The organism is Pseudomonas sp. 3JA (genome assembly GCF_036961705.1).
Taxonomy (GTDB): Bacteria; Pseudomonadota; Gammaproteobacteria; order Pseudomonadales; family Pseudomonadaceae; genus Aquipseudomonas; species Aquipseudomonas fluorescens_Q.
Genome location: NZ_JBAMDJ010000039.1, coordinates 1 through 56,687, shown reverse-complemented (window position 1 = coordinate 56,687; position 56,687 = coordinate 1). Strand labels below are relative to the sequence as shown.

Here is a 56,687-nt window from a genome sequence, read left to right as displayed (position 1 = left end):
GGCTTTTTTCGGGAAGATGTATTCGAACTTCTCGGCCGGGTTGGTCATGTCTTTCGGGACATCGACCACAACCGGGCCAGGACGACCGGATTCAGCCAGGTAGAAAGCCTTCTTCATGACTTCCGGGATCTCCGATGCGTGCTTGATCATGAAGCTGTGCTTCACGATCGGCCGGGAGATACCGATCATGTCGGTTTCCTGGAATGCATCGGTCCCCACCATGGTGCTGGGCACCTGGCCGGAAATGATCACCATCGGGATGGAGTCCATGTACGCGGTAGCGATACCGGTGATGGCGTTCGTGGCGCCTGGACCGGAAGTCACCAGTACCACGCCGGCCTTGCCGGTGGCACGGGCATAGCCGTCAGCCATATGGGTGGCCGCCTGCTCGTGACGAACCAGGATGTGGGTCACTTCCGGTTCTTTGAACAGGGCATCATAGACATGAAGAAGAGCACCACCGGGGTACCCGTAGATATATTTGACGCCTTCGTCACGCAAAAAGCGGACGAGCATCTCACCGCCAGATAAAAGCTCCACGTTGTTCACCTCTAAAACGCCAGAATACCGACCCACAAGAAAGGGACGGGTCTTAATAGGTTTACTTCTCGGCAGAGCATGAGCGACGGTGGTCGCCGACTACGTCAGCACTGACTGAGCAAGTATTGGGATCGTCCCAAGTGTTGCGGGCCTTTCCCACCCAGCGCGAGGTAACGCGTTGCGGGTGTAACAGGTCGGCGCGGATGTGCGCCTCATGATCTGCTGAGTGGGTCTGCTTCTGGCAGTCCCTCTACAGCGGACTTTGGATTCTTCTGTTTCGCCTCCTTCAAGTCAAGTCGTCTATGTGTTTTATTCGAAGTAAGCGCATGAGAACGCAAGAAAAAACCTTTAAACGGCAACTGTGTTAGCTTCAATTGCGCAACCCATGACAAGGAAACAGCATGCGAATGATCTTCTTGACGGCCAGCCTGCTGGTTGGCCTGAGCCCGATGTGCATGGCCGGCCAGGTCTACAAATGGGTGGACGCCCAAGGCGTTACCCACTTCGGCGCCCAGCCGCCGGAAGGCACGGAGGCCACGACGGTGATCAAGTCCGCCCCGCCGCCCGCCAAACCGGCGGCACCGCCGTCTGGCGGAGTCATTGGCGACCAAAAGGCCATCGACCAACAGGTCAAGAAACAGATTGCCGAGCAGGAAGCCCAACTAAAGGCGTTCTGCGAACAGGCGCGGACCAACCTGGCGCAATTGCAGAACAATCCCAGGGTACGTGAAGACGTGGAGGGGGAAATGCGCCGCCTCACCGATGAGGAGCGGCGCCTGCGGATCGACGAGACCCGCAAGCAAATCGAGGAGAACTGTCAGTAACGCCGGTCAGCCGGCGTTGCTGATCAACTGATCGAACTGCGCCAGCAGCCGCTGCAACTCGATGCCCTGCCCTGGCCGCTGGGCATAGACCATCTCGGCCATGGCAAGGATGCCCGAGGCGTTGGGCAGCGGCAGGTCGTTTTCCAGGATAGTTTTCATCCTGGGCAGGAAGATCCATTGCAACCATTGCTCGAAGTCCAGGGTATCGACCGCGAACGGCTCGACGCTGGCCAGCGCCTGCGCCGAAGGCGACACATCGCTCCACCAGCCCTGGACCCGCAGTTCCCGCTCGATCAACAGCAACTGATCGGCGATCCGAGGAAAACGCGTATCCATCAGAGCGAAACCTTGGCCTTCTGACGGGCCAATGCCGCGCCAGCGGAATCGCCCTGTTTCTCACGGGCCTGGGCGATCAATTCCCACAGGCTGGCCTGAAGTGCCGGACGACCACTGGAGAATGTCAGGCCACGACGGGCCAGCTGTTCGGCTTGCGGTGCGTCGCCCTGGGCCATGCGCACCTGGGCCAGGCGATAAAGCACCTGGGGTTCGCGCGGCGCGACACGCTGGGCGCGCTCCAGGCTGGAGGACGCACCGTTGAGGTCACCGCCGGCCTGTTGCTGTTGCGCGGTGGTCAGCAGGGCCAGCACCGGACCGTCGAGCTGCTCATCGGCGGACAGACCACCGGCTCCTGCCGACGGAATGCTGCTCGGCGTCGAAGGCATGCTGTAGCTGCCCTGATCGATCGGCGAGGTTTCGATTGGTCCGGGGGTGATCGGGCCCGGCGTGATCGGCGTGCTGCTGATCGGCGCCGAGGTCGTCGCGCCGCCACCTGGCACCATCACGACGACACCGGTGTCGCCCTGCGGGATTGCCTGGACCTGGCCCTGCACCGGCCGCTTTACCGTCGTCTGACGGAAACCGCCGTTGGCCGAGACCCGCTCACTGTTGGAAACAGCGGTGCCGGAGTCAACGACCGGAATCGAACCACGTTGTACGGTAGAACAACCACTGAGCAAAGCCACGGCTGTTACCGCTGGAATCAACCACTTGTTCACTTGAAACCCTCTTTGCTTAATTCATCCAGTCCTTGACCCAATCCATCACCGATTCGGCGGGATTCGTGCCGCCACAGGCAGCACCAGGTGGCGGTTCGCTGCCGCGAATATACGGCATCTGCACAGCGCCCGGGCAATTGGCCTCGGAGCCTTGCCCCGTGCGCGAATCGACCCACGCCTGGACGATGTTGTCCGGTTGCGGCATGTCCAGCGGCAGCGGGTCGGCCTTGCGCATGAAACTGGTCCAGACCTGCAGCGCGCCAGTGGCGCCGGTGAACGGGGTCTTGCCGTTGTCATCGCGTCCGAGCCAGACCACCGCCAGCAGGTCCTGGCTGAAGCCGGCGAACCAACTGTCGCGCGAGTCGTTACTGGTACCGGTCTTGCCCGCCAGGGTCAGGGTCCGGGGCAGCACGTTATAGACCGAACTGCCGGTGCCTTCCCGCATGACCCGCTGCATCGCGCTCTGGATCAGGTAAATGGAGGCCGGATCGAAACGCTGCTGAATCTGGAACGGATAACGCTTGAGCGGCTCGCCATCGGCGGTCAGCACACTGCGGATCCCGCGCATCGGCGTATTGAAACCACCGTTGGCCAGCGTCTGGTACATGGCCGCCACTTCGATCGGCGTAAGGCCACCGGCCCCCAACAACATCGACGGGAACGCCGGGAATTCGCGACTCACCCCCAGGCGCGCCAAGGTCTTGAGTACGTTCGGGACGCCGACCTCAAGTCCGAGGCGAGCCGTAGACAGGTTGTAGGAATGCGCCAGCCCCTGGTACAGGAATACCGTGCCGTGGGAGCGTCGATCATAGTTCTGCGGTTTCCAGACCTGGCCATCGGCCCCCTTGACCGAGAACGTCTCGTCCGACAGCCAACTGGTCAACGTGTATTGGCTCGGCTTTTCCAGGGCGGTGAGGTACACCGCCGGCTTGATCAGCGAGCCAATCGGGCGCACCGCATCCAGCGCCCGGTTGAAACCGGCGAAACTGGCCTGCCGGCTGCCGATCATGGCCTGGACTTCGCCGGTTTCCGGGTTGGTCACCACCATGGCCGCTTCGACTTCGTCGGCGCCCTTGCGCCCACCCAGTCGCTTGAAGGTGTCCTCGACCGAGGCTTCGGCCTTCATCTGCAGGATCGGGTCGAAACTGGTGAAGATACGCAGGCCTTCTTCGGTCAAGTCTTCGTCGCGGTAGTCTTCCCGCAGCTGACGCTTGACCAGGTCCATGAAACCGGGGAACGAACTGTCTGCCAGGCTGCCACGCTTGGTCACGCCTAACGGCATCTTTTTCGCCGCTTCGACTTGCTCGGCCGTCGCCACACCCTGTTGTTGCAGCAGGTCGAGCACCAGGTTGCGCCGCTCGAGCGCGCGTTCCGGATTGCGACGCGGGTTATAGGAAGACGGTCCCTTGACCATGCCCACCAACAACGCCACCTGATGCAACTTGAGCTCGGACAGCGGCTGGCTGAAGAAGAACTGGCTGGCGAGGCCGAAACCGTGCACCGCCCGTTGACCGTCCTGGCCGATAAATACCTCGTTGAGGTACGCCTCCAGGATCTCCTGCTTGTCGTAGTGCAGCTCCAGCAACAACGCCATCATGGCTTCGGTGAGCTTGCGGGTCAGGCTGCGTTCGTTGGTCAGGTAGAAGTTCTTGACCAACTGCTGGGTCAGCGTGCTGCCGCCCTGGCGCATGTGGCCCGAGGAGGTATTGACCCAGACGGCCCGGGCAATCGACTTGGGCGAGACGCCGAAGTGATGGTAGAAGTCGCGGTCTTCGACGGCGATCAGCGTATCGAGCAGGAACGGCGGCACCTGGTCGATCTTGATCAGGATCCGATCTTCGAGGTTCTTGGGGTACAGGCCACCAATGAGCAGCGGCTCAAGGCGCACCACCGACAGGCTTGCGTTGTTGGCGCCGGTCAGCGCAGCGACATAATCGCCGGAAAAACGCACCCGCACCGGTTGTGCCTGCTCCATGCCCTCATAGAACTGGAAGCCACGGGTATTGAGGTCGATGGTATTGCCATTGACCGAGGCCGCGCCCGGACCATTGGCCACGCTTTCACGGCGATAACCCAAGGCATCGAGCTCGGTCAGGAAATCATCCTTGCTCAGCTTTTGTCCGACGAACAGCTCCAGCGGCCGGGCATAGACCTTGGCCGGAATGGTCCAGCGCTTGCCGGAGAACTTCTCCTGGACCACGGCATCGAGATAGACCGCAAAACCGGCGAGCACGACAAGGCCCACCAGGCTGAGTTTAAGGGCCCAGCCCAGCCAGGGCCGCAGGCGGCTGGCGGGTGGTTTCTTGGGGGTACGGGGGGATCGGGTACGAGTCATGGCGGCGGATTATACGCACTTTGTCGGGGTTCAACATGAGCCCTCCACGCGGTTTGCGTTAGCGCGGCTTGCGGCCATAATGACGGCCTGAATTTTTCCAGTCTATGAAGGACCGCCCGTGAGCCAATCCCTGATCGCTGCCCTGCAAAACCCGGCCCTCTACCCGCATCCCGTCGAAGGGTTCCAGGTCATCGAGACCCACATTTCCTGGGTATTGCTCACTGGGCCATACGCCTACAAATTCAAAAAACCGGTCAACTTCGGCTTCCTCGACTTCACCAGCCTCGAGGCGCGCAAGCACTTCTGTGGTGAGGAGTTGCGCCTCAACCAGCGCCTGACCCAGGACCTGTACCTGGACGTCCTGCCCATTACCGGCAACGCCGAAGCGCCGCAGCTGGGTGGCGACGGCCCGGCCATCGAGTACGCCCTGAAGATGCGTCAGTTCCCGCAGAGCGAGCTGCTCAGCACGCTGCAAGCCAACGGCGAACTGACCACCGCGCACATCGACGAGATGGCCGCGCAGATCGCCCAATTCCACCTCGCCACGCCCAAGGTGCCCGCCGCAAACGACGCCGGCACCCCGCAAAGCGTGATGGCACCGGTGCTGCAGAACTTTGAACAGATCCGCCCGTTCCTCAACGACAAGGCCGACCTGTTGCAACTCGAAGCCCTGCAAGCCTGGGCCGAAAGCAGTTTCGAACGCCTCAAGCCGCTGTTCACCCAACGCAAGGCCGAAGGCTTCATCCGCGAATGCCACGGTGATATCCACCTGGGCAACGCCACCGTGATCGACGGCAAGGTGGTGATTTTCGACTGCATCGAGTTCAACGAGCCGTTCCGCTTCACCGACGTCTATGCCGACACCGCATTCCTGGCGATGGACCTGGAGGACCGCGGTCTGAAATCGCTGGCACGGCGCTTCGTCAGCCAGTACCTGGAACTGACCGGTGACTACCAGGGCCTGGAGCTGCTGAACTTCTATAAAGCCTATCGCGCCCTGGTCCGGGCCAAAGTCGCGCTGTTCAGCATGCCGGCCGAAGCCGATCCGGTACAGCGCGCCACCACCCTGCGCCAGTACCGCAACTACGCCAACCTGGCCGAAAGCTACAGCACCATTCCTTCGCCTTTCCTGGCCATCACCCACGGTGTTTCGGCCGTCGGCAAAAGCCATGTCGCGATGCGCCTGGTAGAGGCGCTGGGCGCCATTCGCCTGCGCTCGGACGTGGAGCGCAAGCGGCTGTTCGGCCAGCAACAAGTACCCAACGATCCACAGGCCGGCATTTATAGCAGCGACGCCAGCAGCGCTACCTACGCCCGCCTGCATGAAATCGCTGCGGTGATCCTGCGCGCCGGATTCCCGGTGGTGATCGATGCCACTTACCTCAAGCGCGATCAACGCGACGCAGCAGCGAAAATCGCCGAAGCCACTGGTGCTCCGTTCCTGATCCTCGACTGCAATGCGCCGCAAGCGGTCATCGAAAGTCGCCTGGCACAACGTCAGGCCGACCAGAAAGACCCCTCCGATGCGAATCTGGCAGTCATTGCCGCCCAACAGGCCAGCCGTGAAGCCCTGACCCCGGCGGAAATTCTCTGCAGCAAACGGGTCCAAACCAACGAAAGCGGTACGCTCGACGTCGTGGTCGCGCAGATCCGCCAGCGCCTGCCAGGCCTCTAGATCACTATTTCGGCCGTGAAGCGATGTCCGGCTTCACGGCCGCCAAATAGTGGCACTATACTGGCGTCATAAAACCAACAGGTGATATGAAATGAGCCTTCCCAAACTTCTCACTACCCCGCTTTATGCCTTGCTGCGCAAAGATGATATCGCCGGGTTCAACAGCGAACGCCCACAAGGTCCGGTCGACATGCGCGGCGGCGATTTTCGAGGGCTTGATCTGCGGGAACTGAACGCGGACGACGTTGACTTCAGCGACGCCTATTTCCGCTCCGCCGATTTGCGCGGCATCGATTTTCGCAAGTCGTCACTGGAAGGCGCGAGCCTGGCCCATGCGCAGATATCCGGCGCCTACTTCCCGCCAGAGCTGTCTGCGGACGAGATCCTGATGTCGATGAACTTCGGCACCCGGTTGCGCTACCGCACTCGCTGAACCTGTTTGAAGCGGGTCGGCCAGCGAGCGAAACCGCCACAGACTGAAACGGACCTCCAGCGCCCCCGCTTGCGCTGGAGCATGTAGTTTGCAGCCTTTTCCCACCCCATCGTGCGTAATGCATTAGAAGCTTTTGCGTCGAATCCGACCAAACAATCACGCTTTTCCTACTGACCGCTACACTGCTCAGAAGCTTGCCCACTGCACCAATCGGCCATTCGCAAGGAGGCTCGATGAATGATGAACTGCAACATCTGAAAAATCTGGGCAAGACATCAGCCCAGTGGCTGCACGCCGTGGGCATTCACAGTGCCTCGGATCTACGCCGGCTTGGCGCGGTGGACGCCTATCGCGCCGTACGCACTCGGGGCTTCCGGGCCTCCAAGGTGTTGCTGTACGCCATCGAGGGCGCGTTGATGGATGTGCATTGGAATGACATCCCCGCCGAGCGCAAAGAAGCCCTGAATAAACAGCTGGACGCCATTTCAATGCGCCATAAGACCTGACGCCCCTTTCGTTTCCAGCGCGAACCCTGGTCGCGCGGTTATTTCGGTGAATCGTAAAACAATGTTTGACATGGTAATGAGAATCGCTATGATTAGCACATCCGGTCGCGAGACTGGTCGATATTTGAACAGCCCTTGGTTCGGACTCTCAGATATCTCCTCATCAGGCTAATCACGGTTATTTGACCCGGCTTTTGCCGGGTCTTTTTTTGCCTGTAGAAAATCACTTCCCGGCGTGTTCGCGCATCTGCGCGCAGTAATCCTGTGGCGGCATGGCCGGCGTGTACCACACGTAATCCGCCATGGCCGACGTCACCTCGCTGCCCTCCTCGGCCAGCATCAAGACGATGGGTGCCTCACTGGCGCCAAGATCCAACGCGTGCATCGGCACACCGACATCCTTGCGCGCATGCCAGGCACCGGCGAACAACAGTGCCGGTGTCGGCGCTTGCAACAAGCGTTCGGCCATGCGCCGGTCACGCTGCTGCTGCACGGCCAGCATCGCCGGCATTTGCGACTCGGGCAGCAAACCGCAGTGGGATTCACGGATTTGCCCCAACAACTCGTCCTTCACAGTGGCTGCATTGGAGCGAGTGCCCATCAAGCTGGGGGCTTGTCGATAGAAACGCTGGATCTCGGCGGCGTCCAGATTGGCGGCCAACAACGGATAACGTTGCGCCAAGGCAAACTCGACGACGGGGCCATACAAGCTCCAATCCCAGCCCGGCGACCAGTCCAGTGCGCCGGGCAGGTCCTTCGGCAAGGTGGGTAACTGACGGACCGAATCAACGCGTGGTTGCTGGGCGGGGGTGAGCATTTCCAGCAACAGGCTGCCCTGGGCCCGCTGCCCGGCCAGGGCCTGGAGCAGCCAGACCTGCAGTGCGTGGTGATCGCGATTGTCGTGCCGCTCCCCCACCACCACCCGAGGCGCCATTGCCAAGCGTTCGACCAATGCCTGGGGTGTCACGGCCTGGCCATTGTGCAAATCACGGATTCGTCCGCCGAGTGGGGGCGGTGCGATGCTCTGACACGCCGTCAGTACACTCAATGCCAGAATCAGAAGCAGGCGCACGTCCATATCCTCCAGGGCGCCCTCAGCGGGCAATGATCAATGGATGCCCGCGCTCCGGATGGTCTTGCACCAGCACGTCCAGGCCAAACACCGCCTTGAGCGGTTCCGGGCGCAGCACGTGCCGGGGCGTGTCCAGGGCCACTGGCCGACCGGACGCGAGCAGCAACAGGCGATCACAGTAACGCGCCGCCAGGTTCAGGTCATGCAGGATCACCAACACCGCAGCGCCGCGACTGGCGAACTCACGCACCGCCTGGAGGATGGTGTGCTGATGCAGCGGATCGAGCATCGAGGTCGGCTCATCCAACAACAGGGTTTGCCCCGTTTCACCTGGCCACAACTGCACCAACACCCGCGCCAGATGCACCCGCTGACGTTCGCCGCCGGACAACGCCAGGTAACTGCGGCCGTGCAGATGCGCAGCGTCTGCCACTTGCAGCGCCGAGGCGACGATTTGCTCATCGCGCACTCGACCACTCTGGTGCGGCAGGCGCCCCATGCCGACGACTTCCTCGACACGGAAGGCGAAATCCAGGGTCGAGGACTGCGGCAAGACTGCCAGGCGCCGGGCGCGCTCGGCCCCCTGCCACTGGGCCAGAGGCCGATCATCGAGCCAGACCTGCCCTTGGGCCGGGCGCAGTTCGCCGCACAGGCCCGCCAGCAAAGTACTTTTACCTGCGCCGTTGGGCCCAAGCACTCCGAGTACTTCACCAGGGTTGAGCGCGAGATCGACGTCCGCCAGCACCGTCTTGCGGCCACGTTGAATGTGCAGGTTCTGCGCTCGCAGCATCAGGCGCGCCCTCGCACCAATAGATAAAGGAAGAACGGCGCGCCGATGAAGGCCGTGACAATGCCGATCGGCAATTCCGCAGGGGCCAATGCCAGGCGCGCCACCAGATCGGCGAACAATAGCAGGCTTGCGCCCGCCAACACCGAAGCAGGCAGCAACACACGGTGATCGGGGCCGGCCACCAGCCGCACCAGATGCGGCACTACCAGCCCGACGAAGCCGATCATGCCCGCAGCCGCCACCGCCGCGCCAACCCCCAAGGCCGTACAAAACACCAGTTCACGCTTGAGGCTTTCGACGTTAACGCCCAGGTGGGCAGCCTCGGACTCCCCTAGCAACAGCGCATTGAGTGCCCTGGCCCGGCGTGGCAGCCAGAGCGCCACTGCGGCACTGACCAGCAACAGCGGCCACAACCGCGCATAGCTGGCGCCGTTGAGACTGCCCAGGTTCCAGAACGTCAGGGTGCGCAGGGTCGCGTCATCCGCCAGGTAGGTAAACAGACCGACGGCCGAACCGGATAGCGCGGTCAGGGCAATACCGGCCAGGAGCATCGTCGCGACATGGGTCTGGCCGTTGCGTCGCCCGAAACGATAGACCAGCGCCGTAACGCCGAGCCCGCCAAGGAATGCACACAACGACAACACGTAGGGACCAAAGGCTTCGGGCAACCCACCCAGCGCCGTGCCACCGACAATGGCGAACGCGGCACCCAGTGCCGCACCGCTGGACACGCCCACCAACCCCGGGTCCGCCAGTGGGTTGCGAAACAGTCCTTGCATCGCCACACCGGACAACGCCAACACCCCGCCCACCGCCAACCCCAGCAAGGTACGTGGCAAACGGATCTGGCCGAGGATCAGTTCGGCCTGCTCCAGGCCATCGGCCGCCACCGGCAAGCCCGACAGGCGCAGGGCGGCGCGCAAGGTGTCGAGCAGCGGCAAGCTCACCGGCCCCAGGGCCAGGGACAGCCAGGTTGCCAGCAGACACAGTAGGCCCAGACCGATAAATAAAGTGCGTGGCTTGACCGACGAAGTCATGGCGCCGAGGCCGGCTCAGCCGGATAGAAGCCTGCCGTCAGTTTCACCAGGCTTTGCGGTATCCGCGGGCCCAATCCGCCCACCAACAGCGTCGGATCGAGCTCCATGACGCGCCCGTCCCTGGCGGCACGGGTCGAGAAAAGGATCGGATTTTCTCTGAACAGCGCCGCACGGGCTTCTTCACCGCTCAGCACACGGTCGGCGAAGATCAGCACTTCTGGATTCAAGCTGGCCAGGGTTTCCACGGAAAAAGACTTGTAACCGCTGTGGGTCGCCAGGTTGTCACCGCCGGCCTGCCGCAACAGCCAGTCGGCGGCTGTGCCCTTGCCAGCGACCAGTGGCTTGCCGCCGGAACTGCCCACCAACAGCAATACGCCGGGAGCCTTTTGCTTGCGCTGGGCCTCGGCCACCCGGGCATGTTGCTGGGAGAGCTGCTTCTGATAACGATCGAACAACCGTGTCGCCTCGGCCTCAGCCCCCAGCAACTGTCCCAGGTGCCGCAGATTGCCCTGCAGGGTTGGCAGGTCTGGCGTGGCCGAGAACAATTCGACTTTTACGCCGGCGCCGCGAATTTGCGCCAACACGGGCGGTGGCCCCATTTCCTCGGTGCCCACCAGGATCTGCGGACGCAGGCTCAGCACGCCCTCCGCCGACAGCTGTCGCTGATAGCCAACACTGGGCAAGGCTCGCAAGGATTCAGGATGCTGGCTGGTGGTGTCCACACCCACCAGTTTCGACTCGCCTCCCAGCGCGCTGACCCACTCCGACAAGGCGCCGCCGGCGCTGACCCAACGTTGCGGCGATTCAGCCGCGCTGGTTCCCTGGTTGACCAACAGTGCGACACAGAGCGCAACAACGCGGATGTTCAGGCGCATCGGGCAGCTTCCTCAAAGAAGTTTTTCGCAGGACCGGGCCGGGCCAAGTATCCTCAATCACCTGCGAAGGAGGCGCCATTTGATAATTGTTTTCATTTGACCGTCAAGGATGGATCTTTTGCTACATGAAGCCCATGTGCGAGCAAGCTCGCTCCCGCAGAGTCTCACTCCGTCAGACATATAGAGACACACATGAAGTTTCTTTGTACCGCCGCCGAACTGCCCGACAACGGCAGTCGCGGTTTCGACCTCGATGGGCGCAAAGTACTGGCCGTGCGACGCGCCGGCCAGGTGTATGTCTATCTCAACCGCTGCCCGCACCGGGGCGTGCCACTGGAATGGCAACCCGACCAGTTCCTCGACCCCAGCGCCAGCCTGATCCAGTGCGCCACCCACGGCGCGCTGTTCCTGATAGAAAGCGGCGAATGCGTGGCGGGCCCCTGCGCCGGTCAGTTCCTCGCTGCCCTAGACAGCCGGGAGGACGAGCAAGGCATCTGGGTCGAGCTCTAGCAACACCGGCAACCCGCGATCCACCCACATCTGTTCGGGCGTCAGCGTGACCCCGTAGGCCAGCACCTCCACACCCGCCGCCACCGCATCACGCAGGGCAGCGGCGTATACCGGGTCGATTTCCTGTGCCGGGCGCACCGCTTCGATGCCGCTCAGGTTCACACAATACAACTGCACCGCCCGCACACCGTCCCGGGCCAGGCAGGCGAGCTCCCTCAGGTGCTTGGCCCCGCGCAGGGTCACCGCATCGGGAAACGCCGCCACATTCGTGCCATCAAACCCCAGCGTGACACTTTTGACTTCGACCCAGGCCGAGCCGTGGTCGTAGTCCAGGCGAAAATCGATACGGCTGTTTTCCACCCCATAAGCCACTTCACGCTTGAGCCCGGTAAACCCGTTCAGTTCGCTGATGACCCCGGCGCGCAAGGCTTCTTCGATCAACGCGTTGGCCCGCGCGGTATTGATGCAGGCAAGCCGCCCTTGAGGGGTTTCGCCAATTTCCCAGGTGCCGGGCAACTTGCGCTTGGGATCGCTGGAGCGACTGAACCAGACACGCGCGCCTTCAGCCATGCAATTGAGCATCGAGCCGGTGTTAGGGCAGTGAATAGTGAGCAGTTCGCCATGAACGGTCTCGATATCGGCGAGAAAACGCTTGTAACGTCGAATCAGGCGACCTTCTTCCAACGCAGGGGAAAATTGCATCAGCCTTGCCAGCTCCGTAGTCCACGTTCGATTCGTGCCACCGCTTCCTCCAGCCGCGGCAGGCTCTGGGTGTAGGCGAAGCGCACGTGGTGACCGGCCTGATGGCGACCGAAATCCAGGCCCGGCGTGAAGGCCACGTGTTCGGTTTCCAGGAAGTGCTGGCAGAACGCAAAGGCATCGCCGCCGAACGCACTGATGTCGGCATAGAGGTAAAACGCCCCTTCCGGCTCCACCGCAATACCGAAGCCCAATTCACGCAAGGCCGGCAGTAGAAAGTCACGGCGCCGCGCAAACTCGGCCCGCCGCTGCTCGAAGATCTCGATGGTCGCCGGCTCGAAACAGGCCAGGGCGGCGTACTGGGCCATGCTCGGCGCACTGATGTAGAGGTTCTGCGCGAGCTTTTCCAGCTCGCCGACAGCCGCCGAAGGGGCCACCAGCCAGCCAAGTCGCCAGCCGGTCATGCCGAAATACTTGGAGAAACTGTTAAGGACAAAGGCATCGTCATCGACTTCCAGCACGCTGGCGGCGTCGGTGCCGTAGGTCAGGCCATGATAGATCTCGTCCACCACCAGATGGCCGTTATGGCCCTTGATGACCTTGGACAGCCCAGCCAATTCGTCCCGGGTGAGAATCGTCCCGGTCGGGTTGGCCGGTGAGGCCACCAACGCACCGACGCTGTCCTGGTCCCAATGGCGGTTCACCAGGTCTGGCGTCAATTGGTAACGCACCTCGGGCCCCACCGGCACCAATTGCGCCGCCCCTTCGACCAGGCGCAGGAAATGACGGTTGCACGGATAACCGGGGTCGGCCAGCAGCCAATGCTTGCCTGGGTCCACCAGCAAAGCGCTGGCCAGCAGCAACGCGCCGGACCCGCCCGGGGTCACGAGGATGCGCCGGGGGTCAATCTCCACCCCATGACGCTGGCCGTAGAAACCGGCGATGGCCTCGCGCAGTTCTGGAATGCCACGGGCCGCTGTGTAACGGGTCTTGCCCGCCGCCAGCGCGGCCTGGCCGGCCTGGATGATTGGCTCGGCGGTGGTGAAGTCCGGTTCGCCGATCTCCAGGTGGATGACGTCATGCCCGGCGGCCTGCAGTTCGTTGGCACGGGCCAGCAACGCCATCACATGGAAAGGTTCGATGGCGCGGCTGCGCGCACTGTAGGGCTGAGCCATTGGCCTTCCTTCAGGGGAAAAAAGAACCGATTCTACCCAACTCTCCAGCCAAGTCAGAAACAACTGCGGGAACAGGTGCGAACCACAAATGGTCTGAGCCCGTGGATTGCAGGAAATGACTCCCGCGATTGGCCCAGGCTTGACTAGAATCAAGCATTGAGCAGGTTTAAATCCCCACCGAAGCGAACCCGGCCATGTTTTACAAGCCCCGGCCGCCGCAGGCTCGACAACCGGGAGTAGCGCGGCCCGATTTGATCTGGTAAGTTCGCCCGCTTGCAGCCGCAGGGCCGGCAGGTGTCGGTGATGGAGCAATCCTGCGTAGTGGATTACAAGAGTAGAGGCGGTCCATTCATGCCCACCCAAGCAAAGCAAAATCAAAATCAGTCGCTCAGCGGGTTTGAGCCTTACGTCCCGCAAGCTGGCGAAGAGTACATGGGCGCCCCCATGCGCGCGCACTTCACCAAGATCCTGAACAAGTGGAAACAGGATTTGATGCAGGAAGTCGACCGCACCGTGGATCACATGAAAGACGAAGCGGCCAACTTCCCCGACCCGGCCGACCGTGCCAGCCAGGAAGAAGAGTTCAGCCTCGAGCTGCGTGCCCGTGATCGCGAGCGCAAGCTCATCAAGAAAATCGACAAGACCCTGCAGCTAATCGAAGACGAAGAATACGGTTGGTGCGAGTCCTGCGGCATCGAGATCGGCATTCGCCGCCTGGAAGCCCGCCCGACGGCCGATCTGTGCATCGACTGCAAGACCTTGGCGGAAATCAAGGAAAAACAGGTCGGCAAGTAATCGCCGGCGCTGTCACCGAAACGGAGCGTTCATACGCTCCGTTTTTTGTTTCCGATATTTTCTCCAAGTCTGAAAAAACCTGCTCGCTCCCACAGGGGATATGCTTTGTTGTCGAGATTGCATGCCCACCGCCCGGACCCAGTAACATTCGCCCTATGACTGCCTACATCGGACGCTTCGCCCCCACCCCCAGCGGCCACTTGCACTTCGGCTCACTGGTCGCCGCACTGGCGTCGTACCTGGATGCCCGCGCCATGGGCGGGCGTTGGTTGCTGCGCATGGAAGACCTCGATCCGCCCCGGGAAGAACCGGGCGCGCAAGCGGCGATTCTCAAGGCACTGGAAAGCTACGGGTTCGAATGGGACGGCGAGATGGTTCGCCAGAGCGAACGCCATGACGCCTATGATCAGGTCATCAACCGATTGTTCAGCCAAGGCCTGGCCTACGCCTGCACCTGTTCGCGCAAACAACTGGAAGCGTACCAGGGCATTTATCCAGGGCTGTGCCGCAATGCCGGGCACGGCACCGAGGACGCCGCCATCCGTCTGCGCGTCCCCGAGCTTGAGTACCATTTCACCGACCGGGTCCAGGGCGAGTTCCGCCAGCACCTGGGCCGTGAGGTCGGCGACTTCGTGATCCGCCGCCGCGACGGGCTCTACGCCTATCAGTTGGCCGTGGTCCTGGACGATGCCTGGCAAGGGGTGACCGATATCGTGCGCGGCGCCGACCTCCTGGACTCCACGCCGCGCCAGCTCTATCTGCAAGAACTGCTCGGGTTGCCGCAACCGCGTTACCTGCACGTGCCGCTGATCACCCAACCCGACGGGAACAAGCTCGGTAAATCCTACCGCTCACCGCCCCTGGCGGCCGATCAGGCCACGCCATTGTTGTTACGGGCGTTGCGCGCACTGGGCCAGCAACCGGGCCTCGAACTGGTCGACGCCAGCCCACGGGAACTGCTGGCTTGGGGCATTCGCCACTGGGATGCAGGCAAGATCCCGCGCACACTGAGCCTGCCCGAAGCGCAAATACGTTGACGGCCCTTGCAGCTTGGCGCCCATCCGTTACCATCGCCGCACGTTTTTTGGGCACGCGCATAAATTAGAGAGGCCGGGATGTATATCTATCGCTTGGTCCTGCTCCTGGTAGTGGGGATTTATCTGTTCTCCCCGGCCATCATGGATTGGTGGATCGATGCCACGGGTGCCTGGTATCGGCCGTATCTGCTCTGGCTGATCCTGATTGTCGTGACCTTCATCCTGCAGAGCCAAAAAGATGCCGATGAGCTTTAGCCTGACCCAGATGGTCCTGATCAGCGCCGCCTACCTGGCAGTGCTGTTCGGCGTAGCCTGGATCAGCGAACGAGGCATGATCCCCCGGGCGATCATCCGCCACCCGCTGACCTACACCCTGTCGCTGGGTGTCTATGCCAGCGCATGGGCGTTCTATGGCACGGTCGGGCTGGCCTACCAGTACGGCTATGGTTTCCTCTCCAGTTACCTGGGGGTGTCAGGGGCGTTCCTGCTGGCGCCGGTGTTGCTCTACCCGATCCTGAAAATCACGCGCACCTACCAACTGTCGTCGCTGGCCGACCTGTTCGCCTTTCGTTTTCGCAGCACCTGGGCCGGCGCGCTGACCACGATCTTCATGCTGGTCGGGGTGTTGCCGCTGCTGGCCCTGCAGATCCAGGCCGTGGCCGACTCCATCAGCATCCTGACCCGCGAGCCGGTGCAGCACCGGGTGGCGCTGAGTTTCTGCGTACTGATCATCCTGTTCACGATTTTCTTCGGTTCCCGACACATCGCCACGCGGGAAAAACACGAAGGCCTGGTGTTCGCCATCGCTTTCGAATCGGTGATCAAGCTGATTGCCATCGGTGGTGTCGGTCTCTATGCCCTGTATGGCGTGTTCGGTGGCCCGCAACAGCTGGAAATTTGGCTGTTGCAGAACCAGACGGCCCTCGCCGCCCTGCACACACCGTTGCAGGAAGGCCCATGGCGCACGCTGTTGCTGGTGTTCTTCGCATCGGCCATCGTGATGCCGCACATGTACCACATGACGTTTACCGAAAACCTCAACCCGCGCTCGCTGGTCAGCGCCAGTTGGGGCCTGCCGCTGTTCCTGCTACTGATGAGCCTGGCGGTACCGCTGATCCTCTGGGCCGGCTTGAAGCTGGGCGCCAGTACCAATCCGGAATATTTCACCCTGGGCATCGGCATCGCCGCCAACAGCAAGGCCCTGGCGTTGCTGGCGTATGTCGGCGGCCTGTCGGCGGCCAGCGGCTTGATCATCGTCACCACGCTGGCATTGTCGGGCATGGCCCTCAACCACTTGGTGCTGCCGCTCTACCAGCCACCGGCCGAAGGCAATATCTACCGCTGGCTGAAGTGGACACGGCGGGCGCTGATCGTCGCCATCATCATGGCCGGCTACGGCTTCTACCTGATGCTGGGCGAGGGGCAGGACCTGGCCAACCTGGGCATCGTCGCCTTCGTGGCCACCTTGCAGTTCCTGCCCGGGGTACTGTCGGTGCTGTATTGGCCGACCGCCAACCGCCGCGGCTTCATCGCCGGCCTGCTGGCAGGGATCCTGGTGTGGCTGGTCGCGATGCTGTTGCCGCTGATGGGCAACCTGCAGGGCTTCTATATTCCGCTGCTGAACATGATCTACGTGCTCGACGACACCAGTTGGCATATGGCGGCCATCGCCTCCCTGGCGGCGAACGTGCTGATGTTCACCCTGATCTCGCTGTTCACCAACGCCAGCAGCGAAGAGGCCAGCGCCGCCGAAGCTTGCGCGGTGGACAATGTCCGCCGCCCGCAGCGTCGCGAACTGCACGCCGCCTCGCCCCAGGAATTCGCCACGCAACTGGCCAAGCCCTTGGGCGCCAAGGCCGCGCAAAAGGAAGTCGAACAGGCCCTGCGAGACCTCTACCTGCCTTTCGATGAACGTCGCCCGTATGCCCTGCGTCGCCTGCGGGACCGGATCGAAGCCAACCTGTCCGGCCTGATGGGCCCCAGCGTGGCCCAGGACATGGTCGAGACGTTCCTGCCCTACAAGGCCGGCGGCGAAAACTACGTCACCGAAGACATCCACTTCATCGAGAGCCGCCTCGAGGATTACCACTCGCGCCTCACGGGCCTGGCCGCCGAACTGGACGCCTTGCGCCGTTACCATCGCCAGACCCTGCAGGAACTACCAATGGGCGTGTGTTCCCTGGCCAAGGACCAGGAAATCCTGATGTGGAACAAAGCCATGGAAGAACTCACCGGGATCGCCGCCCAGCGCGTGGTCGGTTCACGCCTGAGCACCCTGGGCGAGCCGTGGAAAGGCTTATTGCAAGGTTTCATCGACCTGCCGGACGAGCACTTGCACAAACAGCACCTGGCCCTCGACGGCCAGACCCGTTGGCTGAACCTGCACAAGGCCGCGATCGACGAGCCGTTGGCACCCGGTAACAGCGGCCTGGTGCTGCTGGTGGAAGACCTGACCGATACCCAGATGCTCGAAGACAAACTGGTCCACTCCGAACGACTGGCAAGCATCGGCCGGTTGGCCGCCGGGGTGGCCCACGAAATCGGCAACCCGATCACCGGCATCGCTTGCCTGGCGCAGAACCTGCGCGAAGAACGCGAGGACGACGGCGAACTGACGGAAATCAGCGGCCAGATCCTCGAACAGACCAAGCGTGTGTCGCGGATCGTCCAGTCGCTGATGAGCTTCGCCCATGCCGGCGGCCACCAACATAACGATGAGCCCGTCTGTCTGGCCGAAGTCGCCCAGGATGCCATTGGTCTGCTAGCACTCAACCGACGCAACTTCGAAGTGCAATTCTTCAACCTGTGCGATCCGGATCACTGGGTCGACGGCGACCCCCAGCGGCTCGCCCAGGTGTTGATCAACCTGCTATCCAACGCGCGCGACGCCTCACCGGCCGGCAGCGCGGTGCGGGTCAAGAGTGAAGCCTTCGAACACACGGTCGACCTGATCGTCGAAGACGAAGGCAGCGGTATCCCACAGAACATCATGGACCGATTGTTCGAACCTTTCTTCACCACCAAGGATCCTGGCGAAGGCACCGGTCTGGGCCTCGCACTGGTCTATTCCATCGTTGAAGAGCATTATGGACAAATCACCATCGACAGCCCGGCCGATGTACAAAGCCAACGCGGCACCCGTATCCGGGTGACCTTGCCGCGTCATGTCGAAGCGACGTCCGCTGTGAACTGAGACCGTCGAGAGAATCGAATCAATGCCGCACATTTTGATCGTCGAAGACGAAACAATTATCCGCTCCGCCTTGCGCCGCCTGCTGGAACGCAACCAGTACCAGGTCAGCGAAGCCGGTTCAGTGCAGGAAGCACAAGAACGTTTCAGCATTCCAACGTTTGACCTGATCGTCAGCGACCTGCGCCTGCCTGGCGCCCCGGGTACCGAGCTGATCAAGCTCGGCCAGGGCACCCCCGTGCTGATCATGACCAGTTACGCCAGCCTGCGCTCGGCGGTCGACTCCATGAAAATGGGTGCGGTGGACTACATCGCCAAACCGTTCGACCACGATGAGATGCTCCAGGCCGTGGCCCGCATCCTGCGCGACCGACAGGCGGCGACCAGCAACCCGGCGGAACCCGCCAGCAAGGCCAGTGCCTCGACGAAAGCCGGCGCCAGTAACAATAATGGCGAAATTGGCATCATCGGTTCCTGCCCGCCCATGCAGGACCTGTACAGCAAGATCCGCAAAGTGGCCCCGACCGACTCCAATGTCCTGATCCAGGGCGAGTCCGGTACCGGCAAGGAGCTGGTAGCCCGGGCCCTGCACAACCTGTCACGCCGGGCCAAGGCACCGATGATTTCGGTGAACTGCGCGGCGATCCCGGAAAGCCTGATCGAGTCCGAACTGTTCGGCCACGAAAAAGGGGCGTTCACCGGCGCCAGCGCCGGGCGCGCAGGCTTGGTGGAAGCGGCGGACGGCGGCACGCTGTTCCTCGATGAAATCGGCGAATTGCCACTGGAAGCTCAGGCGCGGTTGCTGCGGGTGCTTCAGGAAGGCGAAATCCGCCGCGTCGGCTCGGTGCAGTCGCAAAAGGTCGATGTCCGCCTGATCGCGGCCACCCACCGTGACCTCAAGAGCCTGGCGAAGATCGGCCAGTTCCGCGAAGACTTGTATTACCGCTTGCACGTGATCGCCTTGAAGCTGCCCGCCCTGCGCGAACGTGGCGCGGACGTCAATGAAATCGCCCAGGCATTCCTGGCTCGCCAGAGCGCGCGGGTCAACCGCACCGATCTCAAGTTCGCCCCGGACGCCGAACAGGCCATCCGTCATTACGCCTGGCCGGGTAACGTTCGCGAGCTGGAAAACGCGGTCGAGCGGGCGGTGATCCTGTGCGAGAGCCCGGAAATCTCTGCCGACCTGCTGGGCATCGACATCGAACTGAGCGACCTGGACGACGAAGAGTTCATCGGCCTGGCCCCGCAACAGGGCGGCGCTGCCAACAACACCAGCCACGAGCCTACCGAAGACCTGTCCCTGGAAGACTACTTCCAGCACTTCGTCCTGGAGCACCAGGACCACATGACCGAGACCGAACTGGCACGCAAACTGGGCGTAAGCCGCAAGTGCCTGTGGGAACGGCGCCAGCGCCTGGGGATTCCACGGCGCAAGACCGGAGCGACCAGCGAAAGCTGAGGTGTGGGGGTAACACCGCCGAATGTGAAAAAACTGTTACCTCAGCTTTTTCACGTAACAGAAGCCGGGGTTTACGGTAACGAAACCCCGGCTTTTTTTCGCCTCGGAAAAATGGTTATAACCCTGGAACCCCCGGTTTCGCTGGCCCTCGCAAAAGTTGGCACGCACCCTGCTATAGCTTTGGTACAAGAACAATAACAAGCAATGCAAAAGACAATAAAAATAAGACGAATCGACTCACGCACAATAAAAACAAGACGGCGAGAGGCGCAGCTAACTGATTCTTTTGGAGAGGCGTTGTATTTGGGGCTTGCCCCACAACCAGGCCGAGAACAATAAAAACTGTCTCAAGACAGGTGCCTGAACTGGTTGGATCGATTGATCACTGCAACACAGCGACCAAAGCAATCCGTTTGCTCTTGGCTCCCGGTTGGGAGGGTCACGAAGGGAAAGCCTCGTGACGCGGGCACTCAACAAAAACAAGAAGCCCAAAACCAATAATAAAAACAGAGCACGTAACTAATTCTGGGGGAGCTTCGGCTCCCCTTGTGGTTTCTGTCGTTCCGCCTCCCCGCAGCCTACAAAGCTTGTCGCTTGAAGCTTGCAGCTCAAAACTGCTGCGTCCTACACCATCCCTCGACTAAATGCTAGAATCTCGGCCCATCATGCGGCCATTCTTCGTTTTTGGCCGAATATTCCTTCAAACAGTGCATCCCATGCTGAAGAAGCTGTTCCAGTCATTCCGTTCTCCCTTGCGTCGTACGCAACACATTCGCAGCACGCCTGAAGTGCTCAACAGCGGCCAGCATTCACTGCAAAAGGCCCAGTTCAGCCGTTATGCGGTGAACATCGTCGAACGTTTGCAGAACGCCGGTTACCAGGCTTACCTGGTCGGTGGCTGCGTGCGCGACATGCTGCTCAACATCACCCCGAAGGATTTCGACGTCGCCACCAGCGCCACGCCGGAACAGATACGGGCCGAATTTCGCAACGCGCGGATCATTGGCCGGCGCTTCAAACTGGTCCATATCCACTTCGGTCGCGAAATCATCGAAGTGGCGACCTTCCGCGCCAATCACCCGCAAAACGATGAAGAAGAAGACAGCAACCAGTCTTCCCGTAACGAAAGCGGGCGCATCCTGCGCGATAACGTCTACGGCACTCTGGAAGAAGACGCGCAACGCCGCGACTTCACCATCAACGCCCTGTATTACGATCCCGTCAGCGAACGCATCCTCGATTACGCCAACGGCGTACACGACATTCGCAATCGCCTGATCCGCCTGATCGGCGACCCCAAGCAGCGCTATCAGGAAGACCCTGTGCGCATGCTGCGGGCCGTGCGTTTCGCCGCCAAGCTGGATTTCGGCATCGAAAAACACAGCGCCTTGCCGATTCGTGAACTGGCGCCGATGCTGCGGGAAATCCCTTCGGCGCGCCTGTTCGAGGAAGTGCTCAAGCTGTTCCTGTCGGGCAACGCCGCAGACACCTTCGAGATGCTGGTGGACCTGCAGTTGTTCGATCCGCTGTTCCCCGCCAGCGCCGAGGCCCTGGAGCACAACCCGACCTACACCCACACCTTGATCAGCGAAGCACTGATCAACACCGACCTGCGCATCAAGCAGAACAAGCCGGTGACGCCTGCGTTCCTGTTCGCCGCCTTGCTCTGGCCTGCCCTGCCGGCTCGGGTGCTGCGCCTGCAAGAGCGTGGCATGCCGCCGATCCCGGCGATGCAGGAAGCCGCCCACGAGCTGATTGCCGAACAGTGCCAGCGCATCGCCATTCCAAAACGCTTCACGATGCCGATCCGCGAGATCTGGGACATGCAGGAACGCCTGCCACGGCGCAGCGGCAAGCGTGCCGACCTGCTGCTGGACAACCCGCGTTTCCGCGCCGGCTACGACTTCCTGCTGCTGCGTGAAAGCGCGGGCGAGCAGACCGATGGCCTGGGTGAATGGTGGACCGATTACCAGGACGCCAACGACAGCGAGCGCCGCGACATGATTCGCGAGCTCAGCGGCAAGGATGACGGCGCCAGCGGCCCGCGCAAGCGCCGCCGCAGCAGCGGTGCCAAGCGCAAGCGTGCCGGTGTACCGAGCGCATCGGGCGAGTAATTGATGGAACGCATCTACATCGGCATGGGCAGCAACCTGGCCGAACCCGCCGAACAATTGCGCAGTGCCATCCAGGCGCTGGCGCAATTGCCCGATACCCAACTGGTGGGGGTCTCGGCGTTTTATCAAAGCGATTCCCTGCTGCCCGGCCAGCCGCGCTACACCAACGCGGTGGCGGTGCTGGACAGCCGCCTGGCACCGCTGGACCTGCTCGATGCGCTGCAAGCCATCGAAACCGGACAAGGTCGCGAACGCCTGGAACGCTGGGGCCCACGCACCCTGGACCTGGACATCCTGCTGTTTGGCGATCGCCTGATCGACGAGTCTCGCCTCAAGGTCCCTCACTACCACATGCAGGCCCGAGCCTTCGTGCTGTACCCACTGGCCGAGTTGGCACCCGCCGACCTGCGCCTGGCCGATGGGCGCTTGCTCAAGGATCTGCTCGCGGCGTGCCCATTCGTTGGCCTGGAACGCCTGCCGCCTATCTGACAAAGCCCCCCTGTGGGAGCGAGCTTGCTCGCGATAGCGTCGGCACATCCAGCATCCAGGGTGACTGACACACCGCCATCGCGAGCAAGCTCGTTCCCACGGGATCAGGGACCCGGCAGTCAGATCCGAGACACGCCTCTACGCTGAAACGCATCAGTAACCCCGGTAACACCCGGCGGTAACACATCCAATTGACTTCCCGAGTGCTCCTCACGACTATAGGCGTCCCGATGCCGCCAACGCGGCGTTTAAAGGGCGCAATCCAGGCCTTACAAGCACCACACATAGAGGGTGCGCCTGTATAGATGACGATTCATGCGCGTTACTCGCAGTAGCTCAAGAGCGCCTAATGAGGACTTTTTCATGCCAGCTATTACCCTGACCACGCTGCAAGGTCTCAAGCAAAAAGGTGAGAAAATCGCCATGCTGACCTGCTATGACGCAACTTTCGCCCACGCCTGCAATGAGGCCGGTGTCGAAGTGTTGCTGGTGGGCGATTCCCTCGGCATGGTGCTGCAAGGTCACGACAGCACGCTGCCAGTGACCACCGCCGAGATGGCCTACCATGTGGCCGCCGTCAAGCGCGGTAACACCGATGCGCTGATTCTCGCCGACCTGCCATTCATGGCCTATGCCACCCTTGAACAAACCATGACCAACAGCGCCATGCTGATGCAGGCCGGTGCCCACATGGTCAAGGTCGAAGGCGCGTTGTGGCTGGCCGATTCGATTCGGCTGCTGGCCGAGCGGGGCATCCCGGTGTGCGCGCACCTGGGCCTGACCCCACAAGCGGTGAACATCCTCGGTGGCTATAAGGTCCAGGGCCGCAATGAGAACCAGGCGCGGCAGATGCGCGCCGATGCGATTGCACTGGAGCAGGCTGGCGCGGCGATGTTGCTGCTCGAATGCGTGCCCAGCGAGCTGGCGGAAGAAATCACCCAGGCGGTGAAGATCCCGGTGATCGGAATCGGCGCCGGCCACGCCACCGATGGCCAGGTACTGGTGCTGCACGACATGCTCGGGCTGTCGATCACCGGTCGCGCGCCCAAGTTCGTGAAAAACTTCATGGCAGGGCAAACGTCCATCCAGGGCGCCCTGAGTGCCTATGTCGCTGAGGTCAAGGCCGCGACCTTCCCGGGCGCCGAACACGGGTTTTCTGCATGAACACCGTCAAAACCGTACGCGAACTGCGGGCCGCCGTGGCCCGTGCCCGCGGCGAAGGTAAACGCATTGCCTTCGTGCCGACCATGGGCAACCTGCACAGTGGTCACGTGGCGCTGATCACCAAGGCCGCGCAACGGGCCGACTTCGTGGTGGCGAGCATTTTCGTCAACCCACTGCAATTCGGTGCTGGCGAAGACCTGGACAAATACCCCCGCACCCTGGCGGCCGACCAGGAGAAACTGCTCCAGGCCGGCTGCCATCTGTTGTTCGCGCCCAGCGTCGAAGAGATGTACCCCGACGGCATGGCCGGGCAGACCCGGGTCAGCGTCCCGCAATTGTCCGAAGGCCTGTGCGGCGCCAGTCGCCCGGGGCATTTCGAGGGTGTGGCGACGGTGGTCAGCAAACTGTTCAACATGGTCCAGCCTGACCTGGCGGTGTTCGGCCAGAAAGACTTCCAGCAACTGGCGGTGATTCGCGCACTGGTCCATGACCTGAACATGCCGATCCAGATCATCGGCGAACCGACCGTGCGCGCCGAGGACGGCCTGGCGCTGTCCTCGCGCAACGGTTTCCTCAGCCCGGACCAACGTGCCGTCGCGCCCGTGGTCTATCGCGTCCTGAGCCAGATCGCCGAGGCCATCAAGCAGGGCCGACGAGATTTCCCGGCGCTGATCGACGAGCAGCTCAAGCAGCTCGAAGCCGCCGGCCTGCGTCCCGATTACCTGGAGATCCGTCACTCCAAAACCTTGCGCCCGGCATTGAGCGAGGACCGCGACCTGGTGATTCTGGTAGCGGCGTTCCTGGGCACTACGCGGTTGATCGACAATCTGCACCTGGATCTCGACACGCCCGCCTAAGCAGCACAAAACCCTGTGGGAGCTTGCTCGCGATAGCAATCCGTCAGCCAGCCTATCGGTCAACTGACCCACCGCTGTCGCGAGCAGGCTCACTCCCACAAGGGGCCTGCGGTGTTATTGCCGCCTCGGCAGCCTTCAGGCAGACTGCCCGCCGTTCGGACCCGACCAAAGGAAAAATTCATGCACGCCATCATGCTCAAGGCCAAGCTGCATCGCGCCGAAGTCACTCACGCGGTGCTCGACTACGAAGGCTCCTGCGCCATCGATGGTGAATGGCTGGACCTGTCGGGGATCCGTGAATACGAACAGATCCAGATCTACAACGTCGACAACGGCGAACGCTTCACCACCTACGCCATCCGTGGCGAGGAAGGTTCGCGGATGATCTCGGTGAACGGCGCCGCAGCGCACAAGGCCAAGGTGGGGGATCGTGTCATCATCTGCGCCTACGCCCACTACAGCGAAGCCGAGCTGGTCAACTTCAAGCCCCGCATGCTGTATATGGCGCCAGGCAATGAACTGAGCCACACCAGCAACGCCATCCCGGTCCAGGTTGCCTGATCGAATCAACCTGCTTCACCATTTCCCCCTGTGGGAGCGAACTTGCTCACGATAGCGATAGGTCAGTTGATAGAGATGTCGACGGACACACCGCTATCGCGAGCAAGCTCGCTCCCACGGTAAGCAATCTGCGTTTCCGTTTGTCGGACCTTTCCCTCCCAGTTGTATAAAAAAGTACCGGGAATCGGTCTGACAAAGTCAAGACAGATCGCAACGCGAGGTTTACTGTATTCGCCCTGCGTCTGGCGATCGTGTCGATGCAGTGTCCGGACGCCCACCTCGAGCCGCGCCGGAATTTTTAGTGTACAAAAGGTCGTTCAAGTAAAAAGGAAACCCGCAGCGATGGCGTATTACCGAACCCCTCATGACGTGACCGCTCTGCCAGCCTGGCAAGCGCTGAATGACCACCGCAAAGCCATGCAGGATTTCAGCATGCGCGAAGCGTTCAATGCCGATCCGCAGCGTTTCACTCAATTCACCCTGTCGAGCTGCGGCCTGTTTCTCGACTACTCGAAAAACCTGATCAACGCCCAGACCCGCGATCTGCTGGTGGGCCTGGCCAACGAAGTCGACCTCAAGGGCGCGATCAAGTCGCTGTTCGAAGGCGAAATCGTCAACGCCTCGGAAAACCGCCCCGCCCTGCACACTGCCCTGCGTCGGCCGGTGGGCGACAAGTTGCTGGTCAACGGCGTCAACGTGATGCCGGACGTGCACAAAGTGCTGAACCAGATCACCGACCTGGTCGGCCGCATTCACGACGGTCTGTGGCGCGGCTACACCGAAAAGCCGATCACCGACGTGGTGAACATCGGCATCGGTGGTTCTTTCCTCGGCCCGGAACTGGTGTCCGAAGCGCTGTTGTCCTACGCGCAAAAAGGCGTTCGCTGCCACTACCTGGCGAACATCGACGGCAGCGAGTTCCATGAACTGACCATGAAGCTGCGCGCCGAGACCACGCTGTTCATCGTCTCGTCGAAATCCTTCAACACCCTCGAAACCCTGAAGAACGCCCAGGCCGCCCGCGCCTGGTACTTGGCCCAGGGTGGCTCCGAAGCGGAGCTGTATCGCCACTTCATCGCCGTGTCGAGCAACAATGCCGCCGCCGTGGCTTTCGGCATCCGTGAAGAGAACATCTTCCCGATGTGGGACTGGGTCGGCGGGCGTTACTCGCTGTGGTCGGCCATCGGCCTGCCAATCGCCCTGGCCATCGGCATGTCGAACTTCAAGGAATTGCTCTCCGGGGCCTATTCCATGGACCAGCATTTCCAGAGCGCCCCGTTCGAGCAGAACATGCCGGTGCTGCTGGCACTGCTAGGCGTGTGGTACGGCAATTTCTGGGGTGCACAGAGCCATGCGATCCTGCCGTACGACCACTACCTGCGTAACATCACCAAGCATTTGCAGCAATTGGACATGGAATCCAACGGCAAGAGCGTGCGCCAGGACGGTACACCGGTGTCGACCGACACGGGCCCGGTCATCTGGGGCGGCGTCGGCTGCAACGGTCAGCACGCTTACCACCAGTTGCTGCACCAGGGCACCCAGTTGATCCCGGCCGACTTCATCGTGCCGATCGTCAGCTTCAACCCGGTTTCCGATCATCACCAATGGCTGTATGCCAACTGCCTGTCCCAGAGCCAGGCACTGATGCTCGGCAAGACCCGCGCCGAAGCCGAAGCCGAGCTGCGGGACAAGGGCGCCAGCGAAGAAGACGTGCAGAAACTGGCCTCTCACAAGGTGATCCCCGGCAACCGTCCGAGCAACACCCTAGTGGTCGAACGCATCAGCCCACGTCGCCTCGGCGCACTGGTAGCGCTGTATGAACACAAGGTGTTCGTGCAGAGCGTGATCTGGGGCATCAACGCCTTCGACCAATGGGGCGTGGAGCTGGGCAAGGAACTGGGCAAGGGCGTCTACAACCGTCTGGTGGGCAGTGAAGAAAACCCGGCCGAAGATGCCTCGACCCAGGGCTTGATCAACTACTTCCGCGGGCGTCATCGCGGCTGATCGCAGGTCGAACACCAAGCACTTACTTCTGTGGGAGCGAGCAAGCTCACTCCCACAGTTGTTTGTGCATGACTTGAACCCTCCGGCTACTCGGCGCATCTTTATCACTTGTCGCAAAAACAAGAATAAGGAACCGTCATGTTCGATATCAGCCAGTACCCCCAAGCCGATGCCGTCCGCCGGGCTGCGCAACTGAGTCAGGACGAGTACAAGCGGCTCTATAAAGAATCCATCGAACACCCCAGCGCCTTCTGGGCCGAGCAGGCCACACGCTTTCTCGACTGGATGACGCCCTGGCAAACCGTCCAGCGCTATGACCTCAAGAACGGCGACGCGACCTGGTTCGCCGGTGGCAAGCTGAACGTCAGCGCCAATTGCATCGACCGTCACCTGCAAACACGCGGCGACCAGACGGCAATCATCTGGGAAGGCGACGACCCCGCCGAATCGGCAGAAATCACCTACAAAAAACTACACAACCATGTGTGCCGCCTGGCAAACGTGCTGAAAAGCCGTGGTGTGAAGAAAGGCGACCGGGTCTGCATCTACATGCCGATGATCCCCGAAGCCGCCTACGCCATGCTCGCCTGTACCCGCATCGGCGCGGTGCATTCAGTGGTGTTCGGCGGTTTCTCACCGGACTCGCTGCGCGACCGGATTCTCGACGCCGATTGCCGCACCGTGATCACCGCTGACGAAGGCGTGCGCGGCGGGCGCTTCGTACCGCTCAAGCGTAACGTCGACAAGGCCCTGGAAAGTTGCCCGAACGTCAGCACCGTGCTGGTGGTCGAGCGCACCCAGGGCGAGGTGAACTGGGTTGAAGGCCGTGACCTGTGGTACCACCAGGCCATGCACGAGATGAGCGACGACTGCCCACCCGAACCGATGGACGCCGAAGACCCGTTGTTCATCCTCTACACCTCCGGTAGCACTGGCAAACCCAAGGGCGTGCTGCACACCACGGGAGGCTATCTGCTGCAAGCGGCGATGACGTTCAAGTACGTGCTCGATTACCGCGACAACGAAGTGTTCTGGTGCACCGCCGATGTCGGCTGGGTCACCGGTCATAGCTACATCGTCTACGGCCCGCTGGCCAATGGCGCCACCACGCTGATCTTCGAGGGCGTGCCGAGCTACCCGAGCAGTTCGCGCTTCTGGGAGGTGATCGACAAGCATCAGGTCAATATCTTCTACACCGCACCGACCGCCCTGCGCGCGCTGATGCGCGAAGGTGCCGGCCCATTGCAGGAAACGTCCCGCAAAAGCCTGCGATTACTCGGCAGCGTTGGTGAGCCGATCAACCCGGAAGCGTGGGAATGGTATTTCAACACGGTAGGCGAACAGCGTTGCCCGATTGTCGATACCTGGTGGCAGACCGAGACGGGCGGCATCATGCTCAGCCCGTTGGTGAGCGCCCCACGGCTCAAGCCAGGCTGCGCCACCCGGCCGATGTTCGGCGTGCAACCGGTCTTGCTGGATGAAGTGGGCAAGGAAATCAGCGGCGCCGGCAGCGGCGTACTGGCGATCAAATCCAGTTGGCCCGGGCAGATTCGCAGCGTCTACGGCGATCATCAACGCATGGTCGACACCTACTTCAAACCCTACCCCGGCTATTACTTCACCGGCGACGGCGCGCGCCGCGACGAAGATGGCGATTACTGGATCACCGGGCGCATCGACGATGTGATCAACGTTTCCGGGCATCGCATCGGCACCGCCGAGGTGGAAAGCGCCCTGGTGCTGCACGACAACATTGCCGAAGCAGCCGTCGTCGGCTACCCCCACGACCTCAAGGGCCAGGGCATCTATGCCTTTGTCACGCCGATGAACGGTGTGGAGGCCAATGACGAGTTGAAGAAGGAACTGCTGGCCCACGTCAGCAAGGAAATCGGCAGCTTCGCCAAACCGGAGCTGATCCAGTGGGCGCCGGCGTTGCCCAAGACCCGTTCGGGCAAGATCATGCGGCGCATCCTGCGCAAGATCGCCTGCAACGAACTCGACAGCCTCGGTGATACCTCGACCCTGGCCGATCCAAGTGTGGTGGAGGGGCTGATCGACAAACGCCTGAATCGCTGAGCCAGACAACTTGGCTTCCCAGAAGCACCGTGCCTTTGTGGCGAGGGAGCTTGCTCCCGCTGGAGTGCGTAGCGCTCCCAAAAATGATAGGGCCGCTGCGCAGCCCAGCGGGAGCAAGCTCCCTCGCCACAGATCGGTGCCCGGCTCCAGATCCGTATGCAATCCCCCAACCTGGGTTTGTATAACTGCTAAACTCCCGCGCCTCATTTCTCTAAGGCGCGCCCGGCATGTCTTCCTTGAATCAGGCGCTGCGCGCCGCCCTCGACCAGCGCCACGAGTTGCTCGACCAACTGCACCAGCAAGGCACCGACTGCTATCGCCTGTTCCATGGCAGCCAGGAAGGCGCACCCGGCCTGACCATCGACCGCTACGGCCCGCAACTGCTGGTACAGAGCTTCCATCAAGCGCTGGAGCGCGACGACCTGCTGCAACTGCACGGCATCGTCAACGAACGGCTGGGCCTGGAGACGCTATTGGTCTACAACGACCGCGCCCGGGGCAATTCGCGCGTCGACCGCCAGGACACCGTCTATCAGGCGGACGAGGCCGCCCTGCAAGACCTGGTCGGGCATGAATGGGGCTTGAATTATCGCGTCCGCGGTCGCCATGCCGGGCAGGACCCACTGCTGTTTCTCGACCTGCGCAACGCCCGAGGCTGGGTCAAGGCACACAGCCGCAACAAAAGCGTGCTGAACCTGTTCGCCTACACCTGCGGCGTCGGCCTGAGCGCTGCGGCCGGCGGCGCGCGGGAGGTGTGCAACCTGGACTTCGCCGAAGGCAACCTGGCGGTGGGCCGCGAAAACGGCCTGCTCAACCCCGATTTGCCGCCGATGGCGTTCGTGCAGTCGGATTACTTTCCGGCGATCCGCCAACTGGCCGGCCTGCCCATCAGCCAGCGGCGCGGGCAGAAACTGCCCAACTACGTGCGCCTGGAACAACGCCAGTACGACCTGGTGCTGCTCGATCCGCCGGCCTGGGCCAAAAGTGCGTTCGGCACCGTCGATCTGTTGCGCGACTATCAAAGCCTGCTGAAACCGGCATTGCTCACCACCGCCGACAATGGCGTGCTGATCTGCTGCAACAACCTGGCAAAAGTGCCCATGGACGACTGGCGCGAACAGGTACTGCGTTGTGCGGAAAAAGCCGGTCGCCCGGTGCGCGAGTGGAGCGTGCTGACGCCCGGCAGCGATTTCCCCTCCCTCGACCAGCAACCGCCACTCAAGACCCTGGTCCTCCAGCTCTAAGCCAGGCTCAGAATTCTCACGCAAAAAACGGACAAATCTCATAAATCACAGTGGCTTCGGAACCGTAAACGCATGCCATACTCCAAGGCACTCCGAATTCACACCAAGATGAAGCCGCACATGCCCAAAGGATTGATTCGCGCCATCGGCGCTCTGTTGACCGCACTGGCCCTCTACAGCCTGTTGGGCTTTCTGATTTTGCCGGGCATCGCCTTGCGCATCGCCAACCAGCAACTGGCCACCTTTGCGACGGTGCCGACCCAGATCCAGCGCATCGAACTCAATCCCTTCAGCCTTGAAGTCACCCTCTGGGGCCTGAATATCGGCGAACCAGGCAAGGAACAGGTCGGCTTCGAACGGCTGTATGCCAACCTGCAGCTCGACAGCCTGTGGTCCGGCGCCCTGCACCTGGTCGACATCGAGCTGGACAAGCCCAAGACCGAAGTGATGTTCGCCAAGGACGGTCAATTGAACCTGCTGGGCCTGTTCAAGCTGCCGGCCAGCGAGCCGACGCCCGCCGCCCCCGAGGCCAAGCCGTTCCCCCTGCGGGTCGACCGAATCAAGTTGGCCGGCGGTTATGTGCATTTTCAGGACCTGCGCCCCAGCGAACCCATTGAGTTTCTCTACGACACCCTCGATTTCGAGCTGAAAAACCTCAGCACCCTGCCCGACGACAATGCCGACATGACCCTGGTGGCTGCTGGCCCCGAAGGCGGACAGATCGACTGGACCGGTAATTTCAGCCTCACGCCGATTGCCTCCCAAGGCACTCTCAAAGTCACTGGCGGCCAAATGAAAGCCTGGTGGCCCTATGTGCGCGACGCCGTGCCGCTGGTTCTGGAAAACGGCGTCCTGAACCTCAGCACCGACTACAAGCTCAACCTGGCCAAGGGCACCGAACTGCTGCTCAACAACGCCGCGGTCAGTGTCGCGCCCTTCGCCATCAAGGCACCCGATGGCCGTCCACTGGTGAAGCTCGAACGCCTGGACGTGAGCGAAACCTCGGTGGACCTGGCCAAGCAGCAAGTTATCGTGGGCAAGGTCCGTAGCCAGAAGCTGGAAACCTGGGCCGCTCGCGAGGCGGACGGGCAGTTGGACTGGCAGAAACTCTTCGCCAGCCAGCCGGCCAAACCGCAGGTCAAGGCTGAGCCGGCATCCGCCCCGGCAGCGGCAGACTCGCCAAAAGCTGAACCGGCACCGCCCAGCAAACCCTGGCAGGTGATGTTGAAGGATGTGCAACTGCGCGACTATAAGGTGCACTTGGCCGACCGCCAGGCCCAGCCCGCGGTGGCACTGGAGGTCGGCCCGCTGAACCTCGACCTGCAGAACTACGACACCCTCAATGGCTCACCCTTTACCCTCAAGCTGGACACCGGGGTAGGCAAGCAGGGCAAGATCCTGGCCGACGGCGAGGTCAACCTGAACCCGATCACCGCCAAGCTCAAGGTCAAGACCCAGGACGTCGACCTGCGCGTCGCTCAGTCGTACATCAACCCGTTCATTCGCCTGGAGCTGCGCTCCGGGATGCTCGGCAGTGACCTGGCGGTCGACCTCAAAAGTACCGAACCGCTGGCATTTGCCGTCACCGGCCGCGCCCAGGTCGATCAGTTGCACACCCTCGACACGCTCAAGACCCGCGACTTCCTCAAGTGGCAAAGCCTGGTCCTCGAAGGCCTGAATTATCAGCACGGTGACAGCCTTTCCATCAACAAGGTCAACCTGTTCCAACCGTACGCGCGCTTCATGATCAACGACGACCGCACCACCAACGTCGATGACCTGCTGATCCCGCAACCGGCCGACAGCGGCACGAAGAACACCGCGGCAAAACCGGCGCCCCAGGAAAAACCGCTGGGCATCCACATCGGTGGTATCGCCATCAATGACGGTTCGGCCAACTTCGCCGACTTCAGCCTGACCCCCAATTTCGCCACGGCTATCCAACAGCTCAACGGTGCAATCGGCACGATCGACAGCCGCCAGGCCAAACCGGCCAGTGTCGACATCAAGGGCAAGGTAGATCGCTATGCACCGGTCACCATCAAAGGGGCGGTCAACCCCTTCGACCCGATGGCCAGCCTCGACATCGCCACCAGTTTCAAACGGGTCGAGCTGACCACCCTGACGCCCTACTCCGGCAAGTTCGCCGGCTATCGCATCCGCAAGGGTCGGCTCAATCTCGATCTGCATTACCGAATCACCCAGGGCAAGCTCCAGGCAGAGAACAAAGTGGTGGTCGAGCAGTTGCAACTGGGGGAGAAAGTCGACAGCCCGGACGCCGTGAGCCTGCCACTCAAATTGGCCGTCGCCTTGCTCAAGGATTCCGACGGCAAGATTTCCATCGAACTACCGGTGTCCGGCGATCTCAACGACCCGCAATTCAGCGTCATGCCGATCATCTGGCAGACCCTGCGCAACCTGGTGGTACGAGCGGCCCAGGCGCCGTTCAAGCTTATCGGTGGGCTGGTGGCCGGCGGCGGCTCGGAAGACCTGGGCAGCGTGGCGTTTGCGCCGGGCTCCAGCGACCTGAGCAAAGACAATGAAGGCGTGCTGCTCAAACTGTCCGAGGCCCTTGGCAAACGTCCGGAGCTGCGCCTGGAGATCGAAGGCACCGCCGCCGAAAGCAGCGACGGCCCACTGCTCGCCGCCCAACGCCTGGAGCGCGAATATCAATACAACTACTACAAGATGCTGCAGCGTCGGGGCGACAAAGTTCCGGCCCAGGCCTCGCTGATACAGGTGCCCGAGGACGAAAAGGCGCCGCTGCTCGAAGGCATCTACCGCACCCGCCTCAAGACCCAACCGCCGGCCGAATGGACGCAATTGGATAAAAAGGCGCGCATCGAGAAACTGCGTGAAGGCGTGATCAAGTTCTGGAGCGGCAGCGACGTGCTCTTGCGCCAACTGGGGCAGGAACGGGCCAGTAGCATCAAGGACTTCCTGGTGGACAAAGGCCAGTTGGCCGATGACCGCGTGTATTTCATCGACGCCAACCTCGGCCAGGCCGAGAGCGATGGCCGGGTGATTACCCCGCTGCATCTGGATGCCGAATAGATGAAACCCTGGTTCTGGCTCTGCCTGGGTCTATCGCTGGCCACCGGCCAGGCCGCGGCTGCCGACACGCTGCGCTGCGGCAGCCAGTTGATCAGCGTCGGCGACCGCTCGAGCGAAGTGCTGCAAAAGTGCGGGGAGCCAGCGGCGCGGGATGACCTGGGCTACAAGCGCAGTGTCAACCGCCGGGAAGAATACCCGGTGGAAGAATGGACCTACGGCCCCAACAGCGGCATGTACCAATACCTGCGCTTCGAGGGCAATCGGCTGGTGCAGATCACCAGCAAGCGGGGGCGCTGAGGTTTGTCCGTACAGAGGCGTTGAATGTACTACCGCCATCGCGAGCTCGCTCCCACAGGAGGACGGCGGTGAGCACTGATTTTGAGATCACCCAGAACAATGTGGGAGCGAGCTTGCTCGCGATGGCGGCAACTCGATCCTACAGACTCATCCACAACCGCTGCCCCCCAATTGATCCACCCCACAATAGAACAGGCCCCCGGCACGAATGCCGGGGGCCTGTAATGGCCACGTCCGTGTGGCCTTTCGCATGAACTCCAAAGCGACGGCAAACGTATACCTTGGCCCGCTCGCCGCGCCTTCTCCCAGTCCAGGCGAGAAGTCTTAGCCTTATTCGGCTTTCAGGCCGTCAGCCGATACGGCTTGGACGCCTTTGATTTTTTTGGCGATCTCGACGGCTGTTTTCTTCTGAGCTTCGGTCACAGCAACAGTCGAGGACAGGGACACAACGCCTTTGTTGGTTTCCACTTTGATATCGGTGCCTGGAATGCCTTTTTCGGTGACCAGGTCAGCTTTGACCTTGGTGGTAATCCAGGTGTCCTTGGTTTCTTCCTTGGCTTTAGTCACTTCGCCTGCAGCCAGCATCATTGGCGCCTGAGTTGCTTGAGTGGTCTCGGCGAATGCGCTAGCCATAGTCAGGGTCAGAGCGGTAGCAGCGGCGGCAGTGATAGCGAACTTCTTCATACGAGTAACTCCTGTTTTTCTCAAAAACTGCCGGAGGTGCATCCCGGCAGGGTTATCAGGAGTAGTGCGAAGGCTGTGCCAGCTTTGAAAAAATTATTAATTTCTTATAAATCAGCAAGTTAAGCGAAACGGTGATTTTCGTGATCATGCAAAATGCATGAAGCGCTGATTCTGGACATGCAACTTGCGGGTTTTGGCCTATTTCTAAGCTTATGAATTGCGAAGGGTTTCTGTATCGAGGCAGTTCACTGCCTCGATACGTGTACTCAAATTACGGATTCGCTGCACCTGTGCAACCAGCCGGCAGGAATTCCTGAGCGGCGGTCGAACCGCAGGTCCACACGCCTTGAGTAGAGCGCGTCAGGGTGATCGCTTTGCCAAGCACTGGAGCGGGTGCATTCAAAAGGGTACACGCAATGGTGCCCGCTCCGTCCGCTGCCGTTCCTGAAGCCGTCAAGGTGCAATTGCTGGTGGGCGAGGTCCCACCGATGTTGGCCAACGATGGATTGGTCCCCTGATTCATGACGTCTTCAAACGGCACTTTCAACGCAGAGACCTCCGCCAACCCCGCCGTCGCCTTCGCCCGCGCCTGATACTTCGAATATTGCGGCAACGCAAACGTCGCCAGAATGCCGATAATCGCCACGACGATCAGCAGCTCGATCAAGGTAAAGCCACTCTGCTTATTCATAGACATCTCCCATGCATGAGTCGAAATCTCATGACCTGAAATAGCCATTGCAGGGCACATGCCAACCCTCAAGCCTCATCAATAAAGGGGGTTGCCCCCACACAACGGCGACGTCCTACCTCAACAACCGCACTATCTGACGTTTTTTGTCACCCTGCCCCGCTGGTTTGGCGTCGAGGCTTGACTAGGCTATAAGTCATGAATTGTTCGTCGCCGGGATTCCCATGAATGACATCGCCCTCAGCGGCCTGACCAAGCAATTGGTGCTGGCCGAACTGCTCACCGAGCAAAGTGCGCAACAGGCGTATCAACAGGCCCAACGCAGTCGCATTCCCCTGGTCAGCTATCTGGTGCAGAACAAACTGGTCCAGAGCCGCCAGGTCGCGGAGATCGCCTCGGAGCATTTCGGCGTTGCCCTGCTGGACCTCAACAGCCTGGACAAAGAAACCCAACCCAGCGGCCTGGTCAGTGAAAAACTGGTGCGCCAGCACCACGCCCTGCCGCTGTGGCGGCGTGGCAACAAATTGTACGTAGGCATCTCCGACCCGACCAATCACCAGGCCATCAATGACATCCAGTTCAGTACCGGCCTGACCACCGAAGCCATCCTGGTGGAGGACGACAAGCTCAGCGACGCCATCGAAAAGTTTTTCGAATCCAGCAGTACAGGCCTGGAAGGCATGGGCGATGTCGATCTCGATGGCCTGGACATCGAATCGATCGACGACACCAAGCAAGAGTCCATTGCCGGCCAGGACACCGACGACGCGCCCGTGGTGCGCTTCGTCAACAAGATGCTGCTGGACGCGATCAAGGGCGGCTCTTCCGACCTGCACTTCGAGCCCTACGAAAAAATCTACCGGGTGCGGGTGCGCACCGACGGCATACTGAGGGAAGTGGCCAGGCCGCCGATCCAACTGGCCAACCGTATCGCCGCCCGCCTGAAAGTCATGGCCAGCCTGGATATTTCCGAGCGGCGCAAACCCCAGGACGGGCGGCTGAAAATGCGTCTGTCGAAAACCAAGTCCATCGATTTCCGGGTCAACACCCTGCCCACGCTCTGGGGCGAAAAAGTGGTGATCCGGATCCTCGACCCCTCCAGCGCGCAAATGGGCATCGATGCCCTGGGCTACGAACCGGACCAGAAAGACCTGTACATGGCCGCCCTCAAGCAACCGCAAGGGCTGATCCTGGTGACCGGTCCGACCGGCTCGGGCAAGACCGTGTCGCTCTACACCGGGCTGAATATCCTCAACACCGTGGACATCAACATTTCCACCGCCGAAGACCCGGTGGAAATCAACATGGAAGGCATCAACCAGGTCAACGTGAATCCGCGCCAGGGGCTGGACTTCGCCCAGGCCCTGCGCTCGTTCCTGCGCCAGGACCCGGACGTGATCATGGTCGGCGAGATCCGCGACCTGGAAACCGCCGAGATCGCCATCAAGGCCGCCCAGACCGGGCACCTGGTGCTCTCCACCCTGCACACCAACAGCGCCGCCGAAACCCTGATCCGCCTGCAGAACATGGGCATTCCGGGGTTCAACATCGCCACCGCCGTGCACCTGATCATTGCCCAGCGGCTGGCGCGCAAGCTGTGCGGTCACTGCAAGAAAGCCATCGAGATTCCCGAGGAAACCTTGCTCAAGGAAGGTTTCCCTCGGGAACGCATCGGCACATTCACGATCTATGAGCCGGTCGGTTGCGAACAGTGCAACAACGGTTACAAAGGGCGCGTGGGAGTTTACGAAGTGGTCAAGAACACGCCCGAGCTGCAACGGTTGATCATGGCCGAGGGCAACTCGCTGGAAATCGATCTGCAAATGCGCAAGGACGGTTTCAATGACCTGCGCACGTCGGGGCTGCTCAAAGTGATGCAGGGCGTCACCAGCCTCGAAGAAATCAACCGGGTCACCAAGGATTGAACATGGCGGTCAAGGCAGTCAAAACCGATGTTTACACTTGGGAAGGCAAGGACCGCAAAGGCACAAAAATGAGTGGCGAGCTGACGGGCCAGAGCCCGGCGCTGGTCAAGGCACAGCTGCGCAAACAAGGCATCAACCCGCAGAAGGTGCGCAAGAAATCCACCTCGATATTCAGCAAGGGCAAGCGTATCAAGCCACTGGATATCGCCCTCTTCACCCGCCAGATGGCCACGATGCTCAAGGCTGGCGTGCCACTGCTGCAGGCGTTCGACATCATTGGCGAAGGCTTCGACAACCCCAACATGCGCAAGCTGGTGGACGAGGTGAAGCAGGAAGTCGCCGCCGGCAACAGCTTCGCCGCGGCGCTGCGCAAGTGCCCACAATATTTCGACGAGCTGTACTGCAACCTGGTGGATGCCGGCGAACAGGCCGGTGCCCTGGACACCCTGCTGGACCGGGTCGCGACCTACAAGGAAAAGAGCGAAGCGCTCAAGGCCAAGATCAAGAAAGCCATGACCTACCCGGCGGCCGTGGTCCTCGTTGCCGCAGTGGTCACGGGGATCCTCCTGGTCAAGGTCGTGCCGCAATTCGAGTCGGTATTCTCCGGGTTCGGCGCGCAACTGCCAGCCTTCACGGTGATGGTCATCGGCCTGTCGGAAATCATGCAGCAATGGTGGTGGGTAATGCTGGGCGGGTTGGTGGGGGCGTTTTTTGGCGTGAAGTACGCGCTCAGGCGTTCGGAACGCTTTCGCGACTGGCGCGACAAATGGCTGCTCAAGCTGCCGCTGATAGGCACCTTGCTGTACAAATCCGCCGTGGCCCGCTACGCCCGCACGCTTTCCACCACCTTCGCCGCCGGCGTGCCGCTGGTGGAGGCCCTGGACTCGGTGTCTGGCGCCACCGGCAACGTGGTGTTCAAACATGCCGTGCAGCGCATCAAGCAGGAGGTCTCGACCGGCATGCAGTTGAATTTTTCCATGCGTGCCTCAGGGATCTTTCCGAACCTGGCGGTCCAGATGACCGCCATCGGCGAGGAATCCGGTGCGCTGGACGACATGCTCGACAAGGTGGCGAGCTTTTATGAGGCCGAGGTGGACAATCTGGTGGACAACCTCACCAGCCTGATGGAACCCTTCATCATGGTGGTCCTGGGGGTGGTCGTCGGTGGCCTGGTGGTTGCCATGTACCTGCCCATCTTTCAACTCGGCTCTGCGATCTGACATGCCCCTGAGCGAATTCTTCGTGCTGTATCCCCTGGCTTTCGTGCTCGTTGCAGCACTGCTCGGCCTGATCATCGGCAGCTTCCTCAACGTGCTGGTGTGGCGCCTGCCGAAGATGCTCAACCGCGAATGGCGCCTGCAGGCTCACGACCTGCTGGGCCTGCCGGCCGAAACCCCGGGCCCGGTCTACAATCTGATGCTGCCCCACTCCCAGTGCCCGCACTGCGGCCATCGCATCCGCGCCTGGGAAAACATTCCGCTGCTCAGCTACCTGATGCTGCGCGGTCGCTGTTCGAGCTGCGCCGCGCCTATTGGCAAGCGTTACCCCCTGACCGAATTGGCTTGCGGCGCGTTATCGGCATTCGTCGCCTGGCATTTCGGCTTTGGCTGGCACGCCGTGATGGTGATGGTCTTGACCTGGGGCCTGCTGGGCATGAGTCTAATCGACGCCGAGCATCAATTGCTGCCCGATTCCCTGGTGCTGCCACTGTTGTGGCTGGGCTTGATCATCAACAGCTTCGGACTCTTCGTGCCCTTGAACCAGGCGATGTGGGGCGCGGTGGCCGGCTATCTGGCGCTGTGGTCACTGTTCTGGGTGTTCAAGCTGGTCACCGGCAAGGAAGGCATGGGCTACGGGGATTTCAAGCTGCTGGCGATGCTCGGCGCCTGGGGTGGCTGGCAGATCCTGCCGCTGACACTGCTGCTGTCGTCGCTGGTGGGCGCCATTGTCGGGGTGATTGTGCTGCGCTTGCGTGATGCTCCCGAGTCGACGCAGATTCCCTTTGGACCTTATCTGGCCATTGCCGGCTGGATTGCCTTGCTCTGGGGTGGTCAAATAACCGACTTCTATTGGCAGTCTGTCGGTTTTTAATGAATACCTCAGTGAAAAAGCCCTGGATTCTCGGCCTGACCGGTGGCATCGGCAGCGGCAAGAGCGCGGCGGCGCAGCATTTCATCGACCTGGGCGTGCACGTCATCGACGCCGATCATGCGGCGCGCTGGGTGGTCGAACCCGGACGCCCGGCGCTGGCGAAAATCGCCGAACACTTCGGTCCCGGCGTATTGCAGGCCGACGGCGCCCTGGACCGGGCGGCGCTGCGCAAGCTGATCTTCGAGAATGCCGATGAGCGCCGCTGGCTCGAGGCGCTGCTGCATCCGCTGATCGCCGAGGAAATCGCCCATCATCTGGCCCAGGCACAATCGCCCTATGCGATCCTGGTATCGCCGCTGCTGATCGAGTCGGGGCAGTACGCCATGACCCAGCGGATCCTGGTGATCGATGCGCCGGAACAATTGCAGATTGAACGTACGTTGCAGCGCGACCAGACCAGCCAACAGCAGGTCCAGGCGATTCTCAAGGCCCAGTCCAGCCGCCAGGATCGCCTGAGCCATGCCGACGACGTGGTGGTCAATGATCGCGACCTCGCCTGGCTGCACAGCGAGGTCGAGCGCCTGCATCACTTTTACCTTACTTTGCGTGGAGGCCAATCATGAGCCAGACCCCAACCGTTGATTGCCCAACCTGTGGCGCCCCTGTGGAATGGACCCCGGAGAGCAAATTCCGGCCGTTCTGCTCTGACCGCTGCAAACTGATCGACCTCGGCGCCTGGGCCTCGGAAGAACACAAGATTCCGGTCAGCCCCGACGCCGAGGACGAGCTGTTCAGCGAAGACTTCGAGCCCCGCCATTAAGGCAGTGTCGCTCACTCAGGAAAAATCTGAGTCATTGTGGCGAGGGGATTTATCCCCTCGCCACAGAGTCATCGTTTTCTTGGGTGTACGGCATTCGCCATTAAGGCCGCATGAAACCGTAGTCCTGTTCATCGTCGAGGTTTTCCGCCAGGAAACTCAACTCATCGGCCAGGTCTTCAGGGCTGCGCACTGTCTTGCTCTGTTGCACGATCGCACTGAGCAAGGCGCGCAGACTCAAGCCTGGGTCAAAACCGATCTCCATTGCGGCATCGTGGCTACGCCTGATCTCTTGTCTGGCCCACTCATAAACACTCATGGTTGTGCTCCTGGAAATTTTCCAAAGCATGAATGGCGTGTGGTGGTACAGCCTTGACGTGAATCAAGGCTTGTCATCATCGTTCCACGGAGCCGACAGGTAGCGCGTGCGGTTGAAGGTCTCCAGCCATTCGGGACTGAACACCACCAATGCGCTGATCACCATACCGTTGATAAAGGCCTCGGGAAAAATGATCAACCAGAGGTAGCCGACAAAATCTTCCAGCCAGTAAGGCATGGCGAATATTCCGTCGTACCACAGCAGGCCAAGCCCCAGCAGCAGGCACGCCAGCGCCGAAAGCGCGGCCGCGAGAAACCCCGAACAGAAGATATACACAAACAGATTGCGCGGCTGGGCGCGCTCCACCAGGATCGCGCAGCACTCGGTGACCAGCACCGGCAAAAGGATCAGCAGCGCACCGTTGACCCCTACCGCTGCCAGGTCCTGGCGGCCCAGCAGCACCAGCGCGAGCTGCGCGCACAGGCCACCGAGGATCGCCAATGGCCAGTCCAGCAATAGCGTCACAGCAGTCATGCCGATGAAATGATACGAGACACCCGTATCGAAATCCCGGCGCACCAGCCACAGCATGAACAACGCCAGCACTGTGCCGAACAGCAGATGCTGGCGACGGCTGTCGGTGAACAACTCGACCCACGGTGCCCGAAACACCGCCCAAGCCAAGGCAGGCAGAAAAATCAGCCAGCCGCCCGCCAGCGTCTGCGGGGAGAGCAGTTCGGCACCGATCATGGGACTACTCCTTTCGCTTGCCCTTGCCTCAAACAGGCTGTTGTGGCGAGGGAGCTTGCTCCCGCTCGGTTGCGCAGCGACCGCAAAATCTTGGGGCCGCTTCGCAGCCCAACGGGAGCAAGCTCCCTCGCCACGGTATTTCAAACCAGCAGTCTACACCTCACCCATAACGTCTATTAATCAACGCAACGCTTTCAGCTTGTCGCAATTGAACGCTAAGCTTGGGCTCATGGATGACTCCGATTACTTACGCCTGCTGACCATCGCGGCCGAGCAAGCCAACGCCTTTCTCTCCAATGCCCGCAAATGGGAGCGTGAGCGTTGGGTTTGCCAGCGTCTGCTGCAAGGGCTGAACGTACCTTATCGCGCCGACGAGTTCGCGCCGGCCGGCGAGCCGCCGGACGTGTTGTTTCGCGATGCCAATTTCGAAGTGTTTTTCGTGCTCGACGAAGGTCGACGCCTCAATGACGAATGGCGCGATGAACTGCAACGCCGCCGCAGCGCCTTCTCCCTGAGCCAGCTGGTACGTCGCGAGGCCAAGCCGCGGCGGATTCCGGCCAATGAGTTCCTGATGCGGCTGGCCCCGACCCTGCGCAAGAAAGCTCACAACTACACCGAACGCGGCATGGACCTGGGGGACCTGGACATCATCGCCTTCGCCAGCCTCAAGCGCGAAGTGCTGGACCTCAACAGTCACTTCCCACCGCCGACCGAATACCTGCGCCAGGGCTGGCGCTCGCTGTCACTGGTGGGGCCGACGTTTGCCCGGGTGCTGTTCGCACACCCCGACGCGCCGGACTTCCTGCGCAGCAACCTGGGTCGCAGCATTGTGTTCGATGTCGGGATCAGCCTGTGAGCCCACTGCAGGAATTGATTGCCGCTGTGCCCCAGCAGGGCCGCGTACGCTGGATTGGCGTACGACCTCAGGGCCACGCGCCCATGATCGAACTGGACGCCGTGGAGGCCCGCCTGGAGGCTGGGCTGACCGGCGATCACGCTCGCCCCGGCGTGCGCAATGCGCGGCAAGTGACGCTGATCCAATGGGAGCACCTGGCCGTGATCGGCTCGCTGATGGGCCGTCCCGAGGACCGGCCCGTGCTGCCACAGGAGCTGCGACGCAACATTGTGGTCAGCGGCATCAATCTGTTCAGCCTCAAGGGCCGGCGCTTTCGCATTGGCCAAGCCATTTTTGAAACCACCGGCTGGTGCCAGCCTTGTGCCCGATTGGAGCGAAACCTCGGCGAAGGTACGTTCCAGGCTGTACGCGGCCATGGCGGAATCACCGCCCGGGTGTTAAAAAGTGGAATCATTCGCCTGGACGACAGCCTGATCGTCGAACCCGTTCCGGCGAGCGGCTACGCTACTTTCAATGCCGGCTAGCCGGACGCTGTAACGTCTTCACATTCCGCAACGTCTACCTGACGAGGCCTTTATGACCAGCCGCCTGAACCCAGAAGACCAGAAGCATGTCGAAGAGTACCTGCAACTGTCCCAGCACCGAGTCGAGCGCCGGCCTTTCCGGCCGTGGATGCTCCTGGTGGTGGTACTGGCCGTGACCATCGGCCTGGGCCTGTTGAGCCGACTGATCAGTTACCTGACGCTATGAGCCGCCCAGTCACACTGCCGCTCGCTCGGGTAACGGCACCGATTTCCTTTAGCCTTGCGAGATATCCCCATGACTCATCGTATTGTCATCGTTGGCGGCGGCGCCGGCGGTCTGGAGTTGGCTACCCGTCTGGGTAAGACTCTGGGCAAGCGCGGCACGGCCAGTGTGATGCTGGTCGACGCGAACCTGACCCACATCTGGAAACCGCTGCTGCACGAAGTGGCCGCAGGCTCCTTGAACTCCTCCGAAGACGAACTCAACTATGTCGCCCAGGCAAAATGGAACCACTTCGAGTTCCAGCTCGGGCGCATGAGTGGCCTGGATCGCGAGCGCAAGAGAATCCAACTGGCCGCCACCTACGATGAGGCGGGCGTCGAGCTATTGCCGGCCCGGGAACTGGGCTACGACACGCTGGTGATTGCCGTCGGCAGCACCACCAATGACTTCGGCACCGAAGGCGCAGCGCAGCATTGCCTGTTCCTCGACACCCGCAAACAGGCCGAGCGCTTCCATCAGCAACTGCTTCATCACTATCTGCGCGCCCACGCCGGGCAAACCGATATCGTCGAGCGCATCAGCGTCGCCATTGTCGGAGCCGGTGCGACCGGGGTCGAACTGGCGGCCGAGCTGCATAATGCCGCCCACGAACTGCACGCCTACGGCCTGGACCGGATCAAACCGGAAAACATGCACATCACTCTGATCGAAGCGGGCCCACGCGTCTTGCCAGCCCTGCCGGAACGTATCGGCGGACCGGTGCACAAGACCCTGGAGAAACTCGGCGTCAACGTCATGACCAACGCCGCCGTCAGCCAAGTGACCGCCGACAGCCTGATTACGGCAGATGGCAAAGTGATCGACGCGAGCCTGAAAGTCTGGGCCGCCGGGATTCGCGCCCCGGACTTCCTCAAGGACATCGACGGGCTGGAGACCAACCGGATCAATCAGCTGCAAGTGCTGCCTACGTTGCAGACCAGCCGCGACGAGAACATCTTTGCCTTCGGCGACTGCGCCGCCTGCCCGCAACCCGGCAGCGAGCGCAACGTCCCACCCCGTGCCCAGGCCGCGCATCAGCAGGCCTCGCTGCTGGCCAAGTCCTTGAAGCTGCGGATCGAGGGCAAGGCCCTGCCCGAATACAAATACACCGACTACGGCTCGCTGATCTCTCTGTCGCGATTCTCGGCAGTCGGCAACCTGATGGGCAACCTGACCGGCAGCGTGATGCTCGAAGGCTGGCTGGCGCGGATGTTCTACGTTTCGCTCTACCGCATGCACCAGATGGCACTGTACGGCATGTTCCGCACGGCCATGCTGATGCTGGGCAGCAAGATCGGGCGCGGGACCGAGCCACGGCTAAAACTGCACTGAGACCTTACAGATGATCGCTCCCGCGCTCTGCGTGGGAGCGATCATCCCTTCAATGTCCCTTCAATAATCAAACCTGAAATCGCTGCACCATCGTGCGCAACGAATTGGCCAGTTGCGACAACTCATGGCTGGACGCACTGGTCTGGTCCGCGCCGGAAGCCGAACGCACCGACAAATCACGAATGTTCACCAGGTTGCGATCCACCTCGCGGGCCACTTGTGCCTGCTCTTCGGCGGCGCTGGCGATCACCAGGTTGCGTTCATGGATTTCATTGACCGACGCCGTGATGGTCTGCAACGCGTCCCCCGCCCGCTCCGCCATGGCCAGGGTACTGGCGGCGCGACTGGAGCTGGCCTGCATGGAGTCGAGTGCCTGGGTGGCGCCGCTGCGCATGCCTTGGACCATTTGCTCGATTTCCTGGGTCGATTGCTGCGTGCGATAAGCCAGCGCCCGCACCTCATCGGCCACCACTGCAAACCCACGTCCACTCTCACCCGCCCGGGCCGCTTCAATGGCCGCGTTGAGGGCCAGCAGGTTGGTCTGCTCGGCGATGGCGCGGATCACGTCCAGCACCTTGCCAATATCCTGCGATTGGTTGGCCAGGGATTGCACCAGGCCGCCAGTCACTTGCACGTCGCTGGCGAGGGCGCCGATGGCGTCGACCGTGTCGCTGACTCGCTGTTGCCCAAGGGACGCCGACTCACTGGACTGACGCGTGGCATCGGAAGTGGAAACCGCATTGCGCGCGACTTCTTCCACGGCGGTGGTCATTTCGGTGACGGCCGTGGCAGCCTGTTCAATTTCGTTGTTCTGTTGTTGCAGGCTTTGGGTGCTGTCGAGCGTGACGGCGTTCAGTTCATCGGCTGCGGTGGCCAGTTGCGCGGCCGAACCGCTGATGCCCTGCAACGTCTCACGCAGATTCTGCTGCATGGCCGCCAACGCCTTGAGCAAGCGACTCACTTCGTCGTTGCCATGGGTCTCGATTGGCCGGGTCAGGTCACCCCGGGCGACGCTCTCCGCAGCATTGAGCGCCTCACCCAAGGGTTTGACGATACTGCGCGTGAGCAGCATGGCCAGGGCCACCGTGGCCAGGGCGGCGAGCACAACGAACAGGCTGACGATCATGCGGGAATTGGCGTAGTGCTCCTGGGACTTCTGACTCTCGATGGACACTTGCTTGGAGAACAGCTCCGCCAGGTCGTTGAGCTGTTTGCCGGAACCGTCCACCACGGTCTTCATGTCCACCAGCAGCAGCTTGATCAGCTCGTCCCGACGCCCTTGCTCTGCCAGGGTGAAGGATTGGGCGATACCCGTACGATAAGCGGCGAAGGTTTGCTTGAACTGGTCATAAAGCGCCTTGCCTTCAGGCGTCACGACGAGCTTTTCGTAGGCCGCGATTTTTTCGCTCAGCTCCTTGTCGCGCGTATCCATCTGTCCGCGATACACCGCAATATTCTTCGGGTCCTGGTCCAGGGCCATGCGCAGGGAAATGGTGCGGATCCGCAGCATCCACTCGCGGATCTCATCACCGCCGCGAATGCTCGGCAGCCACTGGGTCTCTACCGCGACTTCACTGTCACGGATACTCGACATCTGTCCCAGCGCGAACACCCCGAGCAATGCCACCAGCACGGCGATCAAGGCAAAACCCAACGCGGCACGAGGGGCGATATTCAGCTGACGAAGAACCATAGGGAATGCCTTTTTTATTATTGGCCTGAAGTGGGGCAAGGCCCCTGTCGGCGGGTTATCGGCAGGTTGTACGATGTCTTAAGTCAAATCCGCTTTATCGCACGCAAAAAAAAATCCCCGTATCTTTCGATACGAGGATTTTCAATATGGTCGGGGTAAGGGGATTCGAACTCCTGACATCCTGCTCCCAAAGCAGGCGCGCTACCGGACTGCGCTATACCCCGGTAAAAAAAAGGCGACCTTCGCAAGTCGCCTTCTCGATCAGCGCTTTTGGCCTCTGATCTTAAGATTCGATTCCAGCGAACTGGTTTCAAAAATGGTGGGTCGTGTGGGATTCGAACCTACGACCAATTGGTTAAAAGCCAACTGCTCTACCAACTGAGCTAACGACCCAAAAATGGTCGGGGTAAGGGGATTCGAACTCCTGACATCCTGCTCCCAAAGCAGGCGCGCTACCGGACTGCGCTATACCCCGATTGAAATGGCTCCGTGACCAGGACTCGAACCTGGGACCCAATGATTAACAGTCATTTGCTCTACCGACTGAGCTATCACGGAACTGATATTTCAAGTTACTACTTTAAGCTGCTACGTTGAAGCCAGCTTCAACCTCTTCTACCCTTACGCATCGCTGCGTTCGTGTGTCTGAGGCGCGCTATTCTACAATCTTCAAAACCTCTGTCAACCCCTTAAATTGCTTTCAAGACAATGATTTGCAACTTATTTTGGATTCCTTCTCAGCGAGAAGTAACCCTTGGGGTGACTGACTGCGGGGCGCACTTTACAAGCCTTTTCCTTTGAGTTCAACGGCCTGATGAAAAAAATGGCGCTTGGAAGCGAGCCCCCCATAAATCAGGAAAAGAACATCGGCCGTGGCGAGGGAGCTTGCTCCCGCTGGAGCGCGAAGCACTCCTCGCTTTTTGAGGGGCCGCTACGCGACCCAACGGGAGCAAGCTCCCTCGCCACAAAAGCCCAGACAATCGCCTCAGTTGAAGACGATTTCGTCGTTCTCCACTGTACCGGTCACAGTCTCACCCGGCATGAAGCGACCCGACAGGATCAACTGCGCCAGCGGGTTTTCGATCCAGCGCTGGATCGCCCGCTTCAGCGGCCGTGCGCCATAGACCGGGTCGTAACCCACCGCAATCAGCTTGTCCAATGCCTCGTCGCTCAATTGCAGTTTCAGCTCACGCTCGGTGAGACGACTGCGCAGGCGACCCAACTGGATCTCGGTAATGCCGGCAATCTGATCACGGGCCAATGGCTCGAAGATCACCACTTCGTCGACCCTGTTGATGAACTCCGGCCGGAAGTGCGTAGAGATCGCGTCCATCACCGCCGCGCGCTGCGCCTCGCGGTCGCCCACCAGTTCCTGGATCTGCGTCGAGCCCAGGTTGGAGGTCATCACGATCACCGTGTTACGGAAGTCCACCGTGCGCCCGTGGCTGTCAGTCAGGCGACCATCCTCCAGCACTTGCAGCAGGATGTTGAACACATCCGGATGCGCCTTCTCGACCTCATCGAGCAGGATCACCGAGTACGGCTTGCGACGCACTGCCTCGGTCAGGTAACCGCCCTCTTCATAACCGACATAACCCGGGGGCGCACCGATGAGCCGCGCCACGGAGTGTTTCTCCATGAACTCGGACATGTCGATGCGCACCATGGCCTCTTCGGTGTCGAAGAGGAACTCGGCCAGCGCCTTGCACAGTTCGGTTTTACCGACCCCCGTAGGGCCGAGGAACATGAACGAGCCGCTCGGACGGTTAGGGTCCGACAGCCCGGCACGGGAGCGGCGTACGGCATTGGACACTGCCACGACTGCCTCTTCCTGGCCGATCACACGCTGGTGCAGCAGGCTTTCCATCTTCAGCAGCTTGTCGCGCTCGCCTTCGAGCATTTTCGACACCGGAATGCCGGTCCACTTGGAGACCACTTCGGCAATCTCTTCCTCGGTGACCTTGCTGCGCAGCAACTGGTTTTCGCTCTTGCCGTGCTGGTCGACCATTTGCAGGCTGCGCTCCAGGTCCGGGATCACCCCGTACTGCAGCTCGGCCATGCGGTTGAGGTCGCCTTTACGACGGGCCGCTTCCAGCTCCTGGCGAGACTGTTCGATCTTCTGCTGAATCTGCGCAGAACCCTGGACTTCGGCTTTCTCCGAGTTCCAGATTTCCTCGAGGTCGGAATACTCACGCTCGTGACGAACGATCTCTTCCTGCAACCTTTCCAGACGCTTCTTCGCCGCTTCGTCGCTTTCTTTCTTCAGGGCCTGGGATTCGACCTTGAGCTGAATCAGGCGGCGCTCCAACCGATCCAGCACTTCGGGCTTGGAGTCGATTTCCATGCGGATGCGGCTGGCGGCCTCGTCGATCAGGTCGATGGCCTTGTCCGGCAACTGGCGGTCGGTGATGTAGCGGTGGCTGAGCTTGGCCGCCGCGATAATCGCGCCATCGGTGATCGCCACCTTGTGGTGAACTTCGTAGCGTTCTTTGAGGCCGCGCAGGATGGCAATGGTGTCTTCCTCGCTCGGCTCCTCCACCAGCACTTTCTGGAAGCGCCGCTCCAGCGCCGCATCCTTCTCTATATATTGGCGGTATTCGTTGAGCGTGGTCGCGCCGACGCAGTGCAACTCGCCACGGGCCAACGCAGGCTTGAGCATGTTGCCGGCGTCCATCGAGCCTTCGCCTTTACCCGCACCAACCATGGTGTGCAGTTCGTCGATGAACAGGATGATCTGCCCTTCCTGCTTGGACAATTCATTGAGCAACGCCTTGAGCCGTTCTTCGAATTCACCACGGTACTTGGCACCGGCGATCAAGGCGCCCATGTCCAGGGACAACAGGCGTTTACCCTTGAGGCCGTCCGGCACTTCGCCGTTGATGATGCGCTGGGCCAAGCCCTCGGCAATGGCGGTTTTACCCACACCTGGCTCGCCGATCAGCACCGGGTTGTTCTTGGTGCGGCGTTGCAGCACCTGGATCGTACGGCGGATTTCATCGTCGCGGCCGATCACCGGGTCGAGCTTGCCTTCCTCGGCACGCTTGGTCAGGTCGACGGTGTATTTGTCCAGCGCCTGGCGCGACTCCTCGTGGTTGGCGTCGTTGACTGCTTCGCCGCCACGCAGGTTGTTGATAGCATTTTCCAGCGCTTTCTTGCTCACCCCTTGGCCGAGCAACAATTTGCCAAGCTTGCTGTTCTCGTCCATGGCGGCGAGCAGCACCAGCTCGCTGGAAATGAACTGGTCGCCCTTCTGCTGGGCCAGGCGATCGGCCTGGTTGAGCAGCCGCGCCAGGTCCTGGGACATGTTCACGTCACCGGTGGGATTCTGGATCTTGGGTAACTGGTCGAGCTCCTTGGCCAGTTCTTTGCGCAGACTGTTGACGTCAAAGCCGACCTGCATCAGCAGGGGCTTGATGGAGCCGCCCTGCTGTTCGAGCATGGCCTGCATCAAATGCGCCGGTTCGATACCGGGATGGTCCAGACCGACGGCCAGGGACTGGGCATCGGACAGGGCCAACTGTAATTTGCTGGTTAAACGATCAATACGCATGGGTCACCTTCCTAATGAGCAGGCCGGACCTTGGAAACATCCTGAATGAAGAAACCTGCCAGATACCGTTATAGATGTGGTCGATTCTGGAAGATTCAAGCCGGGCGCCCTTGATACAGATCAGAGAAGTCTAGCGTTCGATCCAGATCAGCGAAGCGAAGCGACCGGTGCGCGGGTTGCGGCGGTAGGAAAAGAAACGAGGGTCGGTCACGGTGCAGAGACCGCCACCGTAGACGGCCGTGACACCACGTGCGGCCAGGCGCAGCCGTGCCAACGCGTAGATATCGGCGAGGAACTTGCCGGCGTTTGGGCTCGCGGCAAAGGCTTGGGCTGCCTGGGGCAGTTGCGCGATGAAGGCTTCACGGACTTCCGGCCCGACTTCAAACGCTTGCGGGCCGATGGCCGGGCCGAGCCAGGCGAGGACTTCATCCGCGGGCACCGCAAGGCTGTCGAGGGTGGCTTCCAGCACGCCGTTCGCCAGCCCGCGCCAGCCGGCATGGGCCGCCGCGACGCGGGTGCCGGCACGGTTGCAGAACAGCACAGGCAGGCAGTCCGCCGTCATCGCGGTGCAGGCGATACCGGGCGTGTCGGTCCAACTGGCATCGGCGGTCGCCACCTGGGCCGGATCAGCCTCGACCACGGCAATGCCGTGGACCTGCTGTAGCCAGGCCGGGGTGATGGCGAATTGATCGGTGAGGCGACGACGGTTTTCGGCGACGGCCGCTGGATCGTCGCCGACATGATCGCCCAGGTTGAGGCTGTCGAACGGCGCCAGGCTGACGCCACCCTCACGGGTCGTGATGCAGGCCTTGACCCCGGCCGGCGCGGGCCAGTCGGGTATCAGCCAGTCACTCATCCGATGAACGCCTCGCGGTCCTGCTTGAGCAACGTCAGCAGCCAGACGAAGTCATCCGGCAACGGCGACTCCCAGCTCATGCGCTTGCCGGTCGTCGGATGGTCCAGCTCCAGGAAACGTGCATGCAACGCCTGGCGCGGGAAATTCTTCAGCGATTCGACCATGGTCTGGCTGGCAGCCGGCGGAATGCGGAAACGACCGCCGTAGGCCGGGTCACCCACCAACGGGAAGTTGATGTGGGCCATGTGCACACGGATCTGGTGGGTCCGGCCGGTTTCCAGCTTGACCCGCACATGGGTGTGGGAGCGGAAACGCTCGAGCACGCGATAATGGCTGACCGCCTGCTTGCCGCCCTCCATCACCGCCATGCGTTGGCGCTGCTGGCCGTGACGACCGATAGGGGCGTTGATCTTGCCACCGGCGGTGACGACCCCGATCACGATGCATTCATAGATACGGCTGACGCTGCGGCTTTGCAGCTGTGTGACCAGCTGTGTCTGCGCCTGGATGGTCTTGGCCACCACCATCAGACCGGTGGTGTCCTTGTCCAGGCGATGGACGATGCCAGCACGCGGCACATTGATAATGTCCGGTACGTGGTGCAGCAAGGCATTGAGCAAGGTGCCATCAGCATGCCCAGCCGCCGGGTGCACCACCAGGCCCGCAGGCTTGTTGATCACCAGGATGTCTTCGTCTTCATAGACGATGTCCAGGGCGATGTCCTGGGCGACCCATTCTCCCTGGGCCTCCTGTTCGGCAGTCAGCTCGAGAATGGCACCGCCGTGGACGATGTCGCGCGGGCGGATCACCGCCCCATCCACAGTCAGGCGGCCGTCCTTGATCCAGGCGGAAAGGCGCGAGCGAGAGTGCTCGGCAAAGAGTTGTGCGGCGACTTGATCGAGGCGTTGGCCGCCCAATTCGGACGGCACCTCTGCGCGAAGTTCTATTTTATCGGACATGCTCGGACTGGGCGTCGGCACAGCCTTTGGTTTCGGCTGCGCGCTTGTGGTTAAATACGGCGTCTTTTGCCCCGAGGCTTTCAACGGGGCGCTCATCATAACAGGACGGCCCCGCCCAAGACAGCGGCCGTCATAGGGACGCAAGCCGCCATGCAAGTGAAACACCTGCTGCTGATCGCCATCCTCGCATTGACTGCTGCTTGCTCGTCGAAGGAAGTCGTAGACGAAAACCTGAGCGAAGTCGAACTGTACCAACAGGCGCAGAACGACCTGGACAACAACAGCTATACCAGCGCCACTGCCAAGCTGAAGGCGCTGGAGTCGCGGTATCCGTTCGGTCGCTACGCCGATCAGGCCCAGCTGGAGCTGATCTACGCCAACTACAAGAACGCCGAGCCGGAAGCAGCCAAGTCCGCCGCCGAGCGTTTCATTCGCCTGCACCCGCAGCACCCGAATGTCGATTACGCCTATTACCTCAAGGGCCTGACCTCCTTCGACCAGGACGTCGGCCTGCTGGCGCGCTTCCTGCCGCTGGACATGACCAAGCGTGACCCGGGCGCCGCGCGCGACTCCTACAATGAGTTCGCCCAACTGACCAGCCGCTTCCCCAACAGCCGCTACTCGCCGGACGCCAAGCAGCGCATGATCTACCTGCGCAACCTGCTGGCCTCCTACGAAATCCACGTGGCCGACTACTACCTGACGCGTCAGGCCTACGTTGCCGCCGCCAACCGTGGCCGCTACGTAGTGGAAAACTTCCAGGAAACCCCTTCGGTGGGTGACGGCCTGGCCGTGATGACCGAAGCCTACCAGCGCCTGCACCTGGACGACCTGGCGGCCACCAGCCTGGAAACCCTCAAGCTGAACTACCCGGATCACCCATCCCTGGTCGATGGCCAGTTCACCCCACGGGTCGACGAAGCGGACAACCGTTCGTGGCTGAGCAAGGCGACCCTGGGCCTGATCGAGTCCCGTCCACCTCTGCCGCCGGGCGAAACCCGCGCCAACCAGGACGTGCAGCGTCAGTTCCAGGACGCCAAGGAAGCCATTCCAAACGAGCTCAAGCCCAAGGACGAAAATGGCGACGTGATCGAAGAAGAAGAGCCTGAGAGCGAATCCACCGATCGCTCCTGGTTCAGCTACATGACCTTCGGTATGTTCGACTGAGGCCAAGGCCTCAGCAAAAAGGGAGACCCGCGGGTCTCCCTTTTTTATGCCTGGGTTTTATTGCGCTGTGCGCCGTTCCTGTCCTTGGCTAAACTGCCTGATCTCTAGCCAAAAAGCCGCCCATCATGCTTCGTTTACTGTTCTGGATCGCCCTGATTGCCGCCGCGGTATGGTTCTGGCGCAAGTTCAAGAGCACCTCATCCGCGCCGAACGCTCCCCGGGAGCAGGACGCACCACCCATGGTTCGTTGCGCCCATTGCGGCGTACACCTGCCCCGTGACCGGGCCCTGGCCCTCGAACAACAATGGTATTGCAGCCAGGCTCATCTCGAGCAAGGCCCGGGCACTCGTGATCGCTGAGGCCTCAAGCCCACGCGAAAAACAAGCGCAGCGCCTGCTGCGTCTCTATCACCTGTATCGCCTGAGCATCGGCATCACCCTGGTGCTGCTGATCTCCAGCAAGCTGGACAACCGCCTGCTGGAGTTCGCCAACGACGACCTGCTGCGCAACGGCAGCTGGTTGTACCTGGTGCTGAACATCCTGCTGGTGGTGTTCCTTGAGAACATTCGCCGCCCCGCCCGGCTGTTCGGCCTGGCCCTCACCGACGTTCTGCTGCTTTCGTGGCTGTTCTTCGCCGCGGGCGGTGTGCCCAGTGCCATCGGCAACCTGCTCATTGTCTCGGTAGCCATCGGCAATACGCTGTTGCGAAGCCGGGTCGGCCTGTTGATCGCCGCTGTCGCCACGATCGGTATCGTCGGGTCGACTTTTTTCCTCGGCCTGAGCGATTCAAACCGTCCCAGCAGTTATCTGCAAGCCGGCACCCTCGGGGCGCTGTGTTTTGCCGCCGCCCTGCTGGTACAGGGCCTGACCCGGCGACTGGAAGCCAGTGAAACCCTGGCCGAGCAACGAGCCAGCGAGGTGATCGGCCTCGAAGCGCTCAACGCACTGATCCTGCAACGCATGCGCACCGGTATCCTGGTGCTCGACCGCGAGCGGCGCGTGCAATTGGCCAACGAAAGCGCCTTGAACCTGCTGGGCATACACGACCTGGTCGGCCAGCGCATCGATGACTATTGCACCGCCTTGGTCGAACGCCTGCAATTGTGGCTGAACAACCCCAGCCTGCGCCCTCCCAGCCTGACCGTGACCGGCACAGGCCTGACCCTGCAACCGAGCTTCATCGCCTTGGGGCATTACGATCAACAGCAGTTGCTGGTATTCCTTGAGGACCTGGCCCAGGTTGCGCAGCAGGCCCAGCAACTGAAACTCGCTTCCCTCGGGCGCCTCACTGCTGGCATCGCCCATGAAATCCGCAACCCCTTGGGCGCCATCAGCCACGCAGCGCAATTACTGCGCGAATCCGAGGAACTGAACAACGCGGATCGGCGTCTGACGCAGATTATTCAAGATCACTCCCAACGAATGAACCGCGTCATTGAAAACGTCCTGCAGCTGTCTCGTCGCCAGCAAACCACCCCCCAACGCCTCGACCTGCGAACCTGGCTCGACCAGTTCGTCCGGCAGGCCCGTGAAAGCATGGCCGAGCACCAGCACTTGCACCTGAGCATCGACCCGGGTGACTACACCACGCTGATGGACCCCGACCAGTTGACCCAGGTACTCGACAACCTGCTGCGCAACGCCTGGCGCCACAGCGCCATGGCCCACGAACAGGCCGAGGCCTGGCTGAAACTGTTCATCGACCCCCACAGCCAGTTATCCACCCTGGACATCATCGACAACGGCCCTGGCGTGACGCCAGAGCAACAGGCACATTTATTCGAACCCTTCTTCACCACCAGCAGCCAGGGCACCGGCCTTGGGCTCTATCTGTCCCGTGAGCTGTGCGAAAGCAACCAGGCCCGCCTAGACTTCAAACCACGCCAAGGCGGCGGTTGCTTTCGCATCACCTTTGCTCACGGACGGAAACAGATTTGAATACACGCTCACGGCAACGAATCCTGATCGTCGATGACGAACCGGACATCCGCGAACTCCTGGACATCACCCTGGGCCGGATGAAACTCGACACCCGCAGCGCCAAGAACCTCGCCGAAGCCCAGAACCTGCTGGCCGGCGAGGCCTTCGACCTGTGCCTGACCGACATGCGCCTGCCCGACGGCACCGGCCTGGAACTGGTGCAACACATCCAGCAGCGTTACCCCCAGCTCCCCGTGGCAATGATCACCGCCTACGGCAGCCTGGAAACCGCCATCGACGCCCTCAAGGCCGGCGCCTTCGACTTCCTGACCAAACCGGTAGACCTGGGTCGGCTGCGGGAACTGGTCACCAGTGCCCTGCGCCTGCCGCCGGTCGCCACGCCTGGCACCACCCTCGAGCGCAGCCTGCTGGGCGACTCGCCCCCCATGCTCAGCGTGCGCAAGCAGATCGAAAAACTCGCCCGCAGCCAGGCACCGGTGTACATCAGCGGGGAATCGGGCTGCGGCAAGGAACTGGTCGCCCGGCTGATCCACGAACAAGGCCCCCGTGCCAACCTGCCCTTTGTACCGGTCAACTGTGGGGCAATTCCCACGGAGCTGATGGAAAGTGAGTTTTTCGGCCATCGAAAAGGCAGCTTCAGCGGCGCCATCGAGGACAAGCCAGGTTTGTTCCAGGCCGCCCATGGCGGGACCTTGTTCCTCGATGAAGTGGCCGACCTGCCCTTGGCGATGCAGGTCAAGCTGTTGCGGGCGATCCAGGAAAAGGCCGTGCGCGCTGTTGGCGGCCAGCAGGAAGAAGTGGTGGACGTGCGCATCCTCTCTGCGACCCACAAGGATCTGGACGGCGAAGTGGCCGCCGGGCGCTTTCGCCAGGATTTGTATTACCGGCTGAACGTCATCGAACTGCGCGTCCCGCCATTGCGTGAACGCCGCGAAGACATCGAGCTGCTGGCCAATCACATGCTTCTGCGCCTGGCAGCCAACACAGGCAGTCCACCGGTCAAGTTGCATCCCCAGGCGTTGGACGCTCTCAAGAGTTACCGTTTCCCGGGCAACGTGCGTGAACTGGAGAACATGCTCGAACGGGCCTACACCCTTTGCGAACAGCAGCAGATCGAAGCGGATGACCTGCGTTTGGCCGAGGGCAATGGCAGCGCAGAGCCGGGCAACCCCGACTTGATGCAGGTCGATAACCTGGAAGACTACCTGGAAGACGTCGAACGCAAGCTGATCCTCCAGGCCCTGGAGGAAACCCGCTGGAACCGCACGGCGGCGGCGCAGCGGTTGAAGTTGTCGTTTCGGTCGATGCGCTATCGGTTGAAGAAACTCGGGCTGGATTGAGCCACGGTTTTCCAGCCCATGCTGCCCCATGTGGCGAGGGAGCTTGCTCCCGCTGGGCTGCGAAGCAGACCCGAACCTTGCACCTCAGTGTGCCAGGTTGATTGAGTCGCTGCTTTTGGGGCTGCTGCGCAGCCCAGCGGGAGCAAGCTCCCTCGCCACAGGTGCTGTGTTCGCCTTGGCCGTTCTTCTAGACCTCCGCCACCGGCACCTGCTCGTCCAGCACACGATTGGCTAGCAACTCACTCAACTCGATCAGCTGTTGCACGCCCAATGCAACATGCCGTCGCGAGCCGTCGAGTTCGAAGGCCAGGTCGCTGATTGTTGCGTTGGCTGAGGCCAGGGTTTCGCTGAGGTTGGCGAGGAGGCACTCGGTGTCAATGCCCTCCACGACGGTGAATAGCTGGTTTGAGGATGGTTTCTTTTTGGCTTCAGGCTTTGGCTTTGGGGCTAGGTAATAGTCGAGAGCGCGCTGGGCGGCTTCGTCGAGTTTTTGAGAATCGAGCCCGTTTTGAGCTGATGTGGAATCGGTTTCGGGAGGATTGGGTGTAACCTTGATCATCGTGCATCTCCAAGTTATTGGAGCTGCCACCGATCGCCGCGACGCGATTGGAGGTGGCAGCTGTACGCAGGTTCGCGGACCGAGAACTTGGATACCCGGCATACCCGAAGGTATCCCACGTACAGCCAGCCATGACAAAACGACAAATGCCGAAGCACCGTCGAGGGCTGGATTATGCACCAAGTTAGCGGGCCGCGACGCCCGGACGCTGAATTGGCAGCGACGGGGAAAGGTTAGCGAGAGCCCTTCCCACTCGGCAACCGCCAGAGATCGTCGGAAAATTCATCTCGATTCAGAATTTTGTCCGACCTTTCTCACAAATCTGGTTTGGCTGTCAGGGCATCGGGAGTGTGTATATCCGTTTCTGCGGTAACGGCCACTTAGGGTTCCGCCCTGACGGCGGGTCACTTTCGAAAAGCGCGAAAGTAACCAAAGCGCTTCTGCCCCACCACTCGGCACCTCGCCTAGGCTCGGTGTGCCCTCACTCCGGCATTGCTCCGT

General features: G+C 61.3%; 52 protein-coding genes and 4 tRNA genes (1 of these 56 running past the window's edge). 33 read left to right on the top strand and 23 right to left on the bottom strand.

The genetic code is table 11. The features are described 5' to 3' along the window. Positions 1-540, bottom strand: the 5' end (the start) of a protein-coding gene (locus V7773_RS24670; protein WP_003205612.1) for an acetolactate synthase 3 large subunit. Its footprint begins 1,185 nt before the window's first position; only the first 540 of its 1,725 coding nucleotides appear in the window; it begins with the start codon at positions 538-540; its stop codon lies off the left edge, out of view. 401 nt (positions 541-941) lie between these two features. Between V7773_RS24670 and V7773_RS24665 the strand changes: the two genes are divergently transcribed. Beyond that, a complete protein-coding gene (locus V7773_RS24665; RefSeq protein WP_024618735.1) occupies positions 942-1,364 on the top strand; it encodes a DUF4124 domain-containing protein in 423 nt (140 codons plus the stop codon). 6 nt (positions 1,365-1,370) lie between these two features. Here V7773_RS24665 and V7773_RS24660 read toward each other — a convergent pair whose 3' ends face one another. From V7773_RS24660 to mrcB, 3 genes are read right to left on the bottom strand one after another with little or no spacing between them, the layout of a single operon-like run. Then, positions 1,371-1,700, bottom strand: a complete 330-nt coding sequence (locus V7773_RS24660) for a YqcC family protein (RefSeq protein ID WP_072346057.1) — start codon at positions 1,698-1,700, stop codon at positions 1,371-1,373. Next, positions 1,700-2,419: a tetratricopeptide repeat protein gene (locus V7773_RS24655; protein WP_063324356.1), complete on the bottom strand. Its 720-nt coding sequence runs from the start codon at positions 2,417-2,419 to the stop codon at positions 1,700-1,702. Before V7773_RS24655 ends, V7773_RS24660 begins: the two co-directional genes overlap by 1 nt. A 16-nt stretch (positions 2,420-2,435) precedes the next feature. Continuing rightward, positions 2,436-4,754, bottom strand: a complete 2,319-nt coding sequence (gene mrcB, locus V7773_RS24650; protein ID WP_336075707.1) for a penicillin-binding protein 1B — start codon at positions 4,752-4,754, stop codon at positions 2,436-2,438. A 118-nt stretch (positions 4,755-4,872) separates the two neighbouring features. Between mrcB and V7773_RS24645 the strand changes: the two genes are divergently transcribed. The 3 genes from V7773_RS24645 (at position 4,873) to V7773_RS24635 (ending at position 7,368) form a co-directional block, all read left to right on the top strand. After that, a complete protein-coding gene (locus tag V7773_RS24645) occupies positions 4,873-6,429 on the top strand; it encodes a bifunctional aminoglycoside phosphotransferase/ATP-binding protein (RefSeq protein WP_336075706.1) in 1,557 nt (518 codons plus the stop codon). A gap of 91 nt (positions 6,430-6,520) precedes the next feature. Further along, on the top strand, positions 6,521-6,862 hold the full coding sequence (locus V7773_RS24640) for a pentapeptide repeat-containing protein (protein ID WP_072411725.1): 342 nt from the start codon (positions 6,521-6,523) through the stop codon (positions 6,860-6,862). Between the two features lie 233 nt (positions 6,863-7,095). Beyond that, a complete protein-coding gene (locus V7773_RS24635) occupies positions 7,096-7,368 on the top strand; it encodes a TfoX/Sxy family protein (protein WP_063324352.1) in 273 nt (90 codons plus the stop codon). 223 nt (positions 7,369-7,591) lie between these two features. Here V7773_RS24635 and V7773_RS24630 read toward each other — a convergent pair whose 3' ends face one another. The 4 genes from V7773_RS24630 to V7773_RS24615 are packed head-to-tail and all read right to left on the bottom strand — an operon-like array spanning position 7,592 to position 11,142. Beyond that, complete coding sequence (locus V7773_RS24630) at positions 7,592-8,446, bottom strand: ChaN family lipoprotein (RefSeq protein WP_336075703.1); 855 nt, start codon at positions 8,444-8,446, stop codon at positions 7,592-7,594. A 16-nt stretch (positions 8,447-8,462) separates the two neighbouring features. Then, positions 8,463-9,230, bottom strand: coding sequence for a heme ABC transporter ATP-binding protein (locus tag V7773_RS24625; RefSeq protein ID WP_336075702.1), 768 nt, complete (start codon positions 9,228-9,230; stop codon positions 8,463-8,465). Next, positions 9,230-10,213 carry a FecCD family ABC transporter permease gene (locus V7773_RS24620; RefSeq protein WP_336075709.1) on the bottom strand — a complete coding sequence of 328 codons (984 nt, stop codon included), beginning with the start codon at positions 10,211-10,213 and terminating at the stop codon, positions 9,230-9,232. The genes V7773_RS24625 and V7773_RS24620 overlap by 1 nt, the downstream gene beginning before the upstream one ends. 50 nt (positions 10,214-10,263) lie before the next feature. Next, on the bottom strand, positions 10,264-11,142 hold the full coding sequence (locus V7773_RS24615; RefSeq protein WP_336075701.1) for a heme/hemin ABC transporter substrate-binding protein: 879 nt from the start codon (positions 11,140-11,142) through the stop codon (positions 10,264-10,266). Positions 11,143-11,334: 192 nt separating this feature from the next. On the opposite strand from V7773_RS24615, the gene V7773_RS24610 reads away from it, so the two are divergent. Continuing rightward, complete coding sequence (locus V7773_RS24610; protein ID WP_336075700.1) at positions 11,335-11,652, top strand: Rieske (2Fe-2S) protein; 318 nt, start codon at positions 11,335-11,337, stop codon at positions 11,650-11,652. Here V7773_RS24610 and sfsA read toward each other — a convergent pair. Both sfsA and V7773_RS24600 read right to left on the bottom strand, forming a co-directional pair. Further along, positions 11,608-12,354: a DNA/RNA nuclease SfsA gene (sfsA, locus tag V7773_RS24605; protein ID WP_063324346.1), complete on the bottom strand. Its 747-nt coding sequence runs from the start codon at positions 12,352-12,354 to the stop codon at positions 11,608-11,610. The two genes, V7773_RS24610 and sfsA, sit on opposite strands and share 45 nt — an antisense overlap. Then, the gene (locus V7773_RS24600; RefSeq protein WP_092464304.1) at positions 12,354-13,526 is read right to left on the bottom strand and encodes a pyridoxal phosphate-dependent aminotransferase; all 1,173 of its coding nucleotides are present in this window, start codon (positions 13,524-13,526) and stop codon (positions 12,354-12,356) included. The genes sfsA and V7773_RS24600 overlap by 1 nt, the downstream gene beginning before the upstream one ends. Before the next feature lie 351 nt (positions 13,527-13,877). On the opposite strand from V7773_RS24600, the gene dksA reads away from it, so the two are divergent. The 15 genes from dksA to V7773_RS24525 all read left to right on the top strand — a co-directional run bounded on the left by dksA (position 13,878) and on the right by V7773_RS24525 (position 33,870). Further along, entirely contained in the window at positions 13,878-14,321 is a 444-nt protein-coding gene (gene dksA, locus V7773_RS24595) for an RNA polymerase-binding protein DksA (protein WP_003205639.1), read from the top strand. 155 nt (positions 14,322-14,476) lie between these two features. Continuing rightward, on the top strand, positions 14,477-15,358 hold the full coding sequence (gene gluQRS, locus V7773_RS24590) for a tRNA glutamyl-Q(34) synthetase GluQRS (RefSeq protein ID WP_336075696.1): 882 nt from the start codon (positions 14,477-14,479) through the stop codon (positions 15,356-15,358). Between the two features lie 78 nt (positions 15,359-15,436). Beyond that, on the top strand, positions 15,437-15,613 hold the full coding sequence (locus V7773_RS24585) for a hypothetical protein (protein ID WP_003176118.1): 177 nt from the start codon (positions 15,437-15,439) through the stop codon (positions 15,611-15,613). Next, positions 15,597-18,551, top strand: coding sequence for a sensor histidine kinase (locus tag V7773_RS24580; RefSeq protein WP_336075695.1), 2,955 nt, complete (start codon positions 15,597-15,599; stop codon positions 18,549-18,551). The genes V7773_RS24585 and V7773_RS24580 overlap by 17 nt, the downstream gene beginning before the upstream one ends. Before the next feature lie 22 nt (positions 18,552-18,573). Then, positions 18,574-20,007: a sigma-54-dependent transcriptional regulator gene (locus V7773_RS24575; protein WP_336075693.1), complete on the top strand. Its 1,434-nt coding sequence runs from the start codon at positions 18,574-18,576 to the stop codon at positions 20,005-20,007. 716 nt (positions 20,008-20,723) lie between these two features. Further along, positions 20,724-22,121 carry a polynucleotide adenylyltransferase PcnB gene (locus V7773_RS24570; protein WP_057450877.1) on the top strand — a complete coding sequence of 466 codons (1,398 nt, stop codon included), beginning with the start codon at positions 20,724-20,726 and terminating at the stop codon, positions 22,119-22,121. 3 nt (positions 22,122-22,124) lie between these two features. Then, on the top strand, positions 22,125-22,610 hold the full coding sequence (gene folK / locus V7773_RS24565; RefSeq protein WP_092150449.1) for a 2-amino-4-hydroxy-6-hydroxymethyldihydropteridine diphosphokinase: 486 nt from the start codon (positions 22,125-22,127) through the stop codon (positions 22,608-22,610). A gap of 363 nt (positions 22,611-22,973) precedes the next feature. Next, positions 22,974-23,774: a 3-methyl-2-oxobutanoate hydroxymethyltransferase gene (panB, locus tag V7773_RS24560; RefSeq protein ID WP_230151487.1), complete on the top strand. Its 801-nt coding sequence runs from the start codon at positions 22,974-22,976 to the stop codon at positions 23,772-23,774. Further along, positions 23,771-24,631, top strand: coding sequence for a pantoate--beta-alanine ligase (gene panC / locus V7773_RS24555; protein ID WP_336075688.1), 861 nt, complete (start codon positions 23,771-23,773; stop codon positions 24,629-24,631). The genes panB and panC overlap by 4 nt, the downstream gene beginning before the upstream one ends. Before the next feature lie 180 nt (positions 24,632-24,811). Beyond that, positions 24,812-25,192, top strand: coding sequence for an aspartate 1-decarboxylase (panD, locus tag V7773_RS24550; protein ID WP_007963888.1), 381 nt, complete (start codon positions 24,812-24,814; stop codon positions 25,190-25,192). Between the two features lie 342 nt (positions 25,193-25,534). Beyond that, entirely contained in the window at positions 25,535-27,199 is a 1,665-nt protein-coding gene (pgi, locus tag V7773_RS24545; protein WP_092150443.1) for a glucose-6-phosphate isomerase, read from the top strand. Positions 27,200-27,337: 138 nt separating this feature from the next. Further along, positions 27,338-29,275: an acetate--CoA ligase gene (acs, locus tag V7773_RS24540; RefSeq protein WP_092150440.1), complete on the top strand. Its 1,938-nt coding sequence runs from the start codon at positions 27,338-27,340 to the stop codon at positions 29,273-29,275. 227 nt (positions 29,276-29,502) lie between these two features. Beyond that, on the top strand, positions 29,503-30,519 hold the full coding sequence (locus V7773_RS24535) for a class I SAM-dependent rRNA methyltransferase (protein WP_336075686.1): 1,017 nt from the start codon (positions 29,503-29,505) through the stop codon (positions 30,517-30,519). Positions 30,520-30,639: 120 nt separating this feature from the next. Next, positions 30,640-33,573, top strand: coding sequence for a DUF748 domain-containing protein (locus tag V7773_RS24530; RefSeq protein WP_336075684.1), 2,934 nt, complete (start codon positions 30,640-30,642; stop codon positions 33,571-33,573). Further along, the gene (locus V7773_RS24525; protein ID WP_336075683.1) at positions 33,574-33,870 is read left to right on the top strand and encodes a DUF2845 domain-containing protein; all 297 of its coding nucleotides are present in this window, start codon (positions 33,574-33,576) and stop codon (positions 33,868-33,870) included. Positions 33,871-34,200: 330 nt separating this feature from the next. Here V7773_RS24525 and V7773_RS24520 read toward each other — a convergent pair whose 3' ends face one another. Both V7773_RS24520 and V7773_RS24515 read right to left on the bottom strand, forming a co-directional pair. Beyond that, entirely contained in the window at positions 34,201-34,554 is a 354-nt protein-coding gene (locus V7773_RS24520) for a BON domain-containing protein (protein ID WP_336075682.1), read from the bottom strand. Positions 34,555-34,825: 271 nt separating this feature from the next. Next, positions 34,826-35,245: a pilin gene (locus tag V7773_RS24515; protein ID WP_014340250.1), complete on the bottom strand. Its 420-nt coding sequence runs from the start codon at positions 35,243-35,245 to the stop codon at positions 34,826-34,828. A 224-nt stretch (positions 35,246-35,469) separates the two neighbouring features. Between V7773_RS24515 and pilB the strand changes: the two genes are divergently transcribed. From pilB to yacG, 5 genes are read left to right on the top strand one after another with little or no spacing between them, the layout of a single operon-like run. Next, positions 35,470-37,170, top strand: coding sequence for a type IV-A pilus assembly ATPase PilB (pilB, locus tag V7773_RS24510; RefSeq protein ID WP_336075680.1), 1,701 nt, complete (start codon positions 35,470-35,472; stop codon positions 37,168-37,170). 2 nt (positions 37,171-37,172) lie between these two features. Further along, positions 37,173-38,390: a type II secretion system F family protein gene (locus V7773_RS24505; protein WP_336075679.1), complete on the top strand. Its 1,218-nt coding sequence runs from the start codon at positions 37,173-37,175 to the stop codon at positions 38,388-38,390. Position 38,391: 1 nt separating this feature from the next. Next, positions 38,392-39,261, top strand: a complete 870-nt coding sequence (locus V7773_RS24500) for a prepilin peptidase (protein WP_092225301.1) — start codon at positions 38,392-38,394, stop codon at positions 39,259-39,261. After that, the gene (gene coaE, locus V7773_RS24495; protein ID WP_092225299.1) at positions 39,261-39,884 is read left to right on the top strand and encodes a dephospho-CoA kinase; all 624 of its coding nucleotides are present in this window, start codon (positions 39,261-39,263) and stop codon (positions 39,882-39,884) included. Before V7773_RS24500 ends, coaE begins: the two co-directional genes overlap by 1 nt. Continuing rightward, the gene (yacG, locus tag V7773_RS24490; RefSeq protein WP_072346097.1) at positions 39,881-40,081 is read left to right on the top strand and encodes a DNA gyrase inhibitor YacG; all 201 of its coding nucleotides are present in this window, start codon (positions 39,881-39,883) and stop codon (positions 40,079-40,081) included. Before coaE ends, yacG begins: the two co-directional genes overlap by 4 nt. A gap of 100 nt (positions 40,082-40,181) precedes the next feature. Here yacG and V7773_RS24485 read toward each other — a convergent pair whose 3' ends face one another. Next, positions 40,182-40,397: a hypothetical protein gene (locus V7773_RS24485; protein WP_013694234.1), complete on the bottom strand. Its 216-nt coding sequence runs from the start codon at positions 40,395-40,397 to the stop codon at positions 40,182-40,184. A gap of 63 nt (positions 40,398-40,460) precedes the next feature. Beyond that, a complete protein-coding gene (locus tag V7773_RS24480; RefSeq protein WP_092150419.1) occupies positions 40,461-41,147 on the bottom strand; it encodes an energy-coupling factor ABC transporter permease in 687 nt (228 codons plus the stop codon). 229 nt (positions 41,148-41,376) lie between these two features. Between V7773_RS24480 and V7773_RS24475 the strand changes: the two genes are divergently transcribed. The 4 genes from V7773_RS24475 to V7773_RS24460 all read left to right on the top strand — a co-directional run bounded on the left by V7773_RS24475 (position 41,377) and on the right by V7773_RS24460 (position 44,121). After that, positions 41,377-42,003: a DUF1780 domain-containing protein gene (locus tag V7773_RS24475; RefSeq protein WP_003205682.1), complete on the top strand. Its 627-nt coding sequence runs from the start codon at positions 41,377-41,379 to the stop codon at positions 42,001-42,003. Further along, a complete protein-coding gene (locus V7773_RS24470; protein ID WP_336075675.1) occupies positions 42,000-42,527 on the top strand; it encodes an MOSC domain-containing protein in 528 nt (175 codons plus the stop codon). The genes V7773_RS24475 and V7773_RS24470 overlap by 4 nt, the downstream gene beginning before the upstream one ends. A gap of 52 nt (positions 42,528-42,579) precedes the next feature. Then, positions 42,580-42,753, top strand: a complete 174-nt coding sequence (locus tag V7773_RS24465) for a DUF3094 domain-containing protein (protein WP_003205686.1) — start codon at positions 42,580-42,582, stop codon at positions 42,751-42,753. A 69-nt stretch (positions 42,754-42,822) separates the two neighbouring features. Beyond that, a complete protein-coding gene (locus tag V7773_RS24460; RefSeq protein WP_063324325.1) occupies positions 42,823-44,121 on the top strand; it encodes an NAD(P)/FAD-dependent oxidoreductase in 1,299 nt (432 codons plus the stop codon). A gap of 67 nt (positions 44,122-44,188) precedes the next feature. Here V7773_RS24460 and V7773_RS24455 read toward each other — a convergent pair whose 3' ends face one another. From V7773_RS24455 to rluD, 8 genes are all read right to left on the bottom strand, one after another. Further along, positions 44,189-45,814: a methyl-accepting chemotaxis protein gene (locus V7773_RS24455; protein ID WP_092150409.1), complete on the bottom strand. Its 1,626-nt coding sequence runs from the start codon at positions 45,812-45,814 to the stop codon at positions 44,189-44,191. A 147-nt stretch (positions 45,815-45,961) separates the two neighbouring features. Next, a tRNA-Pro gene (locus tag V7773_RS24450) sits at positions 45,962-46,038 on the bottom strand. A 93-nt stretch (positions 46,039-46,131) separates the two neighbouring features. Further along, positions 46,132-46,207: transfer RNA gene (locus V7773_RS24445), tRNA-Lys, on the bottom strand. Positions 46,208-46,212: 5 nt separating this feature from the next. Beyond that, positions 46,213-46,289 (bottom strand) — tRNA-Pro (locus V7773_RS24440). Between the two features lie 7 nt (positions 46,290-46,296). Next, positions 46,297-46,372, bottom strand: a tRNA-Asn gene (locus tag V7773_RS24435). A gap of 427 nt (positions 46,373-46,799) precedes the next feature. Next, a complete protein-coding gene (gene clpB, locus V7773_RS24430; RefSeq protein WP_053125348.1) occupies positions 46,800-49,364 on the bottom strand; it encodes an ATP-dependent chaperone ClpB in 2,565 nt (854 codons plus the stop codon). A gap of 130 nt (positions 49,365-49,494) precedes the next feature. Continuing rightward, a complete protein-coding gene (gene pgeF, locus V7773_RS24425; protein WP_336075669.1) occupies positions 49,495-50,220 on the bottom strand; it encodes a peptidoglycan editing factor PgeF in 726 nt (241 codons plus the stop codon). Next, positions 50,217-51,179, bottom strand: coding sequence for a 23S rRNA pseudouridine(1911/1915/1917) synthase RluD (gene rluD, locus V7773_RS24420; RefSeq protein ID WP_063324322.1), 963 nt, complete (start codon positions 51,177-51,179; stop codon positions 50,217-50,219). The genes pgeF and rluD overlap by 4 nt, the downstream gene beginning before the upstream one ends. 150 nt (positions 51,180-51,329) lie before the next feature. Between rluD and V7773_RS24415 the strand changes: the two genes are divergently transcribed. The 4 genes from V7773_RS24415 to V7773_RS24400 all read left to right on the top strand — a co-directional run bounded on the left by V7773_RS24415 (position 51,330) and on the right by V7773_RS24400 (position 55,627). Further along, positions 51,330-52,346 (top strand): outer membrane protein assembly factor BamD, encoded by a 1,017-nt coding sequence (locus V7773_RS24415; protein ID WP_092150403.1) that lies wholly within the window; start codon positions 51,330-51,332, stop codon positions 52,344-52,346. A 125-nt stretch (positions 52,347-52,471) separates the two neighbouring features. Then, complete coding sequence (locus V7773_RS24410; RefSeq protein WP_063324319.1) at positions 52,472-52,705, top strand: PP0621 family protein; 234 nt, start codon at positions 52,472-52,474, stop codon at positions 52,703-52,705. Further along, positions 52,695-54,284, top strand: coding sequence for a two-component system sensor histidine kinase NtrB (locus V7773_RS24405; RefSeq protein ID WP_063324318.1), 1,590 nt, complete (start codon positions 52,695-52,697; stop codon positions 54,282-54,284). Before V7773_RS24410 ends, V7773_RS24405 begins: the two co-directional genes overlap by 11 nt. Further along, positions 54,281-55,627, top strand: a complete 1,347-nt coding sequence (locus V7773_RS24400; protein WP_336075665.1) for a sigma-54-dependent transcriptional regulator — start codon at positions 54,281-54,283, stop codon at positions 55,625-55,627. The genes V7773_RS24405 and V7773_RS24400 overlap by 4 nt, the downstream gene beginning before the upstream one ends. 187 nt (positions 55,628-55,814) lie before the next feature. On the opposite strand, the gene V7773_RS24395 is transcribed toward V7773_RS24400, so the two are convergent. Beyond that, on the bottom strand, positions 55,815-56,186 hold the full coding sequence (locus V7773_RS24395) for a DUF6124 family protein (protein ID WP_336075663.1): 372 nt from the start codon (positions 56,184-56,186) through the stop codon (positions 55,815-55,817). Positions 56,187-56,687: the final 501 nt, after the last annotated feature.

What these genes read in the sequence shown, in the direction of transcription:
- V7773_RS24615 (WP_336075701.1), bottom strand. Translation starts at nt 11,142, where the DNA reads ATGCGCCTGAACATCCGCGTTGTTGCGCTCTGTGTCGCACTGTTGGTC.
- V7773_RS24660 (WP_072346057.1), bottom strand. Translation starts at nt 1,700, where the DNA reads ATGGATACGCGTTTTCCTCGGATCGCCGATCAGTTGCTGTTGATCGAG.
- mrcB (WP_336075707.1), bottom strand. Translation starts at nt 4,754, where the DNA reads ATGACTCGTACCCGATCCCCCCGTACCCCCAAGAAACCACCCGCCAGC.
- dksA (WP_003205639.1), top strand. Translation starts at nt 13,878, where the DNA reads ATGCCCACCCAAGCAAAGCAAAATCAAAATCAGTCGCTCAGCGGGTTT.
- gluQRS (WP_336075696.1), top strand. Translation starts at nt 14,477, where the DNA reads ATGACTGCCTACATCGGACGCTTCGCCCCCACCCCCAGCGGCCACTTG.
- V7773_RS24520 (WP_336075682.1), bottom strand. Translation starts at nt 34,554, where the DNA reads ATGAAGAAGTTCGCTATCACTGCCGCCGCTGCTACCGCTCTGACCCTG.
- V7773_RS24640 (WP_072411725.1), top strand. Translation starts at nt 6,521, where the DNA reads ATGAGCCTTCCCAAACTTCTCACTACCCCGCTTTATGCCTTGCTGCGC.
- V7773_RS24455 (WP_092150409.1), bottom strand. Translation starts at nt 45,814, where the DNA reads ATGGTTCTTCGTCAGCTGAATATCGCCCCTCGTGCCGCGTTGGGTTTT.
- panB (WP_230151487.1), top strand. Translation starts at nt 22,974, where the DNA reads ATGCCAGCTATTACCCTGACCACGCTGCAAGGTCTCAAGCAAAAAGGT.
- V7773_RS24485 (WP_013694234.1), bottom strand. Translation starts at nt 40,397, where the DNA reads ATGAGTGTTTATGAGTGGGCCAGACAAGAGATCAGGCGTAGCCACGAT.
- V7773_RS24415 (WP_092150403.1), top strand. Translation starts at nt 51,330, where the DNA reads ATGCAAGTGAAACACCTGCTGCTGATCGCCATCCTCGCATTGACTGCT.
- V7773_RS24480 (WP_092150419.1), bottom strand. Translation starts at nt 41,147, where the DNA reads ATGATCGGTGCCGAACTGCTCTCCCCGCAGACGCTGGCGGGCGGCTGG.
- yacG (WP_072346097.1), top strand. Translation starts at nt 39,881, where the DNA reads ATGAGCCAGACCCCAACCGTTGATTGCCCAACCTGTGGCGCCCCTGTG.
- V7773_RS24665 (WP_024618735.1), top strand. Translation starts at nt 942, where the DNA reads ATGCGAATGATCTTCTTGACGGCCAGCCTGCTGGTTGGCCTGAGCCCG.
- sfsA (WP_063324346.1), bottom strand. Translation starts at nt 12,354, where the DNA reads ATGCAATTTTCCCCTGCGTTGGAAGAAGGTCGCCTGATTCGACGTTAC.
- V7773_RS24535 (WP_336075686.1), top strand. Translation starts at nt 29,503, where the DNA reads ATGTCTTCCTTGAATCAGGCGCTGCGCGCCGCCCTCGACCAGCGCCAC.
- V7773_RS24505 (WP_336075679.1), top strand. Translation starts at nt 37,173, where the DNA reads ATGGCGGTCAAGGCAGTCAAAACCGATGTTTACACTTGGGAAGGCAAG.
- V7773_RS24600 (WP_092464304.1), bottom strand. Translation starts at nt 13,526, where the DNA reads ATGGCTCAGCCCTACAGTGCGCGCAGCCGCGCCATCGAACCTTTCCAT.
- acs (WP_092150440.1), top strand. Translation starts at nt 27,338, where the DNA reads ATGTTCGATATCAGCCAGTACCCCCAAGCCGATGCCGTCCGCCGGGCT.
- V7773_RS24395 (WP_336075663.1), bottom strand. Translation starts at nt 56,186, where the DNA reads ATGATCAAGGTTACACCCAATCCTCCCGAAACCGATTCCACATCAGCT.
- pgeF (WP_336075669.1), bottom strand. Translation starts at nt 50,220, where the DNA reads ATGAGTGACTGGCTGATACCCGACTGGCCCGCGCCGGCCGGGGTCAAG.
- rluD (WP_063324322.1), bottom strand. Translation starts at nt 51,179, where the DNA reads ATGTCCGATAAAATAGAACTTCGCGCAGAGGTGCCGTCCGAATTGGGC.
- V7773_RS24515 (WP_014340250.1), bottom strand. Translation starts at nt 35,245, where the DNA reads ATGAATAAGCAGAGTGGCTTTACCTTGATCGAGCTGCTGATCGTCGTG.
- folK (WP_092150449.1), top strand. Translation starts at nt 22,125, where the DNA reads ATGGAACGCATCTACATCGGCATGGGCAGCAACCTGGCCGAACCCGCC.
- coaE (WP_092225299.1), top strand. Translation starts at nt 39,261, where the DNA reads ATGAATACCTCAGTGAAAAAGCCCTGGATTCTCGGCCTGACCGGTGGC.
- V7773_RS24410 (WP_063324319.1), top strand. Translation starts at nt 52,472, where the DNA reads ATGCTTCGTTTACTGTTCTGGATCGCCCTGATTGCCGCCGCGGTATGG.
- pgi (WP_092150443.1), top strand. Translation starts at nt 25,535, where the DNA reads ATGGCGTATTACCGAACCCCTCATGACGTGACCGCTCTGCCAGCCTGG.
- V7773_RS24580 (WP_336075695.1), top strand. Translation starts at nt 15,597, where the DNA reads ATGCCGATGAGCTTTAGCCTGACCCAGATGGTCCTGATCAGCGCCGCC.
- panD (WP_007963888.1), top strand. Translation starts at nt 24,812, where the DNA reads ATGCACGCCATCATGCTCAAGGCCAAGCTGCATCGCGCCGAAGTCACT.
- V7773_RS24635 (WP_063324352.1), top strand. Translation starts at nt 7,096, where the DNA reads ATGAATGATGAACTGCAACATCTGAAAAATCTGGGCAAGACATCAGCC.
- V7773_RS24610 (WP_336075700.1), top strand. Translation starts at nt 11,335, where the DNA reads ATGAAGTTTCTTTGTACCGCCGCCGAACTGCCCGACAACGGCAGTCGC.
- V7773_RS24575 (WP_336075693.1), top strand. Translation starts at nt 18,574, where the DNA reads ATGCCGCACATTTTGATCGTCGAAGACGAAACAATTATCCGCTCCGCC.
- V7773_RS24630 (WP_336075703.1), bottom strand. Translation starts at nt 8,446, where the DNA reads ATGGACGTGCGCCTGCTTCTGATTCTGGCATTGAGTGTACTGACGGCG.
- V7773_RS24465 (WP_003205686.1), top strand. Translation starts at nt 42,580, where the DNA reads ATGACCAGCCGCCTGAACCCAGAAGACCAGAAGCATGTCGAAGAGTAC.
- V7773_RS24460 (WP_063324325.1), top strand. Translation starts at nt 42,823, where the DNA reads ATGACTCATCGTATTGTCATCGTTGGCGGCGGCGCCGGCGGTCTGGAG.
- V7773_RS24475 (WP_003205682.1), top strand. Translation starts at nt 41,377, where the DNA reads ATGGATGACTCCGATTACTTACGCCTGCTGACCATCGCGGCCGAGCAA.
- V7773_RS24625 (WP_336075702.1), bottom strand. Translation starts at nt 9,230, where the DNA reads ATGCTGCGAGCGCAGAACCTGCACATTCAACGTGGCCGCAAGACGGTG.
- V7773_RS24585 (WP_003176118.1), top strand. Translation starts at nt 15,437, where the DNA reads ATGTATATCTATCGCTTGGTCCTGCTCCTGGTAGTGGGGATTTATCTG.
- V7773_RS24525 (WP_336075683.1), top strand. Translation starts at nt 33,574, where the DNA reads ATGAAACCCTGGTTCTGGCTCTGCCTGGGTCTATCGCTGGCCACCGGC.
- V7773_RS24500 (WP_092225301.1), top strand. Translation starts at nt 38,392, where the DNA reads ATGCCCCTGAGCGAATTCTTCGTGCTGTATCCCCTGGCTTTCGTGCTC.
- panC (WP_336075688.1), top strand. Translation starts at nt 23,771, where the DNA reads ATGAACACCGTCAAAACCGTACGCGAACTGCGGGCCGCCGTGGCCCGT.
- pilB (WP_336075680.1), top strand. Translation starts at nt 35,470, where the DNA reads ATGAATGACATCGCCCTCAGCGGCCTGACCAAGCAATTGGTGCTGGCC.
- V7773_RS24530 (WP_336075684.1), top strand. Translation starts at nt 30,640, where the DNA reads ATGCCCAAAGGATTGATTCGCGCCATCGGCGCTCTGTTGACCGCACTG.
- V7773_RS24570 (WP_057450877.1), top strand. Translation starts at nt 20,724, where the DNA reads ATGCTGAAGAAGCTGTTCCAGTCATTCCGTTCTCCCTTGCGTCGTACG.
- clpB (WP_053125348.1), bottom strand. Translation starts at nt 49,364, where the DNA reads ATGCGTATTGATCGTTTAACCAGCAAATTACAGTTGGCCCTGTCCGAT.